Annotated in this window: 62 protein-coding genes and 2 tRNA genes (1 of these 64 running past the window's edge); 25 read left to right on the forward strand and 39 right to left on the reverse strand. The window is 45.3% G+C overall.

The features are described 5' to 3' along the window. The 17 genes from NWE96_09765 to uvrB form a co-directional block, all read right to left on the reverse strand. Nucleotides 1–711, reverse strand: a 711-nt coding sequence (locus NWE96_09765) for a DNA sulfur modification protein DndB (GenBank protein ID MCW3984263.1), incomplete at its 3' end; no start/stop codon positions are given. Nucleotides 712–857: 146 nt separating this feature from the next. Next, nucleotides 858–1,973, reverse strand: a complete 1,116-nt coding sequence (locus NWE96_09770; GenBank protein ID MCW3984264.1) for a hypothetical protein — start codon at nt 1,971–1,973, stop codon at nt 858–860. A gap of 38 nt (nt 1,974–2,011) precedes the next feature. Further along, nucleotides 2,012–3,454 carry a hypothetical protein gene (locus NWE96_09775; protein MCW3984265.1) on the reverse strand — a complete coding sequence of 481 codons (1,443 nt, stop codon included), beginning with the start codon at nt 3,452–3,454 and terminating at the stop codon, nt 2,012–2,014. A gap of 9 nt (nt 3,455–3,463) precedes the next feature. Continuing rightward, nucleotides 3,464–4,576, reverse strand: a complete 1,113-nt coding sequence (locus NWE96_09780; GenBank protein ID MCW3984266.1) for a hypothetical protein — start codon at nt 4,574–4,576, stop codon at nt 3,464–3,466. Nucleotides 4,577–4,769: 193 nt separating this feature from the next. Then, on the reverse strand, nt 4,770–5,348 hold the full coding sequence (locus NWE96_09785; GenBank protein MCW3984267.1) for a hypothetical protein: 579 nt from the start codon (nt 5,346–5,348) through the stop codon (nt 4,770–4,772). Between the two features lie 132 nt (nt 5,349–5,480). Next, a complete protein-coding gene (locus NWE96_09790; protein MCW3984268.1) occupies nt 5,481–5,846 on the reverse strand; it encodes a roadblock/LC7 domain-containing protein in 366 nt (121 codons plus the stop codon). After that, entirely contained in the window at nt 5,836–7,053 is a 1,218-nt protein-coding gene (locus tag NWE96_09795; GenBank protein MCW3984269.1) for an ADP-ribosylation factor-like protein, read from the reverse strand. Before NWE96_09795 ends, NWE96_09790 begins: the two co-directional genes overlap by 11 nt. Then, nucleotides 7,050–7,781, reverse strand: coding sequence for a hypothetical protein (locus tag NWE96_09800; GenBank protein ID MCW3984270.1), 732 nt, complete (start codon nt 7,779–7,781; stop codon nt 7,050–7,052). Before NWE96_09800 ends, NWE96_09795 begins: the two co-directional genes overlap by 4 nt. 32 nt (nt 7,782–7,813) lie before the next feature. Next, the gene (locus NWE96_09805) at nt 7,814–9,007 is read right to left on the reverse strand and encodes a PAS domain S-box protein (protein ID MCW3984271.1); all 1,194 of its coding nucleotides are present in this window, start codon (nt 9,005–9,007) and stop codon (nt 7,814–7,816) included. 267 nt (nt 9,008–9,274) lie between these two features. Next, on the reverse strand, nt 9,275–9,541 hold the full coding sequence (locus tag NWE96_09810; protein MCW3984272.1) for a hypothetical protein: 267 nt from the start codon (nt 9,539–9,541) through the stop codon (nt 9,275–9,277). A gap of 43 nt (nt 9,542–9,584) precedes the next feature. Then, nucleotides 9,585–10,310, reverse strand: coding sequence for a carbonic anhydrase (locus NWE96_09815; GenBank protein MCW3984273.1), 726 nt, complete (start codon nt 10,308–10,310; stop codon nt 9,585–9,587). A 161-nt stretch (nt 10,311–10,471) separates the two neighbouring features. Continuing rightward, nucleotides 10,472–10,768, reverse strand: coding sequence for a 50S ribosomal protein L31e (locus NWE96_09820; GenBank protein MCW3984274.1), 297 nt, complete (start codon nt 10,766–10,768; stop codon nt 10,472–10,474). 203 nt (nt 10,769–10,971) lie between these two features. Further along, nucleotides 10,972–11,130 (reverse strand): 50S ribosomal protein L39e, encoded by a 159-nt coding sequence (gene rpl39e / locus NWE96_09825; protein ID MCW3984275.1) that lies wholly within the window; start codon nt 11,128–11,130, stop codon nt 10,972–10,974. Nucleotides 11,131–11,133: 3 nt separating this feature from the next. Continuing rightward, on the reverse strand, nt 11,134–11,463 hold the full coding sequence (locus tag NWE96_09830; GenBank protein MCW3984276.1) for a DNA-binding protein: 330 nt from the start codon (nt 11,461–11,463) through the stop codon (nt 11,134–11,136). Nucleotides 11,464–11,469: 6 nt separating this feature from the next. Continuing rightward, complete coding sequence (locus tag NWE96_09835) at nt 11,470–11,934, reverse strand: 30S ribosomal protein S19e (protein MCW3984277.1); 465 nt, start codon at nt 11,932–11,934, stop codon at nt 11,470–11,472. 119 nt (nt 11,935–12,053) lie between these two features. Continuing rightward, entirely contained in the window at nt 12,054–14,957 is a 2,904-nt protein-coding gene (gene uvrA, locus NWE96_09840; protein ID MCW3984278.1) for an excinuclease ABC subunit UvrA, read from the reverse strand. 80 nt (nt 14,958–15,037) lie between these two features. Continuing rightward, the gene (uvrB, locus tag NWE96_09845) at nt 15,038–17,011 is read right to left on the reverse strand and encodes an excinuclease ABC subunit UvrB (GenBank protein MCW3984279.1); all 1,974 of its coding nucleotides are present in this window, start codon (nt 17,009–17,011) and stop codon (nt 15,038–15,040) included. An 827-nt stretch (nt 17,012–17,838) separates the two neighbouring features. Here uvrB and NWE96_09850 point away from each other — a divergent pair. After that, nucleotides 17,839–18,147 carry a translation initiation factor gene (locus tag NWE96_09850; protein MCW3984280.1) on the forward strand — a complete coding sequence of 103 codons (309 nt, stop codon included), beginning with the start codon at nt 17,839–17,841 and terminating at the stop codon, nt 18,145–18,147. 40 nt (nt 18,148–18,187) lie between these two features. Beyond that, entirely contained in the window at nt 18,188–18,433 is a 246-nt protein-coding gene (locus tag NWE96_09855; GenBank protein ID MCW3984281.1) for a hypothetical protein, read from the forward strand. Between the two features lie 11 nt (nt 18,434–18,444). Here NWE96_09855 and NWE96_09860 read toward each other — a convergent pair whose 3' ends face one another. Further along, a complete protein-coding gene (locus tag NWE96_09860) occupies nt 18,445–19,389 on the reverse strand; it encodes a transcription initiation factor IIB (protein MCW3984282.1) in 945 nt (314 codons plus the stop codon). Between the two features lie 332 nt (nt 19,390–19,721). Here NWE96_09860 and NWE96_09865 point away from each other — a divergent pair, with 332 nt between their 5' ends. From NWE96_09865 to NWE96_09880, 4 genes are all read left to right on the forward strand, one after another. Next, nucleotides 19,722–20,792 (forward strand): acyltransferase family protein, encoded by a 1,071-nt coding sequence (locus tag NWE96_09865; GenBank protein ID MCW3984283.1) that lies wholly within the window; start codon nt 19,722–19,724, stop codon nt 20,790–20,792. Between the two features lie 92 nt (nt 20,793–20,884). Beyond that, nucleotides 20,885–20,957: transfer RNA gene (locus NWE96_09870), tRNA-Gln, on the forward strand. 277 nt (nt 20,958–21,234) lie between these two features. Then, the gene (locus NWE96_09875) at nt 21,235–21,852 is read left to right on the forward strand and encodes a tyrosine-type recombinase/integrase (GenBank protein MCW3984284.1); all 618 of its coding nucleotides are present in this window, start codon (nt 21,235–21,237) and stop codon (nt 21,850–21,852) included. Nucleotides 21,853–21,918: 66 nt separating this feature from the next. Then, entirely contained in the window at nt 21,919–22,098 is a 180-nt protein-coding gene (locus tag NWE96_09880) for a hypothetical protein (protein MCW3984285.1), read from the forward strand. A gap of 51 nt (nt 22,099–22,149) precedes the next feature. Here the strand turns inward: NWE96_09880 and NWE96_09885 are convergent, their stop codons facing one another. The 4 genes from NWE96_09885 to NWE96_09900 all read right to left on the reverse strand — a co-directional run bounded on the left by NWE96_09885 (nt 22,150) and on the right by NWE96_09900 (nt 24,919). Further along, the gene (locus NWE96_09885) at nt 22,150–22,758 is read right to left on the reverse strand and encodes a hypothetical protein (GenBank protein ID MCW3984286.1); all 609 of its coding nucleotides are present in this window, start codon (nt 22,756–22,758) and stop codon (nt 22,150–22,152) included. Nucleotides 22,759–22,945: 187 nt separating this feature from the next. Beyond that, nucleotides 22,946–23,284: a cation:proton antiporter gene (locus NWE96_09890; GenBank protein ID MCW3984287.1), complete on the reverse strand. Its 339-nt coding sequence runs from the start codon at nt 23,282–23,284 to the stop codon at nt 22,946–22,948. A gap of 383 nt (nt 23,285–23,667) precedes the next feature. Beyond that, nucleotides 23,668–23,973, reverse strand: a complete 306-nt coding sequence (locus NWE96_09895; GenBank protein ID MCW3984288.1) for a hypothetical protein — start codon at nt 23,971–23,973, stop codon at nt 23,668–23,670. A gap of 58 nt (nt 23,974–24,031) precedes the next feature. Further along, entirely contained in the window at nt 24,032–24,919 is an 888-nt protein-coding gene (locus NWE96_09900; GenBank protein MCW3984289.1) for a site-specific DNA-methyltransferase, read from the reverse strand. 93 nt (nt 24,920–25,012) lie between these two features. Here NWE96_09900 and NWE96_09905 point away from each other — a divergent pair. The 5 genes from NWE96_09905 (at nt 25,013) to NWE96_09925 (ending at nt 26,409) form a co-directional block, all read left to right on the forward strand. Further along, nucleotides 25,013–25,142 (forward strand) — tRNA-Leu (locus tag NWE96_09905). Between the two features lie 77 nt (nt 25,143–25,219). Then, entirely contained in the window at nt 25,220–25,450 is a 231-nt protein-coding gene (locus NWE96_09910) for a hypothetical protein (GenBank protein MCW3984290.1), read from the forward strand. Then, complete coding sequence (locus tag NWE96_09915) at nt 25,434–25,691, forward strand: type II toxin-antitoxin system mRNA interferase toxin, RelE/StbE family (protein MCW3984291.1); 258 nt, start codon at nt 25,434–25,436, stop codon at nt 25,689–25,691. The genes NWE96_09910 and NWE96_09915 overlap by 17 nt, the downstream gene beginning before the upstream one ends. A gap of 127 nt (nt 25,692–25,818) precedes the next feature. Then, entirely contained in the window at nt 25,819–26,058 is a 240-nt protein-coding gene (locus NWE96_09920) for a hypothetical protein (GenBank protein MCW3984292.1), read from the forward strand. A gap of 174 nt (nt 26,059–26,232) precedes the next feature. After that, nucleotides 26,233–26,409 carry a hypothetical protein gene (locus NWE96_09925; GenBank protein MCW3984293.1) on the forward strand — a complete coding sequence of 59 codons (177 nt, stop codon included), beginning with the start codon at nt 26,233–26,235 and terminating at the stop codon, nt 26,407–26,409. Nucleotides 26,410–26,501: 92 nt separating this feature from the next. Here the strand turns inward: NWE96_09925 and NWE96_09930 are convergent, their stop codons facing one another. Next, a complete protein-coding gene (locus tag NWE96_09930; protein MCW3984294.1) occupies nt 26,502–27,359 on the reverse strand; it encodes a radical SAM protein in 858 nt (285 codons plus the stop codon). 238 nt (nt 27,360–27,597) lie between these two features. Here NWE96_09930 and NWE96_09935 point away from each other — a divergent pair, with 238 nt between their 5' ends. The 4 genes from NWE96_09935 (at nt 27,598) to NWE96_09950 (ending at nt 30,633) form a co-directional block, all read left to right on the forward strand. Next, nucleotides 27,598–29,376 (forward strand): M3 family oligoendopeptidase, encoded by a 1,779-nt coding sequence (locus NWE96_09935; GenBank protein ID MCW3984295.1) that lies wholly within the window; start codon nt 27,598–27,600, stop codon nt 29,374–29,376. A 210-nt stretch (nt 29,377–29,586) separates the two neighbouring features. After that, nucleotides 29,587–29,829 carry a hypothetical protein gene (locus tag NWE96_09940; protein ID MCW3984296.1) on the forward strand — a complete coding sequence of 81 codons (243 nt, stop codon included), beginning with the start codon at nt 29,587–29,589 and terminating at the stop codon, nt 29,827–29,829. Nucleotides 29,830–30,013: 184 nt separating this feature from the next. After that, on the forward strand, nt 30,014–30,343 hold the full coding sequence (locus NWE96_09945) for a PadR family transcriptional regulator (GenBank protein ID MCW3984297.1): 330 nt from the start codon (nt 30,014–30,016) through the stop codon (nt 30,341–30,343). Between the two features lie 131 nt (nt 30,344–30,474). Then, nucleotides 30,475–30,633: a hypothetical protein gene (locus NWE96_09950; protein MCW3984298.1), complete on the forward strand. Its 159-nt coding sequence runs from the start codon at nt 30,475–30,477 to the stop codon at nt 30,631–30,633. A gap of 25 nt (nt 30,634–30,658) precedes the next feature. On the opposite strand, the gene NWE96_09955 is transcribed toward NWE96_09950, so the two are convergent. From NWE96_09955 to NWE96_09970, 4 genes are all read right to left on the reverse strand, one after another. Further along, entirely contained in the window at nt 30,659–31,159 is a 501-nt protein-coding gene (locus tag NWE96_09955; protein ID MCW3984299.1) for a 4Fe-4S dicluster domain-containing protein, read from the reverse strand. A gap of 3 nt (nt 31,160–31,162) precedes the next feature. Beyond that, complete coding sequence (locus tag NWE96_09960) at nt 31,163–33,055, reverse strand: aldehyde ferredoxin oxidoreductase family protein (GenBank protein MCW3984300.1); 1,893 nt, start codon at nt 33,053–33,055, stop codon at nt 31,163–31,165. 148 nt (nt 33,056–33,203) lie between these two features. Next, nucleotides 33,204–33,701, reverse strand: coding sequence for a 4Fe-4S dicluster domain-containing protein (locus NWE96_09965; protein MCW3984301.1), 498 nt, complete (start codon nt 33,699–33,701; stop codon nt 33,204–33,206). Nucleotides 33,702–33,704: 3 nt separating this feature from the next. After that, nucleotides 33,705–35,555 carry an aldehyde ferredoxin oxidoreductase family protein gene (locus NWE96_09970; protein MCW3984302.1) on the reverse strand — a complete coding sequence of 617 codons (1,851 nt, stop codon included), beginning with the start codon at nt 35,553–35,555 and terminating at the stop codon, nt 33,705–33,707. 300 nt (nt 35,556–35,855) lie between these two features. On the opposite strand from NWE96_09970, the gene NWE96_09975 reads away from it, so the two are divergent. The 4 genes from NWE96_09975 (at nt 35,856) to NWE96_09990 (ending at nt 39,111) form a co-directional block, all read left to right on the forward strand. Next, nucleotides 35,856–36,905 (forward strand): Xaa-Pro peptidase family protein, encoded by a 1,050-nt coding sequence (locus NWE96_09975; protein MCW3984303.1) that lies wholly within the window; start codon nt 35,856–35,858, stop codon nt 36,903–36,905. Nucleotides 36,906–36,953: 48 nt separating this feature from the next. Further along, the gene (locus tag NWE96_09980; GenBank protein MCW3984304.1) at nt 36,954–37,520 is read left to right on the forward strand and encodes a cysteine hydrolase; all 567 of its coding nucleotides are present in this window, start codon (nt 36,954–36,956) and stop codon (nt 37,518–37,520) included. A gap of 336 nt (nt 37,521–37,856) precedes the next feature. Further along, nucleotides 37,857–38,636 carry a hypothetical protein gene (locus NWE96_09985; GenBank protein ID MCW3984305.1) on the forward strand — a complete coding sequence of 260 codons (780 nt, stop codon included), beginning with the start codon at nt 37,857–37,859 and terminating at the stop codon, nt 38,634–38,636. Between the two features lie 19 nt (nt 38,637–38,655). Continuing rightward, the gene (locus tag NWE96_09990; GenBank protein MCW3984306.1) at nt 38,656–39,111 is read left to right on the forward strand and encodes a hypothetical protein; all 456 of its coding nucleotides are present in this window, start codon (nt 38,656–38,658) and stop codon (nt 39,109–39,111) included. Between the two features lie 226 nt (nt 39,112–39,337). On the opposite strand, the gene NWE96_09995 is transcribed toward NWE96_09990, so the two are convergent. Next, a complete protein-coding gene (locus tag NWE96_09995; protein ID MCW3984307.1) occupies nt 39,338–39,817 on the reverse strand; it encodes an AIR carboxylase family protein in 480 nt (159 codons plus the stop codon). A gap of 138 nt (nt 39,818–39,955) precedes the next feature. On the opposite strand from NWE96_09995, the gene NWE96_10000 reads away from it, so the two are divergent. Then, nucleotides 39,956–40,426 carry a hypothetical protein gene (locus tag NWE96_10000; protein ID MCW3984308.1) on the forward strand — a complete coding sequence of 157 codons (471 nt, stop codon included), beginning with the start codon at nt 39,956–39,958 and terminating at the stop codon, nt 40,424–40,426. On the opposite strand, the gene NWE96_10005 is transcribed toward NWE96_10000, so the two are convergent. The 7 genes from NWE96_10005 to NWE96_10035 form a co-directional block, all read right to left on the reverse strand. Then, complete coding sequence (locus NWE96_10005) at nt 40,423–40,908, reverse strand: hydrogenase maturation protease (GenBank protein MCW3984309.1); 486 nt, start codon at nt 40,906–40,908, stop codon at nt 40,423–40,425. The genes NWE96_10000 and NWE96_10005 overlap by 4 nt on opposite strands. A 52-nt stretch (nt 40,909–40,960) precedes the next feature. Next, complete coding sequence (locus tag NWE96_10010; GenBank protein MCW3984310.1) at nt 40,961–41,320, reverse strand: nitrous oxide-stimulated promoter family protein; 360 nt, start codon at nt 41,318–41,320, stop codon at nt 40,961–40,963. 102 nt (nt 41,321–41,422) lie between these two features. Further along, a complete protein-coding gene (locus tag NWE96_10015) occupies nt 41,423–42,880 on the reverse strand; it encodes a Ni/Fe hydrogenase subunit alpha (GenBank protein MCW3984311.1) in 1,458 nt (485 codons plus the stop codon). Then, on the reverse strand, nt 42,877–43,866 hold the full coding sequence (locus NWE96_10020; protein ID MCW3984312.1) for an oxidoreductase: 990 nt from the start codon (nt 43,864–43,866) through the stop codon (nt 42,877–42,879). Before NWE96_10020 ends, NWE96_10015 begins: the two co-directional genes overlap by 4 nt. Next, nucleotides 43,866–44,762, reverse strand: coding sequence for a CoB--CoM heterodisulfide reductase iron-sulfur subunit B family protein (locus NWE96_10025; GenBank protein ID MCW3984313.1), 897 nt, complete (start codon nt 44,760–44,762; stop codon nt 43,866–43,868). Before NWE96_10025 ends, NWE96_10020 begins: the two co-directional genes overlap by 1 nt. Next, nucleotides 44,749–45,321, reverse strand: a complete 573-nt coding sequence (locus NWE96_10030; protein MCW3984314.1) for a 4Fe-4S dicluster domain-containing protein — start codon at nt 45,319–45,321, stop codon at nt 44,749–44,751. Before NWE96_10030 ends, NWE96_10025 begins: the two co-directional genes overlap by 14 nt. 401 nt (nt 45,322–45,722) lie before the next feature. After that, on the reverse strand, nt 45,723–45,941 hold the full coding sequence (locus NWE96_10035; protein ID MCW3984315.1) for a hypothetical protein: 219 nt from the start codon (nt 45,939–45,941) through the stop codon (nt 45,723–45,725). A gap of 291 nt (nt 45,942–46,232) precedes the next feature. On the opposite strand from NWE96_10035, the gene NWE96_10040 reads away from it, so the two are divergent. Further along, nucleotides 46,233–48,812, forward strand: coding sequence for a PQQ-binding-like beta-propeller repeat protein (locus NWE96_10040; protein ID MCW3984316.1), 2,580 nt, complete (start codon nt 46,233–46,235; stop codon nt 48,810–48,812). Nucleotides 48,813–48,841: 29 nt separating this feature from the next. Here the strand turns inward: NWE96_10040 and NWE96_10045 are convergent, their stop codons facing one another. Next, on the reverse strand, nt 48,842–49,789 hold the full coding sequence (locus NWE96_10045) for an Lrp/AsnC family transcriptional regulator (protein ID MCW3984317.1): 948 nt from the start codon (nt 49,787–49,789) through the stop codon (nt 48,842–48,844). 292 nt (nt 49,790–50,081) lie between these two features. On the opposite strand from NWE96_10045, the gene NWE96_10050 reads away from it, so the two are divergent. The 4 genes from NWE96_10050 to NWE96_10065 all read left to right on the forward strand — a co-directional run bounded on the left by NWE96_10050 (nt 50,082) and on the right by NWE96_10065 (nt 55,376). Continuing rightward, nucleotides 50,082–52,625 (forward strand): PQQ-binding-like beta-propeller repeat protein, encoded by a 2,544-nt coding sequence (locus tag NWE96_10050; protein MCW3984318.1) that lies wholly within the window; start codon nt 50,082–50,084, stop codon nt 52,623–52,625. Nucleotides 52,626–52,737: 112 nt separating this feature from the next. After that, the gene (locus tag NWE96_10055; protein ID MCW3984319.1) at nt 52,738–53,145 is read left to right on the forward strand and encodes an SRPBCC domain-containing protein; all 408 of its coding nucleotides are present in this window, start codon (nt 52,738–52,740) and stop codon (nt 53,143–53,145) included. A 127-nt stretch (nt 53,146–53,272) separates the two neighbouring features. Next, on the forward strand, nt 53,273–54,376 hold the full coding sequence (locus NWE96_10060) for a hypothetical protein (protein MCW3984320.1): 1,104 nt from the start codon (nt 53,273–53,275) through the stop codon (nt 54,374–54,376). 577 nt (nt 54,377–54,953) lie between these two features. Next, nucleotides 54,954–55,376, forward strand: a complete 423-nt coding sequence (locus tag NWE96_10065) for a small multi-drug export protein (protein ID MCW3984321.1) — start codon at nt 54,954–54,956, stop codon at nt 55,374–55,376. A gap of 129 nt (nt 55,377–55,505) precedes the next feature. On the opposite strand, the gene NWE96_10070 is transcribed toward NWE96_10065, so the two are convergent. The 3 genes from NWE96_10070 to NWE96_10080 form a co-directional block, all read right to left on the reverse strand. Continuing rightward, nucleotides 55,506–56,141, reverse strand: coding sequence for a hypothetical protein (locus NWE96_10070; protein ID MCW3984322.1), 636 nt, complete (start codon nt 56,139–56,141; stop codon nt 55,506–55,508). 191 nt (nt 56,142–56,332) lie between these two features. Further along, the gene (locus NWE96_10075) at nt 56,333–57,187 is read right to left on the reverse strand and encodes a hypothetical protein (protein MCW3984323.1); all 855 of its coding nucleotides are present in this window, start codon (nt 57,185–57,187) and stop codon (nt 56,333–56,335) included. A gap of 167 nt (nt 57,188–57,354) precedes the next feature. Further along, on the reverse strand, nt 57,355–57,671 hold the final stretch of the coding sequence (locus NWE96_10080; protein MCW3984324.1) for a hypothetical protein. It continues 1,264 nt past the right edge of the window; 317 of the gene's 1,581 nt are visible here — the last part of the coding sequence; the start codon falls outside the window, past its right edge — the gene reads right to left on this strand; its stop codon occupies nt 57,355–57,357.

Below are 57,671 nucleotides of genomic sequence, written 5' to 3' on the forward strand. Positions count from 1 at the left end.
CAGTAAGTATTTTGTTGCTTGGTAGAGACTGCTTAAAGTAAACAGCTTCAGGGATCTGTTAGAAATCGAACTTTTTTCTAACTCGATTCTCCCGTTAAATACAGGTACTTGGTCGCAGATTTTTTTGGTTAATCGTGAAAGGCTTTCTCGGTGATTATATAAAATGGAAAGCGACATAGTCGGTCGTAAAGCATGCTTATTTAGGTCGGAGAACATTTGTTGGCTTCTTTTTAATCCGCCATCCACGAAGAAAACGACAGAGATGTGTTCTGAACCTATCTCTGGCATTTTTTTAAGCGCCTCCTCGATAGCTGCTTTCCTATGTTGGCCGTCGTTTATCAAGAATCTTGCTGACTGAGGAATTATCAGATGACCTACCTTGCTTGCTGCACCTTGTTTGCTAAATGGGATAAATTCTACGCGCCCATCAATTGATGCAGTGATTGATGAAAAAACATAGTTTTTTGGGTCTTCCAATATATAGCGGCAAATTGCTGGGATTCGTGAGCGATTTAGTTGACGTTGTGCTCTTTGTGTCGGCGGTAATTGTTTTTCATCAAACATAAAAAGTCTGGGTAGCGAACTTAGCTGACACATCACAGTATAATATTCTCGTCCAGCTTGGATTCCCCTTAATGCAATGAAAGTATAGTTGTTGCCGTCGCAAGCTTCTATACCGCCTAACAAATCATTAATCTGCTCCTCCGCCATCTTTGCTCACACTTTGCTTAGTTATCGCAAGCAAGTTAAAAGCTTTTTGTAAACTTCCAAATACTTTTTTGAGACTTCCAATATAAGGAAAAAAACAGGCCTAAATTACAAACAGGACACATTTTAGGCTATTTAAAATATGACGCCTAACATATTGGCGAGTCCTTATTTAGTTTTTCTTTAAACCAACCCTCTGCCCCAAATTGTTCTATTAGCCATTTGAATCTAGTACAGCTGTCTTTTTTCGCACAATTTACACAGTGAATTTTGCCACTTCTTTCGATAAGTGCCTTCATGGTCTTTCTCATTTGCTCATCCTCGATTTGTTTGCAGTAATTTCGGCCAGGCGCAAAACATAACCCCCTCAAAGAAGGAAGAGCTTCAAATAAATCAAGTTGCTCTTTGCGGTTCGCCGAGTCTTCAGTAAGTTCCTTGACTACTACCTCCTCAAATTTTTCGCCCATCTCAGGCGAGTAATATCCTATGTCTGACCAAATTCCAAGAATTAGTAAATACAATACTATATCAGCAGTCTGAACAGACAATTGATAAATCTTTTCAAACTCTTCAGCTTCAAAAGTAACATACGGGCTTAAATCGCAGGCGGGTCGGAAAGCTCTATAATTTGTGTGAATGTAACTTGAAAGTTGTTCATAAGTTCCATAAATAAGGTCAGCGCCTCTCATCTCTCCATGCATAAGTCCATCTAGCCATGTTAGGGCAATTGCGTCAGGCAAATTACCAATCCCACGTATTCTTTTGTATTTGTTTATTTTTTTGACGTAGGCAGTGTCCTGAATCCAATTGGTAAGAGGCTTGTCTTTTCTTCTTTTTGATGTAGAATCTGTGTATTCTAGAAAATCAAGAAATTCATAAAAAGTCATTGCTTGACCTCTATCACCCTCTTTTCTCGTAAGAATTGATTTATCGTCAAAAGCTATGAATGCTTTAACCGCTGTTTCAAGCATCCATCTGAGCGTTCTGGCTGCGGAATCGTAAGCTCCACCGAGAGTCATCAAGAGAACAGCGCTGAATTCTCTCGAAAATATCCAAGACAAGTTTCCAAAAAGAGTAGGTGTTGGAAAAGATGTTTGATTTTCTTCAATAAACTCTCCAGTCTTAGCGCGAAAGAGGTTCGGATACTTAGTTTCCAGCCACTCAAATAACAAGTTTATGTTAGCAAGAATTGTAATTTTTTTCTTTTTTCTTCGTCTTGTCTGGTTAAATATATGCAAAAAGTGGTCTGGATATACAGCTGGCATGAATGATATATTAACTTGGAAAATGTTTAAAATATTTCCTAGCTTCTGACCTTCTGCCAGAACAGGTATACTTTATTTTGATTAATGATGCTCACTATTTTAATCAACTTGGCAATTTTTCGTAAATTTGCTGATTTCAAGTTCTTAATGTAATCCGCTGCCTTTCCGAAGGGCTGATGTCTGCTTGAGGCAAATTCTTTTTTGAACCGTGGATGCACACATTTCGCAAACGCTTCTTTCAGCCGCTCAAGCTGCTGTACAGTAAGGTACCGGAGATTGCTTGTGACATAGCGTTCACTACCTAAAAGTTGCAAGTCAAAACCCAACTCTGAGAGCGCTTTAGCAACCACTGAAACACTTTCAACAACTTGCTGCTCAGCTATTTTTTGCATGCCTGCCTTCTCCGCGAAAGGAGAATACTTAGCCATTACTGCAATCATCTCCACGTAAGGCGTCCCCGCCAACGGCAGGGTTTCACGAATCAGCTTAGCGCCCAAACCAATAGTTCGGTATTTTGGATGGATAACTATGCGGTTGATGATGCTGAGCTGCTTGTTCAACTCCTGAATCGACATCCGAGGCAGCACAAGGCGTCTTCCGTAGCAGGTCGGCGGCGGATAACTATACACGATAACCCCGCAAAGCTCATCCCCACGAACAAGACGAAAGATTTTTCTGGGAACCGCCACCTTGTGCCCACGGTAATGGAAACTGCTTAGTTTTTGCCAGTCCTCCTTGCCGCCCTCTTCAACCCTCATCTCACGGGTTAAGCTGCACTCGGCTGCTGCTTCGTTTGGGTAGTAGCTGATTTGGATTTCCTCTCCAAACCGTTTCCGCACAAGCACGCTGGGCTTCAGGTCATCTATCAGGTCGCTGTGGGTTGTTGCGGCTATGACTGCTTTTCCCTGCTGGCGTGCGATTTTCTGCAGGTTAAACGCAATAATCTTCGCCGTATCCCGGTCTAAGCAGGCGGCGAATTCGTCCATGAGCCACCACTGCTTTCCGCTCTCAATGAGTTTGGCGATGCGGTAACGGTACTTCTGCCCATCGCTGAGCTGGCTGTATGTACGCAGGAAAAGAAACGCGTCATTCAGCCCCACACGACTCAGCAGCTCCAAGCCTTCCTCCACCGTGGCGCCAACCGTCTCAATCAACGGTTTCTCCGCGTCCACAGCCACTTCGGATAGGTCGATGGCTTCTTCGCCCAAGTCTGCTCTGATTGCCCGTAGCAGGACGCTTTTTCCGCTGCCGCTGTCGCCCGTGATGTAGACGATGTCTTTGGGGCCAATCTTGAGCTCTGCATCCAGAACCTTGAATTTCTGCGCTTCATCAATGCCTAATCCGAAGGCTTCAGCCACAACAAGGCTCCTCGGCGTCAGCTTCGTGTGCGTCTCGTAGCTGATGTTAAACGTGAATTTCTCTTCTTCGCGGTTGTAGATGCGCCGAATCTGCCTAACCCGAAAATCCCTCTGCCGTCTCATTTTTTCGTGTCACCTTGGAATAACTGTTAAGAAGGGTTCGGGCTCCATCTGCACAGTCGCAAACACAGCCAACGCAATACTCCAGAAGACGTCGTCATGCGTACCGTTGGGATGGCTGAAGCCTATGGCGCCGTCCCTGCGCAACTCATAACGCTCCACGTTCAATTCGGTACAGATGTCACCTCTGTATGGTCGTTCCCAGTTTAGCAGCGGATAGTAGAATTGCTTGTTCATCATGCGCTGCTTTAGAAGTGAAGCCATCTCTGATTTGCGGGGTACGCTAAAGTTGACGCCCTCGGCGTTCTCGATGCCTGCGTTCTCCATGTCCGCGATAATTGATGGTCCTTCGCGTGTGAAGTCCACTCGGATTTTCTGGAACCCGCCCCACCGGTCCTGCAGCGCCTTGAGGTAGCCAAGCACCTGAGCGTAGAGTGTGGGCTGCTGGAAAATCTTCAAATGCCGCAGAAACAGCTTATCGTTTAAGCGTTCAACCACTGAGAGCACACAGTAGTCCCTTGTCTGCGCTAAGTCTAATCCAGCGTAGAATTCGCCTTGGCACTCCTCTTCGGGGTTGAATTCTTGCAGGTCAAAACCGCAGTTCTTCACCGTCCCCACGCAGGACACAATTAGGCTCTGAGGTAGCCACACGTCCTCGTCTTCCGCCCACTCCGCCTCCATTTCACGGCGCCAACGGGCTGGGTCGTCGCCGAATTGGCGCTTAATCTTCTCGATTATGGCGGGTTTTAGTGGTCCGTTTGGTTCCAGCGCCTGCTGCCATGTGATGTGCGTCCTGCCAAAGTCGCTGTAGTCTTTGTGGTTGCACATCTTCCAGAAGAGGCTGTCTGTGTTCCACGGCGTTGATGTGGCGATGAGTCTGCCGTTGGTTGTTCCCAACGTAAACAAGATAGCATCGTACAAGTCTTCATCGTTGGGCGTGAAGTTGCATTCTTCCCACCAGATTATCGAGAACGTTGGACCTCTAATTGTGTCGGGGTAGTTTGGGAAGGCTTCAATTACGCTGTCGTTTGGCAACGATATGCGAGTTTTCTGGACATGCAATCCTCGCTGTGGGAGCTTTCGGCAGAATCCGCCCATGCGTCTAATGTTTAGTTGAGGCGGCAAAAAATTAAACAAAGTAAATATGATGAGCGTTTGGGTGAAGTTTCCTGTGCCAGGGAATCAATTTCTGTTCCGGCGACATGGATAACTTCATATACTTTTGGCGAATTTTTGCGTTTCTAGATTTTTCTAGGTTACCCAACGTACAGTTAAATTCTATTGCTTTGGTGATGATGCATGAGTATATTATCTTTTTTCAACGGTTGGTTTTCCACCATTTTGAAATCAGATTTTTCGTTTTAGACATTGGTTGACTTAGGTACCTGTTTTTTGCTTGTCGCTTCCAAAACCAAAGTAGCAAGATGATAATCGGAATTCTTCCATAGATGCTAAGCGACATAAGCCACGAGTAGACTGGGATGGTTACTGCACCAAGGTTCAGATCGAATATGTGTGTACCGCTGGGTATGAGCCAAAGTTGGTAGTACCGAGTTAGGTCTGTTTGGTACCCCATAAGGCTTCGAACCAACCCGTAGAAAACGTCGTTCATCAGCGAAGCTAAAAGCCCCAACCCAACGGTTAACTGCCAGTTCTTCGGGAAGGTAATCGTTAAAATTATGAACGGAAAAAAGTACATTACTGTAAGCCACATGTGGTAGCCGCTGTAGAAGCCTCCTGGGATAATGTTGTCAATGTAGTTTACGAACACTAAGCCGTATAGGGCGCTTAAAATAATGTAGAAACTAAACTTTTTGTTGAATGCCTTTAAGGCTCTTTGTTTCTCAGCGTTTTTAGTTTCCTCGTCCTCATAGTCCGTGACCCATTTTTTTATCACTACTTGATTGGTTCGGCCTGTCTTACTGAACCGCAATTTTTTTAATCTTTTGAAAAACCGCACGTTTTTTCTACCCAAACCTGACTTCCATGTTTTCCTTGATAGGAACTCAAATGGCGAATAATCAGGGTTCTATGTTACGATGCTGCCTATTTTTCTGGCTGCTTCGCCGAGTTTTATCAAGATTAAGCCTAGAGGAACCTGCTGCTTTGTCAAAGCCACAAGTAGAACTTTGGGTCCAGCTCCGATGGTTATTAGTTTAGAATTTGCAGCTTCAACGATTATGCGGATAGCGGTTCCGCCGTTCACTTCAGTTATCGCTGTTTCAGCGGCTCCAGCCATGCTTGCGCTCATGGCGGCAAATGTTTCAGCATCTACGTCACTGGACGTGTCTGAGGCGACGAGTAAGCCGTCTCTTGTAACGATAGCGGAGGATTCGATTCCCCCAACACCTTTGAGTTCCTTCAAGATGTCGTCTATAAGATTCTTAGTCGTCACGGTACTTAGCTCCGTTTAAAATTTTTTCAATCAGAATATCTAATGCGCCTGTGATGCTTGCTTTATCGCTCCCAACCGTGCCGATTACTTCAACATCAGAGGGAACATTCATTTTTGCTTTGATTTCACCCACTGACAGGGCATTAGGCAAATCTTGTTTGTTCGCTGCCACGACGTATGGCAAGCCATGGACTTTGGCTTTTAACATCATTTCTTTGGCTCTGGAAAATTCTTCGGGCTTGGTGCTGTCAATTACCAGTATAGCACCCAATGCTTCGCCTCCAAGCAGTTCTAGTATGGGGTCAAATCGTGGTTGACCAATCGTTCCGAACAGATCTAAATTGAACCCCTTATAGTCTACATGGCCAAAATCTAACGCTACAGTTGTTCCAAAGCGTTGTACGCTAACAGCGCGATTTGAAAGTGTATGCACGATGGTTGTTTTTCCAGCGTGAAATGGTCCTGTGACTAAGATTTTTGGTATGTAGCCTTTTATTTCTCCAGTCACTGATTTTTTTATGGGAATTATTTTTTCTTTCACAGGAACCCCCTCTTTTTTGCTCACGGTGATAGCTTGGTTGCCGACAATTCTTTGTAACGCCATAAGGTCTATGATAGTGGGGTAGATGCTGCTTACAGTTTGTGATATCGTGTTTTCGTAGTTCCACTCGGTATAAAGAAAGCATAAGATTGCATTGTAGGCGGTTGCGATTTTTTGCCAATTATTAACTTCACTTAAAACTGCATCGCCGAATTCGTCAATTGAGGTGTTTAGGGAGTCGTAAATCAAGAATACTTTACCTTTTTTGCAGCATTCATAGAGTGCTTTGGTGATAACGCTGAATACTGCATTCGGGTCGTAAATGTTGTCGATGGAGTATGCTTCTTCGCTTTTAAGTCCGAACAGCGCAGAGTAGCCGTCGATGAAAAATAGTCGGTTTTGCTGTTTATACTCCGCCAAACTCGTTCCTAAAGCTACTGACTCATCGATAACTGAAGCGGCTGATTTATTGCTGACAAAGTATAAGCCTATGTCGCCTTTTTTTAACTGGTTCAATAGGAGTTGTATAGCGACTGGGAATGGGTCAAACAGCGGATTTGTTCTGATTAAAACTGAGGAGCCACTTGGTATGCCTCCTTCGAGAAGTTGGTCAATAATTCTTATGCCCGTTTGCGTTTTTTCACTTGACAGATATGAGTCTATCAAGAAGATCCCTCCAGACTAATGTTTTGTGTTTGAAGCGGTTGTTTGACGTTTTCTGTTGTCGGCAATGAAAAATTCATTGATATGCTTGGGTGGCCATAGAAGCCTTCGCAGCGAAGAGTGTTTGCTTCCAATACTATTGCGCCGTTCGAGAAACTTTTCAGTTGGTTAAGTGTCAACAAGTCATGTGCACCTTCTTCAACAAGTAGGAAACCTAAGACGTTTTGTCTTCTGAGCTGCCCTAAAAAAATGTGGAGAAAACGCATCACTGTCTGAAGGCTACTGTATAGTAGTAGCGTAGACAGCGAATCAAACAGTACCCTCACAGCTGTATTCTTCAAGTAAAAGCTGGAACACCACTCATTCACTGCCACGGCAAGTTTTGTGTAATCGATTATACTTGGAACACGTTTTATCGACGATGTATCCGAAGACTTTGCTCCTATCATTCTTGAATAACAATCGACGAATTTTACTCTGCCTTCCTGCTCAAGAGCGGAGGTTAATCCACACGTAAGCCATTGTTCCCTTATTTCTTCAGCAGTACTTGTGGCCGAGATGTAAATGGCTGCTTCATTATTATGTAAACCTGCACTAAGCAGGGTCATGCCGAGTTCTTTCTTTGATGACCACGGATCGCCCATAACCAGCAAGTTTGACGGTCTGGCAAAACCGCCGTTTAGGGCAACATCCAACGCGTGTATTCCTGAAGGAAAAGTCTCTGCAGACATTCTACACAACGTCCTTATTTGGATTCGCTCTATTACGCATGGGCTGCCACATCCCTGATTTCGCGAACTATTTCGGTTAGTTTCTTTGCGGTATGTATGGTTCCGATTATTTGCCCATCCCGGTCTCTTAATGGGCTTAGTGTGGCCAAAGTGGTGAAAGCTGTTCCATCCTTTGATATCTGTTTAAGTCGGCCCCTGAAAATTCCATCAGCATCGGTTTTACTGCCTATTTGCCTAAGTTGATCTGGATCATAGAACCGAACTATTGGTTCACCGGTGAAATTCTTGGCGTCATCGTTGAGACCGTGCATTGTTAGCCAGCTCTTGTTTAGAAAAAGAGTGTTTCCTTGATTGTCTGAAACTGCTATGCCATCAACCTCTTGTTCTACAACACTGCTTAAGAGCCGAATCTGTTCTTCAGCTTGTTTGATATCAGTTATATCCACGGCAAGTTCTGCTGCAGCAATTACTTCGCCCTCGGCATTTTTTATGGGTGCAGCCGTTATTTTCAGCCAGAACTTTTTACCCTGTGCGTCGGTTATCTGAATTTCGTGGGAGGCTTCGCTTGCATTCTCTTCAAAAACTTTTTTTATGCTACTGTCGGGGCTCATGCTTCTACTTTGGTAATCGTGCAACGCTTGGTAGCTTAACTGCCCTTCGACTAGTCCAAAAAGGCTTTTTATGAATTCGTTAGCCCAGACAATATGGTAGTCTCTGTCTACCATCACAAACCCGGCGTTGATGCTTCTTGTAACGGCATTGAGCATATCTCTTTCTTGCTGGAGCTTTTGCTGCATCATTTTGCGTTCAGAAATATCGTGAATTATCGCCACTAAATTTACAGGGTTTCCCGACTGGTCCTTGATGACTGAACCGGAAGACTCGATAGCAATTTCTTTTCCATTTTTAATTATTATGTTAAATTCCATACTTTTTACCGGGATTCCGGTTTCCAGTACCTTGGCTAATGTTTCTTGAGCTTTCTGTTGATCTTTTGGAGCAATGAGTTGGAAAAGATTTTTTCCTATAGCATCTTCTTTTGAGTTAAATCCGATCAGGGAAGCTGCTGCTTGGTTGCAGTCTATGATATTTGCTGACAAATCTGTTATTGCTATGCCGTCTGGACTTGAGGCAAATATAGCTTCTAATTGTTTTGATTGCGGGATGATTTGGCTTTCATTTTCCGGTTTTTCACTTTTTTTAATTCCATAATCTATGGCAGACAAATAGGTCACTTTCGGTTAAAAAATTAACACTTATTTTATGATAAATGGAAGATATAAACATAACCGTTTATACAAGTTTGAAATTGACAAGCAACCTAAAGCCCACGGTTTTACATTAGATAAAACAAGATGGTTAATTGCTTTGGTAGACGGTTGCCTTTTCCGTTAGCCTAAAATTAGGTAACTGCTCTCCTAAGAAAAAGCCAAATTTCTTTAACAAAAACAAGTCGAGTTATCAACACCCAGCCCCCAACGGATTTTGTCAAACTATCGCTTTTCTGTAGGTTTCAAGAGCTTAAATTTTCCGTTTTCTAGGTAATGGAAATACGGGTGGTTTTTTCGGATGGAGGACCAATGGCCGCTGAAGGGGTGGTTTGGAGCCATCGCAGTAACATAGCTTTTTATGCTTATCTCTGGCACCGCAGGGTTTGCTTTATGCACTTCCTTGACTATGTCAGAAACAGTGAAAACTTCAGATTCTATTCGGTTAGCTGCCTCAGCAACCCAACGCCAAATAGGTTTTCCATACTTCAAACCCGACACCGATATGTATAAGCCGCATACAGTAAATAAATACTCATAATCTTTTGACTAGAGCATCAAAAGTGTTTTTACCCAAATTCTTGACCAAATCGACCTTTTTTATCTCCGAGACATCAGTGACGCCGTTGACGTTTGTGATGTAGGTGTGTGCTGCTTCTTTGCCGTAGAGGCAGTGGATGTCAAACATCATCCCGACGACGTAGAGTTCCTGTTTTTGTACCTTAGTTTTTAGTGTCGGATCGCATAGGATTCTCTGTATTTGGTAATCAACGTTTGCTTGAGCATACAACGCGAATTTAATATCCTCAGCTACCTGTGACATATCGATTTCTCTATCAGCTATCTTGATGGGGTTAACAAGCCCGATAATTTCCCGCTGAATAGCCTCGTCTTCCCAGTGATAATCGGAAAGCGACGCCTTAATCGCGCCACAACCAGTGTGCCCCAAAACGATCAGCAGAGGCGTCTTTAGGTGAATAATGGGGTATTTGACTGAGCCTTCAGAGTTGCTGAACTGGTTACCGATGTTTTTGACTACGAATATTTCGTTGAGGCCATCCATACCAAACAGTGTCTGGGGAACACGTGAATCGCAGCAGGATAGTAGAGTGACGTGTGGGGTTTGTTTAGTTTTGAGTTTTTCGAATTTGCAACAGCACTTCTCGGCGTACTTTGTGTTGCCTTCGATTAGTTGCTTTAAGGTTTGTTGTGGGTATGAAGTTATGTTTTCGGTTTGTTTGTGGTCGACTTCTTTAGGCATCCTTGATCGCTGCGTAGATATCTAAGAAAGATGATATTAAGGGTAATTGTTTTAGCGTACAACCTTCACGCCGAGCAGCATTCTAAGCAAATAGAAGATACGCTACGAATTAGAAGTAAGATGAACGTTTTATTTTAAAAAGGGTATGTAAAAAGAAAAAATTATTGATTTTCTGCCAAGTAAACAGTCACGTTGCCGTCTCTGTCCTTGGTTACCCGCGTCTTGATTCTGCGTGGAGGCTTCTCGATTCCTCTTTCCCAGATTTTCTCATTCACTTCTTGGGTGACGACAAGTTGAGGCATTTCTTCTGCTTCTTCTTCGTCAGAAACCTTCACGTCCATTTTCATGTGTTTAGCCACAAATATTTTGACTAATTGCATGGCGCGTGGGGCCCGTTTTTTTGGTGGGCGAATCAAGGCTTTCTGGAGAGGAATAGTGTAGAATCTTTCTTCGACGATTTCGCCTTCTTTCTTTTTGCGTTTTGGTTTTGCTTCTTCCTCTGCTGCTTCTGCTTCTTTGGGGGTCTCTTCTTTTGCTTCGACTGCTTGTTCTTCTTGCGGTTGCGCCTCTATCTCTTCTGCGAGTTCCTCAGTTAATTCCTCTTCGGCTTCTTGTGATGCTTGTTCTAGTTTAGTTTCTTCTGTCATCTTGCATTATTCCTCTATGCCTTTATTTTGCGGGTTCGCCAGTTACGTCGCTGTTTAGGGTTAACTCTGACTTTGCCGTCGGTTCGGGCGATTACCCATGTTGGAACTGACTGTGATTCTTTGCCAGCTTTGGCTAATCTGAGTTTCTTCGCGGTTGGTTTTACTCGTGCCATTTTTTATATCCTTCTAATTGTTGTCTCTCGCTTCCTTGACTGAAGCTGAATTAGGATCGACTTGAGTTGCAAGTCTGAGAGGGGAATCGGCAGCTTGCCTGTTTGCGCCATCTCGATGAGTTGCAACTCGATTTGCTCGGCGAACTCTTTCTTTACCATCTTCAAGTTGTTTAGTCTTTGACGAGCTTCAGGTGCCAAGATTTTTGCAAGCAGCGCCTGTTTCTGCTGTTCTATTTGTTGCTCTGCTTGAGCTTGTCTCTGCTCGTCGCTTAAGCGACTTTGCATCGAGAGAAGTTTTCTTTTACGGATCTGCTCAAGCTCATCATCTGACATGGTTTCCTATTCGCCTTGATACTTCTTGAGCTCAGGGACAGATTTGTACAGTTCTTTGGCGAGGTCTCCAGCGACTTCCTGCATCATTTTACGGCCTTTTGGAGTCATGATTCTGCCTCGCGGGCGGGTGATTTGAATGAATCCTGCAGATTCAAGTTGCTGAAGGACTTTACGTATACAGCTGCCGCCTGCTTTGGTAGCATGGTTCTTTTTGACGCCGTTGTTTTTGCGTCCGCCGTAGTCACTGCGGAGGTTTTCTAGACCGATTGGGCCATGAATGTAGACTTTGCGTAGAACGGATGCGCTGCGTACGTACCACCAGTTTGGGTTCTGGGGTTGCTTCTCGACGTGAGTGCCTGTTTTGGCGAAGGTGGCCCATGCTGGAGGCTGGACTTCGTCAACGTTTTCCCTAAGGTATTTTGCTAATCGGTCGATGAATTTTGATGCTGGAACGTCATGAGGAGTCGTCAAAGATGTTCTATCCTGTTAGTTTTTCCTTGCAGTAAAACAATGAAGCCTAATATAAATATGTCTCTAAGCTCAAAAGCAAACTTTTGCTCATAGAGAGCTTAAGGCACTATTTCTTTACTCTAACATTGGGCATCTATAAAGCCCTTTGGGGCGAACGCATGTTGATCATTTAACATCTTGACAAGGAACATACCTGTGTAGCTGCCAGGGACTTTTGCCACTTGTTCTGGTGTACCTTCTGCGAGAAGTTGTCCGCCTGCAGCCCCGCCTTCTGGCCCCAAGTCGATGAGGTAGTCACAGCTTTTAATGACGTCCAAGTTGTGCTCGATGATGTAGACGGTGTTGCCGTTATCAACGAGGCGGTTTAGGACTTTGATGAGGCGTTTAGTATCATCGAAATGCAAACCTGTGGTGGGTTCATCCAGCATGTAGACTACGTGGCCTGATTTGTGTTTGCTGAGTTCACGGGTGATTTTTATGCGTTGACTTTCGCCGCCGCTAAGCTGAGTGCTGCTCTGCCCCAACTTGATGTAGCCCAAACCGACATCGAGCAAAGTCTGCAGTTTGCGATGCACCCGAGGCGTGTTCTCGAAGAATTTTGCGGCTTCTTCCACGGTCATGTCGAGGACTTCGGCGATGTTTTTCCCTTTATAGAGCACGTCGAGAGTTTCTTTGTTGTAGCGTTTGCCTTTGCATTCACTGCATTGTACGTAAACATCTGGAAGAAAGTTCATTTCGATGCGGATGACTCCGTCGCCTTGGCAGTTTTCGCATCTGCCGCCTTTCACGTTGAAGCTGAAGCGACCTTCTTTGTAGCCGCGGGCTTTGGCTTCTTTAGTTGAGGCGAAGATTTTGCGAATTTCGTCGAAGAGTTTGGTGTAGGTGGCAGGGTTGCTGCGAGGGGTGCGTCCGATGGGATCTTGGTCGATTACGATGACGTTACGAACCATGTCTGGAACTTGAAGCGCCTCATGTTTGCCGACCTTATCGACCTGCTCTCCGAACATCTGCTTAAGAGCAGGAATGACTGTAAGGTTCATAAGCGTGCTTTTACCTGAACCTGAAACACCTGTGACGCCACAGAGAACACCCAGCGGCAGCTTTAGACTGAGGTTTTTGAGGTTGTTCTCGCATGCACCTTTAATTGAGATGAAGCTGGTGGGTTCTCGGCGTTTGGTGGGTACTTCGATTTTGAGTTCGCCTGATAGGTACTTGCCTGTTAAACTGCGTGGATTAGCCATCACTTCTGCCGGTGACCCTTCTGCAACTACGTGACCGCCGTGGACTCCTGCACCCGGTCCCATGTCCACGATGTAGTCGGCGTGGCGCATCGTGTCTTCATCGTGTTCTACTACGATTAAGGTGTTGCCGAGGTCGCGGAGTCGCGCGAGGGTGGCGATGAGTTTGGCGTTGTCCCGCTGATGCAATCCGATGCTGGGTTCGTCAAGGATGTAGAGGACGCCCATGAGGTTGCTGCCGATTTGCGTGGCAAGGCGGATACGTTGAGCTTCGCCTCCTGAAAGCGTCTTTGCGGCACGTGAAAGTGAGAGGTAACCTAACCCCACATTTTTGAGAAAACCGAGACGTTCGTTGATTTCTTTCAGTACCTGTTTGGCTATGGAGAGGTCTTTCTGGTTTAGTTTAGTTGGCAGGTCACGGAAGAACTCTACTGCTTCTTCGATGGAGAGATCTGTGACGTCAATGATGCTCTTATCCAGAATTTTAACTGCAAGCACCAGCGGCTGAAGTTTTTTGCCATGACATGCATTGCAGGGTCGTGCAGTCATGAATTTCTCTATGTCTTCTTTGCGCCATTCGCTCTCGGTTTGGCGGTAGAGACGCATAGTTTGAGGAATTACACCTTCCCAACCGTCACGCATCCACATACTCGCGCCGTTTGACCAGTTACCGCTTATCGGTTCGCGGTCGCCGTAAAGCAGAACTTTGAGCTGTTGCTCCGTGAAGTCCTTGATGGGGGTAAAAACGTCGAAACCGTGCTTTTTACCAACCATCGCCAACTGCTGTACACGCCAGCTTAGATCCATTTTGCCATAGACAGCGAGTGCACCATCCATTATTGAGAGGTTGCGGTTGGGGATAACTTTGTCTGCAGTGACTTCGGTGATTTCGCCCAGACCGTGGCAAACTGGGCAAGCCCCCCATGGAGAGTTGAAGCTGAACATACGAGGCTCCAACGCTTCGAACATGATTTCTGGGTGGTTGGGGCATGCGCCGAAGGTGCTGTACATGGTTGCGCCTTCAAAGCTTTCCAGCTCTTTCTTTTTGGCAGCGTCTTGTTGGGCTGCATCGATAACAATCATAGTGCCCTTGCCCGTTTTAAGCGCGCTCTCCACAGCTTCGGCGATGCGGGAACGCTCCTCGTCGTCGATGGTTACTGTATCTATGACGGCTTCTATCCAGTGCTTCTCGTAACGCACCAGTTTGACTTCTTCTTTGACTGTGTCGGTTTCGTAGATTTTTTGATCCACGCGGATTTTGGTGTAGCCCTCTTTTTTGAGGTCATCAAACACCTGCTCGTGTGTGCCTTTCGTGCCGCGGATGATGGGGGCAAGAAAGACTAACGTTTTACCTTTTTCTGCCATGATAAGACTGGTTATGTTTTCTGGACTCTGAGGGTGTATGCTACTGCCGCATTTGGGGCAGTGGTGGGTGCCGATGCGTGCGAAAAGCAAGCGGAGATAGTCGTAGATTTCGGTGACTGTGCCGACTGTGCTGCGGGGGTTTTTGCTGGTGCTCTTCTGCTCGATACTGATGGCGGGTGATAATCCCTCAATCGAGTCGACGTCGGGTTTATCCATCAAACCCAAGAATTGTCGCGCGTAAGCGGAGAGGCTTTCCACGTAGCGGCGTTGACCCTCAGCGTAGATAGTGTCAAACGCAAGGGTAGATTTGCCCGAGCCTGACAACCCAGTTATAACTATTAACTTGTTTCGGGGCAACTCTAAATCGATGTTTTTTAGGTTGTGCTCCCGTGCACCTTTAATGGAAATGTTATCACGCATTACTGAAAGTTCCCTTCTCCGTTTTTGAAGGTTCTAGCTTGTTTTATCATCCGAGATTAGAACGTTATTGCATCAAACCCCTAAATTTCTGGTTTAACCGCCCCGTTTTCAGCCCGCTCAACTTTTGCCGCCAGCGTCCTCTGCAACTCAGCAATCGCATCACGCAACTCAATAGCCTTCTCGAACTCCAACTTCTCGGCGGCTTCACGCATCTTGGCGTCTAACTCGATGATTTGGCGTTGTATGTCTGATTTAGCAAGGTGCTTGGCGCCTTTGATGGTGCCTTCCTTGATTGTGACTGATTTAATGATAGTTGTGGGTGTTATGCCGTATTTTTCGTTGTAGCGTTTCTGGAAGTTACGACGGTAATAAGTGATTTCCATGGCTCGCTTGATGCTTTGGGTTTGCACGTCGGCGTAGAGGAAGACTTTGCCGTTAACGTTACGGGCTGCTCTGCCGATAGTTTGGATTAAGCTGCGTTCGTCACGGAGGAACCCTTCCTTGTCAGCATCAAGGATGAATATAGAAGCAACCTCAGGAATATCAAGACCCTCACGAAGCAAGTTTATACCGACAAGTATATCGAATTCACCCACGCGAAGTTGACGTATCAACTCGATGCGGTCAAGACTCTCGATTTCACTGTGCATATAGCGCACGCGGAAACCCTCTTTGACAAGGTAATCCGCCAAGTCCTCTGCCATACGCTTCGTAAGCGTTGTAACGAGAACCCGGTCACCCCGCGCGATTGTTTTCTTAGCTTCAGCCATCAAATGCTGCATCTGCCCCTCAATCGGATGCATCTCGACCTCGGGATCAAGCAAGCCTGTGGGTCGGGTGATTAACTCGACTGGGGGACCACTCTTTTCCAGTTCATACTCAGCAGGGGTCGCGGAAACAAAAAGAACTCGCCCCATCTTGCTCTCAAACTCTTCGAACTTGAGCGGGCGGTTGTCGAGGGCGCTGGGCAGACGGAAACCGAAGTCTACGAGGTTCTTTTTGCGGCTGTAGTCGCCGTTGTACATACCTCTTGCTTGGGGTATGGTTTGGTGGCTTTCGTCGATGATTAGCAGGAAGTCTTTGGGGAAGTAGTCGATTAGAGTGAATGGGGGCACGCCGGGTTTTCTGCCGTCGAAGTGGCGGCTGTAGTTCTCCATCCCTGAGCAGAAGCCGACTTCACGGATCATTTCGAGGTCGTAGTTGGTGCGTTGTTTAAGGCGTTGGGCTTCCAGAGGCGGCAGCTCCTGCAGGCGCTCTTCAAGTTCCTGCTGAATTGCCTCTAAAGCTTGAGCATGCTTTTCTTCGGGTACAACATATTGCCTTGCTGGGTACAGTGTCATGCGGTCGACGCTGTTTTTGACGTTACCCGTTATGACGTGGACTTCCTTGATTTTACTAATCACGTTACCTGTTAGCTCAACGCGGACGATGTCGTTCTCGTAAGAAGGCACGATGTCGATGGTGTCGCCGCGAACGCGGAATCTGCCTGGTTCAAGCACCATATCATTGCGTTCATACTGCATATCCACCAGTTGACGAATAAGCTCCTGACGGCTCATCTTAGCTCCGACCTCTAACTTCTGAGCCATAGTGCGGAAGTCATCAGGGTTGCCTAAGCTGTAGATGCAACTGATGGAGGCAACTATTATGGTGTCATTTCGACTGACTATACTGGAGACAGCATGCATACGCATTTTTTCGATTTCGTCGTTGACGGTGCTGTCTTTTTCGATGTACATGTCCTGTGCGGGCAGGTAGGATTCGGGCTGGTAGTAATCGTAGAAGCTGATGAAGAATTCCACACGGTTATGCGGAAAAAGCTCCTTTAGCTCCCCGTAAAGCTGCGCCGCCAACGTCTTGTTGTGTGCCAAAATCAGCGTCGGCTTCTGAAGACGGTAGATAACGTTTGCCATGACAAACGTTTTGCCGCTGCCCGTTATGCCCAGCAGGGTTTGTTTGTCTTTATGGGAGAAGTTCTGCACTAACTGCTCAACGGCGGCTTCTTGGCCTGGCGAAATTTTATATGGCGACACAAGTTCGAATTGCACGCGGATGCTTCTCCCTACAAACGACAAAATGACCGAGCCAATTGGATTAATAAGTTTTTGCACCAAACAAAGCAAATCCAAATGCAGCCACAAATTGCAGAATTAGCTTTATTAGAGTAGTAGACGGTTACGGCTGTTTTAGGTTAAACCTTAAATTTTTTGGAAATGAATCTAAATTTTAGTGCAAACAAGAAGAAATAATGAAATAATCGAAGATCTACTTCTATCAGTGAGGACTCACTGTGAGGTGTACACACCCCAAAAACATCAGCCGCCTAAAACCTGAAAGCTGCCGCCCTGGACTTTGCCCCAGAGTAATCTTTTTTCCGTTAAGGGATGGCGGATACTGGCTGAAAAACATGGAAAACTGCTCTAACAAAAGAGAAGAAAGAAAAAGGAAAAAGAAATCATAAAAAAATCAAGTAGCCTTGAATAGTGGATTTTTATGAAAATATCGTCTGTATTGTTGTTACCTAATATTATTATTTCATGCAAGAGTATAACATTTTAAAATCGGGGGAGATGAGTTGTAGTCGTGACGTGTTCCCCTGTAGGTTGCTTCGTGTGTCATTCCCCAATATACGACTACAACTCGGAACCCAATAGTATAGAATATGTCGATAGCATACTTAAGCCCTGTTACCGTAAAATCAGTATTTGATATAATAAGGGCACCTAACTTTGTTTTAGGGTTCTAATTGCACCTTTTTATGTATAAGTTTAATCATAAAAGCAACAAAAAAACACAGAAGGCACAAAAAATGCAGCAAAAGCAGCCTGCTCTTTCTTGAAACTCTTATATACAGCACTTGATAATTTCTTTGTTGAGCGAAATGGCTGAAGTTTGTTCAACATGCGGACTCCCCAAGGACTTATGCGTTTGTGGAGAAATAGAGAAAGAGCAGCAACGTATTCGCATACGCCTTGAAACCAGAAAATTTGGTAAAGCAACCACCATAATCGACGGCATGGACGACAAAAACAACAACCTCCAAGCCGTCGCACAGAAACTCAAAACCTTCTGTGCTTGTGGCGGAACACACAAAAACGGGCAAATCATGCTACAAGGCGACCACCGCGACCGCGTCAAAGAATTCCTCATAAAAGCAGGCTATCCAGAGGAAAACATCGAACTCCAATAACCGCAAACGCCCAAAGAAAGCAAGGAAGCAAACGTTACTCATGAAAAAACTAGACGGTATCCGCGATGTTTTCAAAAACACAAAACACAGAAAACCCACCCAAATTTTTTGTCCCCGCTGTTGTAGCCCAAAAATTCAATTAAACAGCAGTTTAGAAGTCTGGTTAACGCCCAAACAGTACTACTGTCCTGAATGCGGTTACCATGGCATATTAGTTATGGAGTTAGAACCTGAAACAGAAGCCAATTCTGAACAAGAAACAGAATTAAAAGAAGATAAAGAATAGGGGAATTACCCTTAGTCAGGTAACTCTAAGTTGAGTTGCTTCTTGAGCGTCTTGTAGCGGTTTCTCACTGTAACCTCAGTTACGCCTGCAGCTTCAGCGATGTCTTTTTGAGTCTTCTTTTCATTGTTCTGCAAACAAGCAATGTAGAGGGCGGCGGCAGCTAAACCCATCGGGTCTTTACCTGCGGCGGCACGTTTACGTCTGGCTTCTCGCAGTATGTTGATTGCAGCACCCTGAGTTCGACCTGAAATGCCTGTTTTCTCCGCGATCTTTGAAACGTACGTCAGTGGATCTGCGATGGGCATGTGAACTTCTAACTCTCGGAGCAGCAGCCTGTAGCAGCGTGCGACGTCTTTTTTGTCGACTAAGCTGGCTTCAGCGATTTCGCGCAACGTTCTGGGTGTTCCGCTGCCGCGGCATGCAGCATACAATGCAGCTGCAGCTATGGCTGCGATTGAGCGGCCTCGGACTAAGCCTTTATCGAGTGCTTTGCGGTAGACGACGGCTGCTTTTTCTTTGATTGGCGGTGGGATGTAGACTTTGTCGCTTAAGCGGTCGAGTTCTGCCATGGCTTGTGCAAGGTTGCGGTCGATGGATGAGTGGACTCTGCTTCGGATTTGCCATTTGCGCAGACGCCACATCTGGAGTCGGGTGGATAATGGGAGTTTTCTGCCAAACGCGTCGCGGTCCACTTGGCTGATGGCTGTGGATAAGCCTTTGTCGTGGACTGAGTAAGAGGTGGGGACACCAACACGGCTTCTGGATGCTTTTTCTTCTTGGGTGAAGGCGCGCCATTCTGGGCCTTTATCCATCATTTGCTCGTAGCAAACAAGCCCACAGTCGCCGCATACGGTTTCTCCCGTGTCGTAATCGTGAACCAGGTTTTGTCCGCCGCATTCTGGACACTTGTCAACCTGTCGTGTGGTTGTTTTAGGTGCTTCTTTTTTTATGCTCACTTTTTTACCTCACGTTAATATGCGTAGAACCGTCACCATAGGCCAATTTGGCTAGAAAATAGTACATTCGGCCCGCGCAGTCTAAGCAGATGAACACTTTTGCTATTTAAGCGTTGTGGTTTATTAAAGCTATTGCACACAATCCACTCGATTTTCTTCAACATACTGGCTTTTCGTATGGAAAATAACGTAAAAATGTGTAAAAACGCCATCGTGGAACTTTTAGATAAACGTTACTTAAACAAATAAAAGAGACACCCACACCTAAAAAAAGGCCAAACCAAACTCAAAATCCGCAAGATATAACTTGCTAAAACACTAGTATCACGACGGTGCACCCTCTGCAAACACAGAACCAATCAACCTCAGCGATCCCTGTAGACTTGATCCGAACCGTCGCCATACTGGGCGTTCTTCTGCTTCACGCCGCCAACGACCTAACCATCCAAGTCATAAACGACTTAGAAATCTGGCGATGGTGCATCGTAGATGTCTACCAAAGTGTAGGACGCATGGGCGTTCCCCTCTTTGTGATGTTAACTGGTGCCTTGCTTTTGGCGCCCTCGAAGAATGAGGATTTAGGCGTGTTTTTCAAGAAGCGGTTTGCACGCATCGGGTTGCCGTTCATTTTCTGGGCGGTTGCCTATTTCCTCTGGGACATCTACGTTGAAGGCCAACAGGTGACACAGGGCTTCATCGTACAGGGCATCTTGACTGGGCCATACTTCCAGTTCTGGTACCTCTACATGCTTATGGGTCTCTACTTACTCACGCCTTTACTACGTTTGATGGTGCCTCACATGACGGATAAACTCTTCAAGTACTTCATGGTGATATGGTTCGTGGGCGTCTCGCTGGTGCCCTTATTGGAGCTTGCAACTCCGTACGATTTTAACCCCAACCTCTTCGCCATTCCGGGTTATGTGGGTTACTTCCTTTTGGGCGCTTACCTTGTTAATGTGCGGGTGAAGCGGTCGACCTTGGTGGCTTTGCTGTGTGTGGGTATTGCGTTAACTGCGATAGGCACTTTCCAGATGTCTAGAACCGTGGGCGGTGGAACAAGCTTCTACTTCCAAGAATACCTAAGCCCAACCATGATTCTGTCTTCGATTTCATTGTTTCTGCTACTGAACACCTTCCGAACACCCTGCGACCAACCTGTGGAGCAGTCGTGGCGTAAGCGGATTATGCGGGCAATCAGCGAAAACACGTTAGGCATCTACCTCTTTCACATGATGGTGATCTATGCCTTCCAAAACGGGTTCTTCGGTTTCTCTTTAAACGGAAACACAGTTAACTCGATTGTGGGGGTTCCGTTGATGGTTGGGTTGGTTTTGGTGGTTTGTTTGGCGGTGTTGGTTCCACTCAAGAGGGTGCCTGTATTAAAGAGGCTGATCGTCTGATTTTGCTTTAGCGGTGCAAGAACGCTTATTAGGCAAAATGTTGCCCTTTAACCTCTAACAATAAATAACGCTGACACAATCTGAAAAAGTGCAGCCCGTTGGTGTAGTGGTCAAGCATATCGGGCTTTGGACCCGACGACGAGAGTTCGAATCTCTCACGGGCTATTTGGGGCTTCCGTCTGTTTCTGAGGGTATAGTTAAAACTCTTTGGGAACTGAGGAATCTTTGTCCGAGTAGTCAAAAAACCTACGCCTTAAAAATAAAGTACCTTAGTAAAAGAGTTAATCTTGATAATCCAACTGAGACAGAACAGTATATTTTGTTTTCTAAGACTTCAAGTAAGTACAAGTCAACTCTACTGTTAGCTTACTTTCATTATTGTAAAGCAAACTCTATAGTTTGGACTCCGCCTAGACTTAAAAAACAATCAGTACCGATAAATGTGCCTACTGAAGAGAGAATTGATAAAATTATTAGTCGTTGTAGTTTAAAGTATGTCACTATTTTTCAGATAAGTAAGCATGGGTTAAGACCTGATGAGGTATCAAAGATTGTTCTAAGAGATGTTGACCTTCAAAGAGGCTTACTTTATGTTCGGTCTTCAAAACTTGGAGCAGATAGAACAATCAAACTAAAAGAATATGCTCATGACAATCTGAGAACTTACATCAATAAAAAACAGATCACTGCTCTAGACTGTCCATTATTTCCTGATGCGGATATACTTAGAGACCAATGGAATTCTTATAGAAAAAGGGCTTACTTGAACTTCAAAGATGTTGAACTTTTAAAGATACGATTATATGACCTAAGACATTGGTTTGCCACTACAGAGTACATTAAAACTAGAGATATACTTCATGTAAAGTATCTGTTAGGGCATCGACATATTGAGAGTACTATGGTTTATGTTCACTTAGCTCAAGGACTTGTTAACTCAACAGACGATTACATTTGCAAGATAGCAAAGAATCTCAATGAAGCTTGTTTACTTATCGAATCTGGTTTTGAGTACATTGTTGAAATGGATGGCGTTAAACTGTTTAGAAAGAGGAAGTAGCATTATATGTTTGACTTTCTTTCTTGCATCATATCCTTTTTTCTAATATGCTTTCTAGTTCTCATTATGATTATTAGCATCAGGTTCTTCTATAGCATAGTCACGGTTGGAAAATCAAATATTAACTGTAATACTAAAGCCGATAAGCAACTTAGACAAGATTCAATTGAGGACAGTCAGGGAGATGGATTATTTATTGCCGATGATGACAGCGAAGAACTTTTTCCTGAAGAATTCGATGATTAACTACCTTTTCCTACGAGAGAGGGTATACTGTCTATGTCAGGAAAAGGTCAATTAATGATTAATTATTGTTAGTTTTCTTTTACCGATTACAAGCAATAAACTAACAGCAGCTAGAATTGTAACTAATGTTACTATCGTTGTAAACTCTGGTACAATAGGAGAAGTATTAGGCAAGTTATCACTAACAGTAAAGTAAGTAATATTTGAAGTAGCTATGATAGGAAATGAATATTCATGTGTATTTCCAATAACCCATCCAGTAGCATTGGCATATACAATTAAGCTATGTTTACCTGCACTAAGGTCTGATAGATTAACTGAATAAATGTATGGAGATTCTAAATAGCTAAAAGCAGAATAAGGTCCATAATAAGTATCATCCAACTGGTAAGATATTGCTTCAAGCGTTTGTCTTCCATTATATCCACCATGAATAAGCCAATCGGTGGGTTTTGTTATGTTTATAGTTAATTGCAAAGAATTAGAGTTTTCAGAATTATTCATTGGTGAAGTTACTGTAATTACTGGTAAAGCCTTGTAAACATAATCCCAAGGATAGATTGTGTCATCCGCATTAACTGTTCTAACATTGCATAACATAGACAGTGTAAGCACGGAAAGCATGACGGCAAACATCATTATCTTGGTTAAAGTAAGCATGACTTAACTAACCTATCCGTAATCAGACTTTGCTATTCAGATGTTATATAATTTACTTGAAATAGTTTCAACGCGAAAAACTGTTACGGTAACATTGACAAGGCAGGTACCCCAACCCGTGAAAAGGTCTAATTTAGCTCTAATATTGGCATTGTAACTCTTTTGGTATCACATCAGTTATGGAAGTTTAATAGTATAGCGATTTCAAAACCGCAAGTTTTGCCTGCCAACTCCAATCAGTAAACAGAGTAAGGACTCCGATTATGCCTATAAGGGGTGCAAGGAAAGCTACAGTACCCAACCCAAAACTTTGTTTTGCTTGTTTTCGTAGAAGGATGAATTCTACTTCAGCGCCTGCAAGAAAAGTTAAGACTAAACCGCCGAAGGTGCCCAGAAAATCAAGCCATGAAGCAACTGTTATGCCTAAAACGTTGGCTATTAAAATTCCCGCGAGGACTTCAAAGATGGAGGAGGAAACTTTTGTTTTGATGCCGATTATACCTGCTGCTACAACGGCTACTGCCACAACTGCAATTGAATACAGGTCTACTGCTATCGCTTATCCCTTCTTCACTTGCGTTGTAGAAGCTATTGGCTTATCAGGGGATAAGCGGTTAAAGGTGAGCTTCACCACCAATGTCTTTTGCTGCTGGTTTTCTTTTTAAAACTTTCGAAAAATATTGGCTTAGTTTGGTTATGATTCAGGTTTATTGAAATGTCTATTGGTTAAGGGTCAGTCCTTTATGCTGATAGAGGCTAAATTATGTAAGGGGTGAGGTGCCTGTTTTTGGGTGACTATATTCCCTTATTTAGTGGCGCATACGGTTCCGTATCCGTACCTGCGGGAATCACGCGACGTCTCAGCAGCTACCTCCCCTCCCTTATTTAAAGAAAAAACAAAAGAAGAGATCAATACCTAACCACTCGGTAGCGTCCCTTCAGTTGGCGTTTCCTTCTCTGGTCCGCGTCTGTAACAGGGGAGTTGCCCGTTTTAACCTCAAAAACCGTTGGTTCCCCAACTGGGCCGCCGAAGAAATCGCGTTTCTGAACCAAAAAATCGCCTCCTTCAAAGAGTTTTTGGCAGTCATTCCCCAGCTGGGCTTGGTCGTAGGCGAAGCGGTCTTTGGCGATGCGACCTCTATGGCGTTTGGCATGGGGAAAGCGGCGGTTTGTGTTCCCGAACCCGTAAGGTTTGTCTGAAGTTTGTTTAACCAAGTGTTGCAACTCTTAGGGGCACAAGTGGTGTAGGCGTATAAAAATTGTTCTGGCGGGTTTAGCGTTTGGTTATCTGTACGTCGGCGCCTTTTTTTGTTTTGTAGGTGCTTATTTTTTGGTTAATTATGGGCAACATGTTTTCATCCACTTCAACGCCTACACTGTTGCGGTCTGTCTTTATGGCAACTTTAATGGTTGTTCCCGAACCCAAAAAGGGATCCAGCACAGTTTCGCCCTTCACGCTAAACATGCGAATCAGCCTTTCCGCCACTTCATCGGGAAAAGCCGCAGTTCGACGCTCCAAGTCGCTTACTGTTTGGCGAGTACCTTTGAAGTCCCAGATTTGACTAAACCACTCATCACGCTCACTCTTGGTAAATTTGCTTTCGTAACGCTCTGCGTGGTGTGGTGTGAATTTGCGCAGTTTACCTTTCCGAAACAGCAGAATAAACTCGCAATCCAAAGTGACGTAAGCGTTAGGCGGCAGGAAACCTGACCCCAGAAATGCGCCTTTCCCCTTGTACTTTGGTTTAGTTGTAGGTTTTTTCCACAGAATGTAGGGTAAAGTGGTGTAGCCGATTTTTTCGCAGACTTCAATTATGCGGCTGTGGTTGGGGAAAAGTTGGAATTTGCCGTTTATGCTTCGGGTGGCGTCGCCGACGTTTATAGCTGCGATTCCTCCGTCGGAGAGGACGCGGTAGGTTTCCGCCCAAACTTTACCCAGAGCTTCATGCATGGCATCGTAGATTTTCCGCACCGCCTCGTCGTCTCCTTCCTTCTCCAGCTTTGGCCATAGTTGCGCGATTTTTGGCTCCTTGCAGAATAGTTCATCCCACATAGCTATCATGGGGTAAGGTGGAGAAGTAACCATCAACTGGACGCTGCCGCTTTCGATTTCAGGCATTTGTTGGCTGTTGCCGATGATTATTCGGTGCTGGCTGGGCATGCAACTCTATGTATCGGTGTTGGGGGCTTTTACTCTTGCGGTGGATGGGAAATGATTAATAAGCCAGAAACTCAACCTTCTGTACTGCATTGGGCTACGGTAACCAAGCCAGGTCAAAGGTGAAGGACTCAAGATCAACGTTTGGCCGGCAGGTCTGGCCCCAGACGGATGGGTTATCCTTTCCCGCAGGGGTTCGCAGGTTCAAATCCTGCCCGTAGCACCAACGTCTCTTGGGATCGAGAGATAATTTTAATACCTTACAAAGCCCCGTATGTTATGCTACAAGTGGTGGAGAATAAGTTGGTTGAAGCTGTTTTCACAGACGAAGATAAAAAAAACCTCAAAGTCATAGCTGAAGAACTGCCGAAACTTCGTATAATTGTTGAGGAACTTAAGGAAACTTTGGAAGTCTTAAGCGACGAGAAACTGATGAAAAGCATCACTGCAAGCCAAAAAGATGTGCAAGAAAAACGAGTGTTCAGCTACAAGGAACTACTGCATGAGTTGAACATAGATGAAAAAGAGCTTTGAACTCATCTTCACCAAAGAATTTCTAAAAAAGCTCAAACACCTCGACAGGCAAACACAAATCCGATTAATAAAAGAACTAAAGATTCTAGAAGACAAACCATTCGTCGGTAAACAATTGGTTGGACGTTTAAGTGAACTCAAGTCCTTTCGGGCTGGCGATTACAGAGTCATTTATAAAGTCTCTGAGCAGAAAATTATTGTTCTAACCGTTGGTCACCGCAAAAAAGTCTACGACCAATGAACATGCAGCTGCACAGCGGAATATTCGCAGGTTAAAATATTGCCCATACACCACAATTAAACCTGACTTTTAGGGAAATTTTAATACTGCTTAATCCTTGTAGATAAGTAATCTTTCGGTGGCATGGTTGGTTAACACTGTCCTTACAGAGGAAGACAGAATAATTCTCAGAGGTTTAGCTGTGGAAATCGCGGATATCCGCAAACAACTCAACCAACTCGCCGAAACCTTGGCTAAACTGAACGATAAACAGTTCTTGAAGGCGTTTGTCGACAGTAAACCAGACCTAAATGAGGAACAAGTTGACCGCTATCAGTTATCGCTCCAAAAACAGGTAGATGCCACTGAGTACGAGTTCCGCTACTAACCCTTTAAGGTTCTTTCTGTTGCTTGGACAAACACTTAGTTTTAATACACAAGGTTAATACCACAGTTAACTGTTAAAAGTTGACAACAAGTAAGCTGTTTCTATATAGTTGACAGACAACTACAGTCGAACGCTTAATTGCATACAACCCGAAAATCAATAGGAGGATACAATATGAAAACATCAACATCGATACTGTTCCATTGCCCACAGTGCAACGCGAACTTTGAATTCGACGCAATAGGCCAAAACGAGTTTGTTCCCTGCCCAGTCTGCGGAACCGAATTCGTAACAACCAAAAAGGGCAACAAAGTAATGCTTGAAGCCCTCGAACAAGCCCTAATATGCTAAGAAGCAACGACTCGGGTTTTTAACCCGAAGTGTTCGCATCCTTTTTTTGTTTTTAGACATCCCACTGTTTGTGTATGAAATAAAAAAGTGAACTATGCACTGGCAAGTATGTAACTTGCCGTTGGCGGTGAATGCAGTACCACCTGAGGACTGACACACGCATTACATTCTGTTTGTATACATCGTAGTTCTTCAACGGATGGCGCGCCAACATTTCCGTTCGAAGCCGCGGGTATAACGTTCATCTTGTAAGCGCCTAAGCTGCGTACGATTTTTGCAACCTCAACCAGATGCCCAGAGTTAACTTCTGGTACAAAAAGCGCGTTGACTTCCACCATCAAGCCTGCGTCTGAGGCGTTGCGGATGCCCTCAAGCTGGTTTAGGCTCAACACTTCAAACGCCTCTTTCCCCCGCAGAGTCTTGCCGTTTAAACGCACATACGAATACATCTTTGCGCCGACCTCAGCGTCCACAGCGTTTACATTGACTCGAATCGCAGTTACTTCAAGTTCTTCTAGTAGCGAAAGTTTTCTTGGCAAGAGCAAACCGTTGGTGGTTATGCTTCGGGTAAAGTGGGGGAACTCTTGCGCTATTAGTCGCAGTGTTTTGTAGGTGACTTCGCTGTTGAGGGCGTCGCCTGTTCCTGAGATGTCGATTGCATTGAGGTGAGGGTCTTGGTTGGCAGCTATCCTTACTTGCTGGATGGCGTCTTTTGAGGTTAAGACTTTACTTTCAGTCAAAGCGGAGCTGGAATCACAATAGTTAGAGCCGACGTTGCACTCTGACTTTACAGTTAATTCTATCTTGTTGAACCTGAAATGTGCTGGGCTTTCAGGGATTGGGAGGGTTTGGTGCATGTGGGCGCAACTCTTTTTTTGTGCTTGGGCTTTTGCGTAGAGCAGCGGGGAACTGCTGGTTGCGCTTTCCTTTCTTATTGTGATTTGGGTCATAGTTTTTTCTCCTTGGTTGAGGTATTGTTTTTGGCTTTTAAAAGAGTAGTTGAGAAGTTTTCACAACTGTGCATAACATACATGATTATCTTAACAAAAGCAAAGCAGAATCCAGAAATGGATTGCATTAATTCAATTCTGCACCACAAAAATAAACACTACACACCAAAATAATTTGGCAGCGGACAGCAAAATACAAAATAACCTCCACCCAATACCAATCCCAGAGGCACAGGATTTGACGAACAAAACCACATGGGACCTAACCGCACTATTCACAGACCCCTCAGACCCCAAAATCCCGCAAACCATCAACCAGGTCTCCCGCATGGCAGAGGAATTTGAAAAGAAGTACCGAGGCAAAATCTGCAACCTCAACGCTGAGGGGCTACTGGTGTGCCTGCAAGATGTTGAGGCGTTTCAAGCTAAAATCGGCGACATAACCCTCTACTCAAGCCTCGCCTTCTCCGCAGACATGACTCAGCCGCAGACGCAGGCATTGCATGACAAAGTGGAGAAGTTGAATGCAAAAATTAGCCAGCAGTTGGCGTTTTACTCGCTTGAATTGGGCAAACTCCTGAAAGCTAAGCCTGAATTGATTGAGGCGCCTGCTTTAGCTAACTATAGGCATATGCTGCAGCGAGTTTACCGTCGAGTGGAACATCAACTTAGCGAGGTTGAAGAGCAACTTATCATAGAAAAAGACCAGTTCGGCGTCAACGCATGGGAGGAGTTGCAGTGTAAATGGCTCAACACGCGACTCTTTGAAGTCACAGTTTTGGGAGAGAAAAAGACGCTTAGCTACTGTGAAGCCAACGGTCTTCTACCGCACCCTGACCGATCAACAAGGGAATCAGCTTACCGCTCCATCTACGGCGGGTTGGGCAAAGACGGCGAAATCTTTGCCTCAGCTCTACGTAACATCTGCAACGACTGGGTAGCGGTCTCTAAACGCAGAAAATACGCTTCGCCCATGGAGTCCAGTTTAATCAGCAACGATACCGACCAGAACATAATCGACCGCCTATTGAGCACAGTGGAAGAGGGCAAAGCAGCTTATCGGCGGTACTTGAAGTTGAAGGCCAAACTTATGGCGTTGGATGTTTTGGGTAACCACGACATTCTTGCACCCCTCCCTGATGCGCCGGAGCTTAAATTTACACTGTCAGAGGCACAAAAACTTGTAACTGAAGCTTACAGCCGCTTCGACTCCGCCTATGCCTCTGCAGTCAAAGAAATGTTCGAGCAACGCCACATCGATGCAGAACCAAGGTTTGGTAAACGTAACGGAGCGTTCTGTGCAAGCCACTATAACGGTAAATCCGCCTATATTTTGCAAAGCTTCAACGGCACCTTAACTGACGTTTTCACTTTAGCGCATGAGTTGGGACACGCAACACACGACTGGTACATGGCCAGAAACCAGACCCTGCTCAACACGCATGTGCCCTCCATTGTGGCTGAGACTGCTTCGATTTTCGGGGAACTTTTGTTAACTGACTTGATGTTGGAGAACGCGAAATCTGACGCTGAACGCAAAGCGCTTTTGTGTTTGGTTTTGGATGAGGCAGGGATGACGGCTTTTCAGGTTACGGCGAGGGTTTGGTTTGAGCAGGCCCTCTACCGATCCATTGAGAACTGTGAGTTCCTCGATTACAAGACCATCTGTTGCCATTGGACTAAAGCCCGCGACCGCATCTATGGAGATGCCGTCAGATGGTTCCCTGAGATGGAGGCGGAATGGACTATGAAACCCCACTACTACATGGCGAACTATCGTTTCTACAATTACCCCTACGTCTACGCTCAGATGTTTGTTTACTCACTCTACGAGCGCTACTTGGAGGAAAAAGAGGCGTTTGTGCCTAAACTGGTCGCCTTGCTTTCGGCAGGCAGCAGCAAATCGCCTTTGGAGCTTGGCAGGTTGGTCGGTTTAGAGGTGAATGAGGCTGATTTTTGGCGTGGAGGCTTAAAAGTGTTCGAACGCTTCATTTCAGACTTGGAAAAAACCGTTTAAACGTATTCGAGTTCGAAATGTTAGATACTTGCGCTTCATAAGCTTTTATATGGTAAAGTACGTTACAGATAGCTGAACCATAAAGCCGAATTTGGCCCTTGGAGACCTGCGCCTATGGAGAAACAACTCGAAAGGAAACAGAGTTTTAATGAACTGTTGATTGATGTTGTGGACGAAGTTTTGTAGGCCATAGGCAACTCGGTTAAATGCATGCTTTATGTTCAGATAAAAAATAACCTCGCCATAAACAAAGAGCAAATCCCTGACAAAATCGAGGTTTTCATGAAGGTTCTGCAGCGAATTTTTGGTGAAGACGGCGCTAGGCATATTGAGTTGCAGATAATGAAGCAGATTCAGTCAAAAACAGGTGTATCTTGCCCTTTTTCAACTGAGAAGGGTAAATTTGTTGCGTGTATAGATTTTATTAGGCAAGAATACGAGAAAAACCTCTAAGTTCAACCGTTTCCTTTCTGTCTGGAAGTGTTTTCGGGGTTATTCTTGTTCGTAATACGTAGTTTAACGTTTTTTAATAGTGTTTTTTAATAGTGTACATTGGTTCAGAACACTTTTATCACAACTTAGCGCTAACGGTAATAACAAGCAACCAAGCGATAACACGATAAACATGGGGAAACATATGAAGCCTAAACGAGACGACGAACTAACGACACGGGTGATCAAAAACTTTTCAGATGTCTTGATCTTGAAATACCTAAAAGAAAACCCACTTAGCAGCGGCTACGAGATACTTCGGCAGCTGCATGAAAAATACAAGATAACTTTCAGCCCAGGCACGATCTACCATGAAATTTACTTGCTTGAACGCAAAAAATTCATAAGAAGTGAGGGGGATGAAGGCGGCAGGATGTTCAGTTTAACCGTTGAGGGCGAGCAGGCGCTGACTGAAATATTTAAGTCAGCTAAAGATATTCAGCAGTTAGTTGCCAACATTTTCCTCGAAAAATAGCGTCTCTGTAGCCCTAACTCTTTTTGGGCTTTTGTTTTATGGTTGGTTTGTGGCAGTCACATACGTTTAAGTGTCCAAAGTCCAGCTAGTACAAAATGGTTTTTGCTGGACAACCTTTGGGAGGTGATTTTTTGGAGACAAAAAAGAATATACCTGAACCTGAAATGACTTCTGAGGGCAAATTTAGATGCCGCCAAGACAGCCAAGAATACGATAATCGAGAAGACTACGAAACACACTGCATGGAAGAACACATGAGCAGCGAAGAAAGCAGCAGTAGAGAAATGTAAAAAGTTAAGGGCAAAAGCCCAGGGTTTATTGTTTCTCTTCTTTTTCTTGGAAGAGCTTCTTTATCGCGCTGATTCTTGCCTTCTGCGCTAAAGTGTCGCTTGTGACAACTGTGAGCGCTTCTTCAGGACACCATTTAACACATTGTGGGCCGTCAGGTTTGTCTTTGCAGAGGTCGCAGACGTAGACCACTTTTGTTTCGGGGTGAAGCATCATGGCGCCGTAGTCACAGGCTTCAATACACCAACCGCAACCGTTGCATTTTTCTTTGTCTAAAATTATGTTGCCAGTGTCTTCGGATTGGCTCAGAGCGTTGCGTGGGCATGCAGCGACGCAGGCGGGTTCTTCGCAGAGACGGCAAGTGACAGCCATGTTTGCTAACTGATTCACGCGGACTAGGCGGATGCGTGATTTTATTGGGTTGTAGGCTTTTTCTTTGCTGTATGAGCAGGCGTATTCGCAGATTTGACAGCCAACACATTTCTCGGGGTCAGCAGAGATGAATTTTCTTTGGTGAATCTTTACCATTTTTTATGCCTCAACTATTTTTTGGAATTCTTGCAAGCCTAATTCTTGAAGCTTAGCTTTAGATGGAACGCCTTCAACTGTCCAGCCGCGGGCATTGTAGTAGTCGTCTAGCATCAAGTCAAGTTCTTCTTGGGTGACAACCGCTCCTTTGGTCGGTCCGTCGTCAGAAACTGGTTGATTCATCACTTTCCAAGGCAGTGTATCGTCGTTTCGTGTTAAGCCTTCGCGGATGTTGATGAGTTTGGCAAGGGTGTTTATTCGTTCTCCAGCTACGCTTAGGTCTTGGGCTGATACTTCAGCGCCTGTTACTGCACTGTAGAGTTTAGCTAAGTCACCCAGTTCATTGTAGAAAGTGTTTCGGGAGTTTTTGCAGACAATGAATGAGTCGATTAGAGCGAAAATGTCCTCGTTCTCTTTAACGAGTTTGCCGCGGCCTTTTTCTGCTTTAAGACGGTCAACTTTGCCCTTTAAATCCAAAGTGAAAGCACCACTGCGGTTGTGGTCTGCACCACGGAAAGAAACCGCTGCAGCTAAAGCTGCGGTCTTTAGGCAACGTAAATCGTACCCAGTTACTTCTAAGCCTTTAATATGTTGAGCCAACTCGGAGGCGTTCTTACCGATTTTTTCAGCAGCAACTTTAACACCGTCTGCAAGCATCTGGCCGATGCCTTCACGTTTACCGATTTTCTCGACAAGTTGAACGACTGCTTCGCTGTTGCCGAAGTGCGGGTCGATGCCTTCAAGTTGATCGTGTGACAATAAGCCTTTTTCGTGGCAATCCATCAAAAAGCTGATTGTGACGCCTGTGCTGGTGGCGTCTAAACCGTAGTAGTTACAGAGTTCTGCAGCTCTGATTATTGCGTCGAGTTTGTCTACGCCACAGTTGGGTCCCAGCGCCCAGAGGTTGTCATATTCCATGCGTGCCAATGACCCTTTGTAGGGGCCTTCCCTGACGAGCGCTTCATGTTCACAACGCATAGCACATGAGTTGCAAGCGATGATTTTTGCAACGTAGCGTTCGTTTAGGACTTCGGCGTTGATGTTTTCGGTTTTTTCAAAATGCGAAGCGCTGTAGTTGCGTGTGGGCATACACATTAATTCGTTGGTGACTTCGATGTTGTCAACGGTGCCTAAAGTGCGGTATTTCTGCACTGCAGGTCCCTTCATGCGCTCATGGAATTCCCGCACCATATCCGTGAATACATCTGGTTTTGCGACGGTTATGTCGCGGGTGCCTCTGACGGCAATGGCTTTGAGGTTCTTGCTGCCCATAACAGCACCCAAACCAGTCCTACCAGCGGCACGGGTTTTTTCGTTAATGATACAAGCGATTTTTGATTGTTTCTCGCCAGCTAAACCGATTGAGGCAACCCTAACGTAGAAGTCGCCTAGCTCCTCTTTGATGGCGTCTTCTGTTTCAAAGGGTGATTTGCCCCAGATGTTTGAAGCATCAAGAAGCTGAACCGCTTCGTCATCGATCCATAGGTAAACTGGTTTTTCAGCTTTCCCAGTTAAAACGATGGCATCATACCCTGCGCGTTTAAGTTCTGCGCCGAAGGTGCCGTGGCTTACTGCTTCGCCGACGCCGCCTGTTGCAGGCGATTTTGATATGAAAGCGTGGCCGTTGCCGCCTGTTGGAAACATTGTCCCTGAAACTGGCCCCAAAGCTAACACGAGTGGATTTTCGGGGCTAAGCGGGTTGACCCCTGCTTTTGAATTAGATAACCAAAGTTTCAGTCCTAGACCGATGCCGCCGACGTATTTTTTGGCGGTTTCGTCGGTTAATTTTTCAGTGTGAGTTTTGCCTGTAGTTAAATCAACATACAATACTGTTCCTGCGTAACCGAGCAACCTTGTCCCTCCGAGAGGCTCCGAGTAGTCTATTTCAGCGGACACTATATTAAGCTAATGGGTTCATGATGGATAATTTACCGTGTTTAGCTTAATTTAGCACCGTTTTAGCCACCTATTAAATTCAGGCAAGTTTATTTTTAGCTAAAAACAAAAAAGACAGGGCACTTAAAACGCCCACTGCAAACGAAAATTATTCTTCCTCTTTTTCTTGGAAGAGCTTCTTTATCGCGTTAAGCCGCGCCTTCTGAGCCAACACATCACTGGTTACGACGGTGAGGGCTTCTTCAGGGCACCACTTAACACATTGAGGACCATCAGGCTTGTATTGGCAAAGGTCACAGACATAGACGGTTTTTGTTTCTGGATGCATCATCATAGCGCCGTAGTCGCAGGCTTCAATACACCAACCGCAACCGTTGCATTGGTCTTTGTCGATAATTATGTTGCCTGTTTCGCGTGACTGAGAAAGCGCATCTCTGGGGCATGCGGCGACACAAGCGGGTTCTTGGCATTTTCTGCAGGTCACAGCAATGTTCTTAATCTGTTTAGCTCGAACAACGCGGATACGGGATTTAACTGCGTTGAAGACTTTTTCGTGACTAAAAGAGCAAGCGTATTCACAGATCTGGCATCCAACACATTTGTCGGGGTCAGCAGAGATGAATTTTCTGTCATGCAGAGTAACCATGTTCTAGTCCTCCTTAACTATGTGGGCGAAGGCTTCTAAACCTAACTCTTTAAGTTGCGCTTGGGTAGGTAAACCTTGCTTTGTCCAGCCCCGTGCCTCGTAGTAATCGTCCAGAAGCAAGTCAAGTTCCTCTTGGGTGACGACTGCACCTTTTGCGGGGCCATCGTCTGGAACAGGTTTGTTCATCACTTTCCAGGGCAATGTGTCGTCTTTGCGGGTTAAGCCGCCGCGTGTGTTGATGAGTTTAGCGAGGGTTTGTATGCGTTGAGCTGTGACAGCCATCTCTTCAGGGGTAACTTGTATACCTGTGGTTATACTGTAGACTTTTGCTATGTCGGCAAGTTCACCGTAGAAGGTTCCTTTAGCGTTCTTGCAGACCATAAGAGAATCAAGCAAGTTGGTAACGTCTTCGAAGTCTTTGACGATTTTGCCTCTGCCTTTTTCTGCCTTTAGACTGTTAACTTTGCCTTTCAAGTCAACGATTAACACGTTACTTCGGGTGTGGTCAGCGCCTCGGAAGGAAACCGCGGCAGCTAAAGCAGTGGTTTTTAGGCAACGCAGGTCGTAGCCGGTGACTTCTAAGCCCTTAATGTGCTGGGCAAGTTCATAGGCGTTCTTACCGATTTTCTCGGCAGCAACCTTAACGCCCTCAGCCAAGATGTCACCGATGCCTTCACGTTTACCGATTTTCTCGATCAAGTTAATTACTGCATTAGCGTTGCCAAAGTGGGCGTCTATACCGTCAAGCTGTTCATGAGACACCAACCCTTTTTCGTGGCAATCCATCAAGAAACCTACCGCTACACCTGTGCTGGTGGCGTCTAAACCGTAGTAGTAGCATCGTTCTGCAGCTTTTATTATAAAGTTAGGTTGATCTACGCCGCAGTTTGGACCCAAAGCCCAAACGTTGTCATATTCAAGGCGCGTCATGGTTCCCCTGTAGGAGCCGTCGCGGATTATGACTTCATGTTCACAGCGCATTGCACACGAGTTGCAGGCTATGATTTTTGCAAGGAAATGCTCGTTTAGGACTTCCCCGCTAATTTTGTCTATACCTAAAAAGTGAGCTCTCTCGTAGTTGTTTGTGGGTAAACAGGTGAGGTTGTTGTTTATGGCAAGGCTTTCTATTGAACCCAAGGTACGGTACTTCTTTGCGGCGGGACCCTTCATGCGTTCATGGAATTCCTGAACTAAATCGAGGAACTCCGCGGGTTTTGCCACTGCAACGTCACATGTGCCTCTGACGGCGATGGCTTTGAGGTTCTTGCTGCCCATAACAGCCCCCACCCCAGTCCTACCAGCCGCGTGGGTTTTATCGTTAATTATACTGGCGATTTTGGAAAGTTTCTCTCCCGCTAAACCGATAGCGGCAACTCTAATGTAGTAGTCGCCTAACTCGTCTCTTATTACGTCTTCAGTTTCGCTTGGAGACCTTCCCCAAAGGTGGTTAGCGTCACGTAGCTTAACTGAGTCGTCGTCAATCCAGAGGTAAACTGGTTTTTCAGCTTTCCCAGTTATAACCACCGCATCGTAGCCTGCACGTTTTAACTCTGTGCCAAATGTGCCGTGTGCCACTGCCTCGGCTACGCCATTTGTTGAAGGTGACTTTGATATGAAGGCGTGGCCGTTGCCGCCTGTTGGAAACATGGTTCCAGACAGGGGTCCGAGGGCGAGGACAAAGGGGTTTTCTGGACTAAAAGCATCCATTCGTGTTTTGGTGTTTGATAGCCACAAATACATGCCTAAACCGATGCCGCCAATGTATTTCCTAGCGGTTTCTTCGGATAGTTTTTCGGTTCTTGTTTTCCCGGTGGCTAAGTCGACATAGAGTATTTTCCCTGCGTAGCCGAACAAACGGTTAATCTCCAAGAGTGTTAAAAGAAGGTACCTAATGCACACTATATTAAGGTAATGGGTTATCGGGGTGGAAATTCATGTTTTTAACGTTAAAAGGATGGATTTTTATGAAAAAGTTTCAGAAACAAGGGGCATAGTATAGTCTGCTCACTGAACCAATTTTTAGACAAAGAAGACACAAAAAATACACAGCAACAATTAACCTCTCAAAACAGAGACAAAACACCCAACTCCAGATGCAAAGAAGCGAAAACTTAAACCAACAGAAACCTGTCCCTCTCTACAGGAGAACCGCCCGTGCGAATCGACAAACTCAAACAAACCGCAAAAAACCAAAACAAACCTGCTAACTTTGCAATCTTCAACCCGCATAACATCACCTACTTTACAGGCTTCCAAGGGGCAGCCGCACTACTAATCCCTGAACAAGGAGAAAACATACTCTACGTTTCAGGCGTGAACTATGAGCAGGCAAAAGCCGAAGTCAAAGGCTTCACAGTGCAACTGCTTAAACGCGGGGAAAACTTGATGGAAAAAATCGCTCAACAAACAGGCAATACAAAATTGACTGTGGATACTTTGCCGATTGAAAACTGGCGATCACTCTGTAAAGCAGTCGGCGGGGAAGAGAAACTAGAACCCGCAGCTCAGCTTTTCCGCAGCCTCCGCCAAACCAAAGACAAAGAAGAAATCCAACTTATCCGCGAAGCCTGCAAGATAGCAGATGTTGGCATAAAAGCTGCGCAGGAAACCATATGCCCAGGCTTGACTGAGAAAGAGTTGGCAGCTGAGGTCGAGTACGCCATGCGCAAAGCAGGTTCTGATGGGGTAGCGTTTGAAACCATCGTAGCTTGCGGGGCCTGTTGTGCTTATCCGCATGGTACAGTGATGGGACGAACCATTTGCGAGGGCGACTTTGTGGTGGTTGATTTAGGCGCTACATACAGGTTTTACCGCTCAGACATTACCCGCACGTTCGTCGCGGGCAAACCCACCGAGAGGCAGCAGAAAATTTTTGATGCGGTGCGGTTAGCACAGCAGAAGGCAATCGAAGCCATCAAACCCCAAAAGCCAGCCAAAGACGTGGACGCCGTTGCAAGAGAACTGATTGAGGAGGCAGGGTTCGGCGAGTTTTTCGTGCATAATTTGGGGCACGGCGTGGGGTTGGAGGTTCATGAAGGGCCCGTTTTGAGTCCAGATAGCAAAGACATACTCGAGGCAGACAATGTGGTAACTGTTGAACCAGGTGTGTACATTCCACAGTATGGTGGAGTCAGGATCGAAGACACCGTTCTAGTAACTGCAGATGCAGCAGAAAGATTAACACACGCGTCAGTTGAGTTGTAAGCAAAACTAAATAGGCACTTTGAGATTTCCTTTTTGAGGCGAATTGTTTTGATTAAAAACCCAGCAGTCATCCTAATCGACGTTCAAAACGACTTCTTCACAGGACCACTGAAAACCAAACGTGTTCCCGCAATCATCCAACCCCTACAGAGACTGCTTGTAGCAGCTCACAAAAATGGCGTGCCCGTAATCTACTGCATCGACGCCCACTACCCCCAAGACGTCGAGGTAACTCGTAAATGGGGCAACCACGCCATAAAAGGCACCCCCGGCGCAGAAGTCATCCCCGAATTGGCACCCGACATGAAACTTGATTATATTGTTGAGAAGCGTACTTACAGTGGCTTCTTTGAGACGGGGTTGGATTCACTTCTAAGGAGCCTCTACCACGGCGAGGGTGCCAGAACCGTCATCTTCGGCGGGTTACATACTAACATGTGCGTTAGGCATACTTCGGCGGATGCGTTCTTCCGAGGGTACCACATTATCATCGCGGAGGACGGTGTGGAAGCTTTTAGCGAGAAAGACCATCATGAGGGCCTGAAATATTTGGAGCACGTTTACAACGCTAAAGTCATGTCTGTTAATAGTATTATTCAAGAGGTAGTCAAGTAATCACTTGCTTTTTGTGATTGCTGAACTAACCCAACGCGTCTAACACAAACGCGACGGCACTATGGCGAAGGTTTCATGGTGTAGGTGGCTAGCTGGATACATCGAACGGTTAAGGTTTAGCTGCAGCTTTATCAGAAATGCAAACGTGAAAAAAGAAGACGGCGTCTATCACCGTTACCAACCGATTATTCAATAACCCTACAAGAAAAAGGGAGTCATGAAGCGTTTAGAGGATTTGGCGGCCAATCCCTTTGGTGTTCTCAGCGAGAACGGCGGCGTTCTTGGGGGAGTATTATATGCCCCTTCACCGCTAACAGTGGGTGGTGAAAAACCAAGATGCAGATAGAAAAGAAACTAATCCTATGCAGCATACTAGCAATATCTATCGGAATAGCGACAATTGTACCATTAGCTTACGTCATGGGCAATATATCTACTGCTAAGGCACAAACAGACGAAGCAACACCATGGTTCAACTTAAATGTACCCTACGCAATCTATACAGCTAACGTTACAGATAGCTTAGTAGAATACCCTGATGGACGCGGGCCGCGAATTACATACACAACAGCCTACGACATAAAATACAACGCCACCAAAAATCCAGAAGCATCACCCAACTTGGAGGGAGCTAGAGTAGAATTTTTCGAGTTCCAAATCTACTCAGACTTAGGATCAATAGAAAACATAACACTTTATGTCGGCGCAAACGGAAACGGCAACACAACCTTCAATCCATTAGAAAACTTCCAATTCTCCCGCGAAAACTGGTTCAACATCTCTGAAATAACTGCAAACGGCGGAGCTGGCGGCTTATTCATCTTTCAATACAACGGAACATTAGGAAACGTCTTCGGCGACCAAGGCTGGTTGGGAGGTACAGGCGGCAGTTCCTCAAGTAGCTTCTTCCCAGGTGAAGAACAAACGGCATCCCAGAAATTCCAGAACACATACTATGCAGACAAAATATACATTGACGTCAGAAGAGTTGGATTTGTATCATTCATCGGCAACTCAACTATCGTTACACTCGCAGACAACTCAGTTTTCCAGCACTTAGAACTAACAAGACAGGGCGACCAATTCATCTACGGTACATTACCACCACCACAGTAGGCTTAGGGAGAACTGAGAAATGACTAGCGACGAACTGGAAGGCAACACATTAAGCGTCTACGCATTCATCGTCCGCGCAGACAAACCCGTCGGCACAAGAGAAGTCACACGCGGAGCGGAACTCAGCAGCACCAGCGTCGCATACAGGCACCTACAGAAGCTCGAAGGCATGGGATTAATCGAAAAAAATAGTTACGGCGACTATATCCTCAGGGAGAAAGCAAACATCAATGGGCACGTGTGGGTCGGCAAAAACCTCGTACCCAGATTGATGTTTTACTCCTTCTTTTTTATGGGCGCATTCGCCGCAGAAGTAGGAATAATTATGTTAAGTTTGGTAATTAAGGGTTTAGTTGTGCAGAGCAGCTTCTATTTTTTAACGGGGATGACGGCGGTGGCTATGGCGCTGTTTTTGGCGGAAGGGCTGGCGCTGAATCGCAAACTCAAACCCAAACATGAATCCGAGGCAACATAATGGGAAACAGGGTGATTTTGGCGGCGATTAAACAAGCATTAAACACAGCCACAGAGTATAGCCTCCATGTTAACTACGACTCGGAGGATAACCCAGTCTTGAAGGTAGCGCCCGCAACCAAGTTCAAGCAACCAACATTGAAAGCTAACCAAAGGGTTTTGTTCTATATATAAGGGAGGGGAGAGAGCGGTAGAGCAACAGTGTGCGGTTTTTCGATCGAGAGTGTTTATTTGAGTTTTTTTACTGATTCGTTGGCTGCTTCTAGGTCTTTTTTCTTGGTTTCTTGGTAGCTTTTTACTTTTGCAAGAACTTCTGGGTTTTCTAAGGCGAATATTTTTGCGGCTGCGATTGCTGCGGCTTCAGGTTCGATCGTAACCACTGAACCGATGCCGCTGGGAACTCGAAGTGAAGAGTAAATGTCTGCTCCGCCGTATTTTTCGCTGTAGGGTGGACAGGCGATGACTGGTTTGGTGGTGCTTCCGTCTATGAATGCGCTTAGGGCGTTTGAGCGTCCTGCAACGGTTATGTAAATCACTTTTTGGGTTTCGAATTCTTTGAGGATTTCCAGAACCGTGAGTGGGGTTTTGTGTGCGGAGGCCACGCGGAATTCGTATTCTACACCGAGAAGTTTTAGGTATTTTGCGATTTCACGGGAGAAATCTAGGTCCCGCTCGGAACCCATGATGATTAATGCCTTGCCAGTCATGTTCATTCACGTTGGATTTCTAAGAGAAAACTAGCTAATTAACGTTTAACCGCCACTGTTTAGAGTTTAGCGTTGCTGTTGGGTTACAGTCACATGTGCTTATCAACAGATTCTCCAACAAATGGGTGAGGAACAGCTGTGGTTCAGGAAAGCATCAGACAACACAAACGGGAAGAGTTGCTAAAGAAACTATTGGGCAAGTGGGCGGTAGATGTAGCCCTTAGAACAGCAGACGGCAAAGTGGTTTCTGGATACGGAGAGATGGATGCCAAGGAAATCGACTCAACAATAAACGTGGAGATTAACACCGAAATCGAAGGCTACGAAGACTACTACGAAAACCACCTCTGGAGCTACGACTCCACCAACGGTGAAGTTCACCTCTTCAGCGTCACCTCAGAAGGCCAAACACGGGACCATAAGGGCAAGTGGGTTGATGGCTCAGCTGTTGAATTGTGTTGGAGGGGAACCTTTGAGGATCAAGATCAAGAAGAGCAAGTTGTTGTGCAATGGGTCTCGCTGCATCACATTGTAATGAAGCAGACAAATTATGCCCAGGGCAAACCTCTGTTAACAACTGATTATGTCTTCAAAAGAAGAGAAACCTAACCCAGCAACTCAAGAAGGGTTTTTTTCAGTTTTTCGGAGGCTACCTGAACTTCTGGGCTTAATCCCTCTGCAAAATCCATACTCTTGGGCTCAATCAGTAGTAGCTTGATTTTTGCATTTGTTGATTTTTGAATGTATTCGCAGAAAAGCCTCAAGGGTAAAACGTGCGAGGTAACAGCGGAGAACGCTGGCACATCATCCAAATTAACTAGACAAGTGTCTCCAGCTTTGTGCCCCAACACAGCAGCGTCGATTATGAGCACATGCGTGGGGTTACATTCATCGATTTCTAAAAGAAAACTCTCAGGAACAGTTTCACACTCCAAAAGACAAACATCCCCGCGAACCTTTCCCTGCAATTCTCCAACAATTTTTAACCCCACGTAGTCGTCTGAGCGGTTAGGGTTACCGATGCCTGCTACCACGACCTTTTTTGCATCCTTAAACCATGCTTGAAGTTCCAGTTCAGTTTTATCAGCCACGAAAGCACCACGTAAAGAATTGAATTTGTAGCTAGAAAAAGCTTGCCTTAAGCTAGTTTGTTTTCTTTGCAAGCGTCGGGGGTTTTCTGTGGGCATCCCACGCATGATGCAGCGCCAAGCCCGGATGATGCAGAAGCATTCTTGGACCAGAGTAACGCATGACTTTTCGGACTTTTTCTTTCATGTCGGGGCGGTAGCAGTGAACGACGCATTTGCCGCAGGTGCTTTTTTTCTCTTGGAAGGGGCATTTGTCGAGGCGCATAAAGGCGTAGGTTTTGAATTCGGTGCATTCTGGGCATAGTTCGCCGTGTGTGCCGTGGTGACCTTTGCAGTAGATTTCGACCATGTAGCCGATGGTTTTCTTTTCACGTTTCATTCGTTTGTGTTCGGGGTTTGGAGGTTGCACCTGCATGTCAATCAAGCCTGATAGATGATATATGTGTTTTTACTTAAGGGTTGACCCTAACAGGTAAGGGAATTTCAAAAAAGAGGTTAACCCAAAGAAAGGGGTGAATCAGCGGCGGCTAACGGAATCCACTAGCCGCTTTTGTGCGTCAAAGACTTCAACTGTCAGCGGCATCTGCCCCACTGCGGCGTGAGTAGAGCAGCCAAAGCAGGGATCGTAAGCGCGGAAAGCCATCTCAACCATGTTAAGTATACCTTGGTCGGCTTTGCCGTTGTGGATAAAGCCCTTTGCCGCGTCACGGACACTCATACATATGGAAGGGTAATTGTTGGTTGTTGCGACGATTAGGTTTACGTCTTTAACCATTGCGTCCTTGTCTAAAGTGTAGTGGTGGATGAGCGTGCCGCGGGCTGCTTCGACTACGCCGACGCCTTCGCCTGGTTCGCCTGGTTTGTTGCGGATGTGGGTGCTTGTGATTTCGGGGTCTTTGATGAGCTCCACTGCGCGTTCCGTTGCGTAGAGTAACTCGATGAGTCTTGCCCAGTGGAAAGCCAAAGTGCTGTGGACGGGTTTGCCGCCGAAGGTTTTGTACATTTCTTGGTATTCTGCCTGTGCCAGCGGGGTTGCCATGCCGTCTGATGCGTTTAAGCGTGCAAGTGGACCCACACGGTACAAGCCGCTGTCTGTGCCTGCCGTGAGTCCCTTGTAGCCGACTGCTTTAAGGTATGGGAACTTGCTGTAGGTCCATTCTTCGACGTGTTCACCGATGTGTTTGAGGTAGTCTTTTGGTTCGAATTTGGCGAATTGTTTACCGTTGGGGTCGACTACGCGGATTTTGCCGTCGTAAAAGTTGACTTTGTTGTTTTCGTCCACGGTGCCCATGTAGTAAGTTGGCATCGTGTAGGGGGTGCTCTTGATTAAACCCACATACTTTGCGTTTCCTAAGACTATGTCGTGGAATAGTTTAAGGCTGAATTGGGCGAAGTCTCGGCATGAAGAGGCCATCTGCTCGATTTCTTGGCGGTTGGCTTCGCTGAGCGCTTTTGAGATTCCGCCAGGCAAACCGCAGACTGGATGAGTAGCTTTACCGCCGATGATTTCAGTAATTTTCTGGCCGTAAGCGCGGTGTTTTATGACGTCTTTTGCCACATCCATACCTGCCTTTTCGATGACACCTAAGATGTTACGTTTTTCTGGAGGCGCATCGATGCCAACGATGAAGTCGGGGCCGCCTAAGTAGTAGAAGTGCAGTGTGTGATCATAGATGACGTATGCGGCGTACATGAGTTCACGGAGCTTCTTTGCCGCTGAAGGTGGCTCAACGTTGAAGGCTGCATCGAGGGCTTTGGTTGCCGCGAAGTGATGGGCAACGGGGCATACTCCGCAGATGCGCGAGGTTAATTGGGGCATTAATTCGGCGCGTCTGCCGATGCAGAATTTCTCGAAGCCACGGAGTTCGGGGATTTTCAGGTAAGCGTTTTCGACTTCGCCTTTGTCGTTTAGGAATATGGATACGTTACCGTGTCCTTCGAGCCGTGTGATCGGGTCGATTAGAATTTCCTTCATTTCTTAATCACCTTTCTTTTAAGAATCGACGCTGGCAAACTGTACATGTAAAAAGTGCCAGTCGGGTCCTTTATTTGACTGATGAGTTCCTCTATCTCCTTTTGGGTATATGTCTCTTTTCCCGGTTCAGCTTCGTAACCCAAAATCGAAGCAAGAGCAGTAATCATAGCTGCACCCTGTTCAGGCACGTTAGGCGCTTTACCGCCACAGCCAGTACAAGGCATATCAGCAGTTAAACATCTGGCACCACAACCGCTTCGAGTAGCAATACCCATACAGAGAATGCCCTGTTCCAGTAGGCATTTTTCTGGTTCAGGCTCTTTCTCGTAGACACGGTAGAGTTTACCGATTTTTTTGTTGTCACGTTTGCGTGGGCATTCATCGCAGACTGGTTTAGGTGGAGCAAGCACGGAGCCTTTTGGCGGCAGGTTGTTGCTTGCGATTGCATCAACCGCGCCTACAATTAGCTTGGTTGGCGGTGGGCAACCTGGGAGATAGTAATCTACATCTACGGTTTGGGCGAGGGTTTTGACGGTGTCGTAGAATTCGGGGATTTTGAGTGTGCCCTCTTTGACTTGGCTTTCAGGTTTAGGAGTGGTTGCTTGAGGATTAACGTTTGATGCGTCAGTTAGGAAGACTTTTTCGAACACTTCGTCTTTATTGCTCAAGTTCGCCAAGCCCGGAACGCTGCCTTCATGAGCGCATGAGCCGAAAGCTACAAGAGTCTTGCTTTTCTGCCGTAGCAATTTTGCCATGTGCTCCTGTTCACTGTTACGTATGGAGCCGTTGAAGAAGGTGATATCAATGTACTTATCTGGAAGTGCTTCAACGTCTTTGTATTTGATGTCCATAGCGACTGGCCAGAAAACTATGTCGGCTAATTGGACGACGTCGAGGATTTTCTCGTTTATGTCTAAGACGGCGATTTCGCAGCCGCCGCAGCTTGCAGCCCAGTAAAAGGCTATCTTGAGCTTAGGTTTACTCATCATTGTTTTGCTCCCTGAGTGGCGAATTGTTCAACTATCTTTTTGGCGTTAACTCGAAGTTCGCTGAAAGCTAACTCTTCCGGCGACATACCCATAGCTAACCCAAGTAGTTGCGGATAATGAAGAATTGGAATGCCGTAGACTTCGTTAAAAGTTTTCTCTATCCGAAGCTCATTTGTATCGTACATTATGTGGCAAAACGGGCAAATCGTAACCAAAGCCTGCGCTTCAACCATCTTTATGTGATTGAGCTTATCCCGCGCAAGTTGAAGAGCAATTTTGTCGCTCACACCAACGCTTGGCGCACCACAACATTCCGTTTCATCAATGTAGTCAAGACAAGTGGCGCCTGTGGCTTCGATGAGCATCTTAAGCGTCTGCGGGTCTTCAGGGTCATCAAAACCAATGAACTCTTTGGGGCGCAGTATATGGCAGCCATTGTGCTCGGCAACTTTAAGGCCACTAAGTGGGCGTGTGACTGAGGCTTTGATTTTTTTTACACCCACATCCTCTTTGAGCAACTGTAGAAGATGTTTGGTTTCAACCGTGCCCTTGAATTCTAGACCTGCTTCTTTTAGGTGGCTGTTAATTTTTTCTTTAAGCGCTTTGTCGGCTTTCAATATTTTGTTGACTTTCTTGAGTGTACCTGCGCATCCTGGGCAAAGCGTGAGGATGTTTAAGCCGACTTGTTCAGCAATCGCAAGATTCTTAGCCGCTAAAATCAGCATGGTTTCATGGCTGACTGGGTCAAAGGGCAAGCCGCAACAGTTGAATTCAGGCATCTCCACCAACTCCACACCCAGCTTAGAGAGAACTTTGCGTGAAGAAATCTCAAAAGAGGAAACGCGATAGGGGATTGCGCATCCGAGGAAAATCAGGTACTTACTGTTGGTCACTTGCTCTTTCTCCTTGAGGTTTTTGGACGCGGTCGAAGAACGTTACGCCTTTGAGGGTTTTCTTGACTGTGTCGGGGTTGCCTTTGGGCAGAGGCGGAAGCCCTTGACTCTCCCGCTTTTTGATCCGCAAATCTGGGATTTTGTAAGCATAACCAGTTTCGATTAGGCTCTGGGCTTGATCTTTGAAAACCTGTGGAATGCAGCCTTTCTCAGTTGCGAGGTTTCGGAAAACTCGGATGACACTGGCGACTTCAACGTCTTGGGGACAGCGATCTGTGCAGGTAAAACACGCCGCACAAAGCCACAGAGTGTCGCTGTTTAACACGCGGTCTTTTAAGCCCAACTGCGCCATGTGTATGAGTGTGCGTGGGCGGTAGGAGTCGCTGAAGCGGGCAACGGGGCAGTCGGAGGTGCAGGTGCCGCATTGGAAGCATTTGAGGATTTTTTCGCTTCCATGCATTTTTTGGAGTTCATACTTGAATGTTGGGTCTATTTCAGAAGCTTTTATGGGCTGCTCCTTGCCCTGCAGGGGGGAAGTTGACGCTGGCGCCTCAGTCATAACGGTGACACCTTAACTGGTTGGATAGCACCGTATTTGTGCTTATCGTTTGAAATGGCTTTGCGGAGTAATTAAAGTTTGAGCAGGGACAAAGTTGATTCTTACATATCGGATGCGAGGAACACTGTACCTCTTGGCAGGTTCCCTCATTTAAAGCCGCATACCGAACCGTATCCGCAAGCGCGTAAACCACGCGACGTCTCAAAGCGGATCCCCCCTCCCTTATATAAAGGACAAAAGCACATCAAAAAATCAGGTTTGTTTGGGTGCTTGGTTCCCCTGGAAAAAGTGTACAGCCCACATCGAAACAGGCTTAGAAACATAGATTGATTCCCAAAAAAAAGCAGTTCTAAAAACCTACCTGCACTATGTCAAATTCTGTTATCTTCGCTATGTTGATGTTACTGTTTTGGTTGTTGTTTCTTCCAAACTGTGGGGTCGCGCAGGTTTTGCACGGGTGACTCTTCAGTGAAGCCCTGCTCTGTTTGGATGGTTTGTTTGTATTTTTGTTCGGCAAGTTTGGCTTTGCCTTCTTTGCTGCTGAGCTCTACGCTGTTTCCCAGTTTGTAGATTGTTCTGCCGAGCCGACGTTCCCCGACCGTTTTTGTACATCTACCCATGTTCTTTAAAGATTGCATTCTTTAAAATTTATATTTTGAGTTCCTGCGGCGGGGCTTTTCTATGGTTTCTTTAAAATATGCTTTGTTAAAAAAATGAAGGTTTGTTAGTATGGGAATATTTTTGTATTTAATATTTTTTCATTTTATTATTTTTATTGACATAAAATTGTTTCAATATGCTGCATTTGCCACAAATCTTATAAATAAAACGCCTTAATAAGGAGAATTGTTGGGCAAGGGCTAAATAGTGAAAACTTTTGCTCAATAATTCAATAAAGTGGAGAAAAGAGAATGAAAATTGTTAAATTTGATAAGATAGCGATAGCTCTAGCAATCGCTCTAGTGCTGTCAATCATTTCATCAATGCTAGTCATACCTATTCGCGCACAAAGTTACACAGGCTGGAAAGCATCCTACGCATACATCGGAGCCACACCAAACCCATGTTCAGTCGGCGAAGAAGTTCTCCTACACATCGGGATAACTGAAGCACTACAAATAACCGAGGACAAATGGCGCGGCTTAACCGTCACCATCATAAAACCAGATAACACGACCCAAACGCTTGGCCCATTCGACACCGACTCTACAGGCGGCACAGGCACAGTTTATGTACCCACTCAAGAAGGCACCTATAAACTGCAAACCCATTTCCCCGAACAATGGTACAACTACACCACATATGATTTCTTCTTAGGTTTTCAAGACGTCAAATGCCTATACAAAGCTGATGACAGCCCAATACTCGAACTAGTAGTCGGTACTGAAGAAAAGCAGTATTGGCCAGGCGTGCCTATGCCTAGTGAATACTGGACCAGACCAATCGACAGCCAAATAAGAGAATGGAACGTAATTTCAGGCAGTTGGTTGTCTCCTGGTAGCTACGGCGGTCAATTTGTAGACGGACAAGACGACGCACCAGACACGGCACACGTTCTATGGCAAAAACCCTTACAAATCGGCGGTTTAGCAGGTGGTGTAGGCATTTCTGAACAAGCTGCTGTATTTCCAGGCGACGCATATGAAGGTAAATTCACGAATACGCTAGTCATCATGGGTGTATTAATCTACCAACAGTTCGACACAGTGGGCGGCAACGCAGTTGACAACTCCATAATTGCAGTCGATATCCACACTGGAAAAACCTTGTGGCAAAAAGACCTCAAGAACCCAGCAGGCGAACGTGTAGTACCACAATACGGCCAAATAATGTACTGGAAAAGCTTCAACACTCAAGGAGTCTATCCGTACCTTTTCTGCGCCACAAGTAGCGGATTCTTTGGGTTTGGAGCCTCAACCACACTAGAGGCTTTTGACCCCTTCACTGGACGCTGGCTATTCACATACACAAACATGCCCAGCGGGACCAGACTATACGGACCAAACGGCGAAATTTTGATCTACACTCTAAACTACCAAGCTGGCTATATGACTATTTGGAATTCAACTGCCGTCATAGACGCTTACTGGGGTACAACTCAGAACAGTCCAATGTTTGGTTCATGGCAGCCCCAAGGAAAGACCATCAACGCCACCGGACCATGTCCAGTCACATCAGCTACACCATATGGATATAATGGCTACACCAAGAACATTACTATACCTAAAGGCTTGCTCGGAAGCGCCCAATTCATATACCCTGATGATGTAATCGTCGGCTACCAAAGGCTCGAAACCACAGGTATGTTCACTGTAGTTACTCTTAACGATGCGCCATTCGTGTTATGGGCAATCGATGCAAAAACAGGTGCGTTGAAATTCAACAAGACCATTGCGGCACCTCCCGGAAATGTAACTCTTTCAGTTGCGGCAGGAAGTGCAGAAGATCGAGTTATATGTCTATGGAGCAAAGAGTTGGCGCAATTCTGGGCTTACGACATAGATACAGGTAACCTGAAATGGGGACCAACGGCGCCACAGAACTATCTTGACGTCTTCGCCATGTATCCACGCATCTACAACGGCATACTCTACTCTAACGGTATGAGCGGCATAATGTATGCATACGACGCGCAGACAGGCAAATTGCTTTGGAATTACACCTACAAGGATCCATGGTCAGAAACCTTATGGTCTGATTACTGGTCTTCGCTACGTCCACGTATCGTTGCAGATGGAAAAATCTACCTTGGTCAAAGTGAACACTCAGTCAACCAACCACAACCCCGCGGTGCACCTTTTGTCTGCATCAACGCAACGACAGGAGAGGTCATATGGTCGATTGCTGGAATGTTCCGCCAGACTGACTGGGGCGGAAGCGCAGTCATGGGTGACAGCATAATCGCAACTATGGATACGTATAACCAGATGATCTACGCGATAGGCAAAGGTCCCACAGCAACAACCGTTACAGCTCCAGACAGCGGCATAGAATTTGGTAGATCAGTAACCATCAAAGGCACTGTCCTTGACATATCGCCAGGTACCCAAGACGAATCGATAAAACTGCGTTTTCCAAACGGCGTAGCCGCAGTCTCAGATGAATCAATCTCTGATTGGATGCTTTATACCTACAAACAGTTTGCGCGACCTACAAACACAACAGGTGTACCAGTAACTATAAGCGTAGTCGACTCAAACGGCAACTACCGAACAATCGGCACAACCACCACCAGTTCAGACGGATTCTATAGTCTCAACTGGACTCCTGACATTCCCGGTGAATTCCATGTCTACGCAAGCTTTCCAGGTTCAGCAGCTTACTACGGGTCACATGCTGAAACGGCATTCGCAGTTGACGATATACCACAACCAACCGCAACAGTAACTCCGGTCCAAACTAATCCACCCTACGAATTGTACATCGTAGCTATGGGAATAGCTGTTATAATTGCAGTTGCTACACTACTGATCACTCGAAAACGACCATAACAGCACAAAAACTAATCCCCTTCTTTTTTTTAAAATGTAGATATGTATTCTCCTGGAAGAGGCCATCGAGTGGGAATTGGGTAAATTGTACTTTCAATTGTTGATATTCCCTGGATCCCTGCAACTTGGTTTTGCGTGGAAATTAGTTGGTCTATATCTCTGACAAAGAGCTGGAAGAAAAGGTCGTAGTTGCCGCTTGTTTTGATGACAAGAAATGTATCTTTTATATTCATCACAGCGTTGATCACTGAGGACATGTCACTTTGAGATGCAAATGATAAAGCAAAAACCACCATGGCGTGGTAGCCAAGTTTTTTAGGGTCAATCTGAATAACTGACCTTATTATTCGGTTGCTAACCAGGTTGTTGTATTTTCTGGATACCGTATTTATTGATGTGCCGATTTCATTGGCTATTTTGATGAATGGTTGCATACTGTTTTCAGTCATTTTTTGAATTATTTGTAAATCTATTTTGTCCAGTTTTAATTGGTGCTTTTGTTTTTCAGCAGATCTTTTAAAAGTTGTTTCCCCATTCGTTTTGTTCGGTAATAAATGCAGATTTTCAGGCACATTTTTTACTCCAACCCATGTTTCAACTTGTAAATCGCGTACAAACTTATTTTTCCTCAAGGTTTCCTTCAAATGGGTTATCTCATCGATTTCGCCGAAGCCTGCAAAAAAGTTTATCTTATTTTTTGGGTCTCGAAATATAAATGGGATCTCAAAGGGAATTGTTCGTATATAATTCATTACTTCATCGATTTCTTTTTCCACGGTGATTGCTATTGTGTATATTGTATTTCTGCCTAACGCTTTTTGATTTATTTGGAGCGTAGAACCTGTGATTACTCCATTTTTCTCAAGTTCGGAGAAGCGATCACTTATTGATGCGGTGGATAAGTTAGTTTCAGCCGCGATTTTCACGAAACTTTTTCTTGCGTTGCCTAGAAGAGATGTAATTATTTTTGCGTCTATTTCATCTATGTTTATTGCTATACTTCATCTCCCCTTGAGCGAATATACATCTTAAACTGCTTTTGCTTTTAAATTTCTCTGTAGTTAAATTTAGTTTCTTGTAATTAATCAGTTTAACACCTGTTCGTTAATAGAAGTTTGTTGGTAAAGATTAAATTTTCAGCCCGAATTTTCCTAATAAATTTTCATAAAAATCTCATATTGCGAAAATTTTATAAATTAAACACATCGATAACAACCAGCCATTGAGCAAGCCAATCTCAACATGCTCAATAAAGGAGAAAAGAAAAAAATGAGATTAAAACTGAAAATATCCAAAACACTAGCCACAACCGTGACAATTCTGTTTTTAGCAATGAGTACACTTTCGGCCTTACCTGCAATTAATGCGCAAACCGACGGGTCTGTAGCAACTGAAGTTCCCACCTTTTTAATGCTCAACGTTGCTCCAAACCCCATAGGCGTCGGCCAAGAAGCTCTGATCAATGCTTTCATGACCAAACCGCCAATCACCGCTGGATTCAGAGGTACAGGAACCATGTATGAAGGCATTAAAGTCGAGATTACAAAACCCGACGGAACTAAAGCAACCATTGATATGGGCAAATCTGACAGCACGGGCGGAACATGGACAAACTTTACACCTGATCAAACAGGTAATTATACCTTCAAAGCAACCTACCCAGGACAACACGCAGAAGAAACAGTCATCAATTTCTTCGGTCCACCATCATTCTACAACATCACCTACCTAAAAAGCGAAAGTGACATAGTCACCCTAAAAGTTCAAGAAGACCCCATACCAATGTTCAACACAGCGCCACTTCCAACAGAATACTGGTCCAGACCAATCCAGGCACAAAACTATTTCTGGGCTGAATTAGGTTCCAACTGGTACGGATTAGCTGCACCAGCATTTGCAACCACAGGCGGTTACGACGCTACTGGCAACTTCCAACCTTATGGCACCGCACCAAACACTGGGCACATAATGTGGGTTAAACCTACGCATTTTGGCGGACAACCAGGGCTTCCGATACCTAACGACCAAATGAGCAACTACATGACAACAACGATCGCTACTAACTATTTTGAACCAATAATCCTCAACGGCGTACTCTACTACACCGAATACTCCGGTCCTAGCGCCGCAAAGACTGCTTGGGTAGCTGTCGACATAAGGACAGGTGAAACCCTCTGGACAAGGTCTGCTGGTGAATCAGGAAACGAAGTCATTCGTATGGGTCAGGTAATGCGCTTTAAATCTATACAAGAATTTGGCTCTTGGGCGTTCCTTTATAGTTGCCCCTCAGCGTCATTCTTTGGCAACCCTGAATACATGTCTGTCTACGATGCTTACAGCGGCCAATATTTGATGAATATCACCAACGTCCAAAACCCAGCGTTCCTTATCGATGATTCGGAAGATTCTGATCAGAAAGGCAGCCTCCTTGGTTACTACACTAGCGGCGGTAACCTCACGATGTGGAACTCTAGCAGACTCATGTTGGGTGCAGATGGAATAACTATACGGCCCTCAGGCACTAAAAACTGGAGCGAAGGTATCGAATGGACAGTGAAACTTCCTGCGGAAATATCCCAAGGCGGGATAGCAATCCGCGACCATGACGTGATAATACTTAGATACGCACCAACCTACAATCAGTTCTCATCGCTAAGCTATGGTTCTCAAGTTACTGCAGGCTATGATGCAAAAACAGGAAAGTTACTTTGGGGTCCAAAGAATCAAACCATACCCAAACTCCAAGATGTATCAGTTCTAGGTGCAGGCAAAGATGTATATGTACTACATAACAAAGACACAAACGAGGCCTTTGGTTATTCGATGAAAACGGGTAACCTGATGTGGGGTCCAGTAAAACTTCCAGGCAACGCATGGGACCACATATCAATCGCGGCAGAAGTAGCATACGGAAAAATCTTCATCTTCGGCTTCGGCGGATACGTCAACGCAGTCGATTTACAAACAGGAAAAATCGATTGGACCTACGTTCCTGAGAGCTCAGGATACAACACTGGCTATGGCATCTATCCAGTTTGGTACAACGGCATGATCGCAGATGAAAAACTTTTCATCTCCCAAAGCCACATGTATGATCCTCCAGTCTATCCAGGTGCACAACAGCTTGCTATAAACACCACAACAGGCAAACTAGTATGGAGCATACTGAGCTTTACTGGGCGAGTACCTACAGCAGCCGCTGACGGCTACTTGATTCAGTGGAACAGTTATGATAGTCAAATATACTCTATAGGTAAAGGTCCCTCCTCAACCACAGTGGTAGCTTCCCCAAAAATCTCTGAGCAAGGCACCGCCGTACTTGTCGAAGGTACTGTTATAGATATATCTGCAGGCACAAAAGACTCTGATAGATCTGCAAGATTTCCCCATGGCGTCCCCGCGGTCTCTGATGAAAGCATGAGCGACTGGATGGAATACGTTTACATGCAGCAGCCTAAACCAACCAACGCTACAGGCGTTAAGGTAACCATAAGTGTACTTGACCCCAACGGTAACGCCTACAACGTCGGCACCACAACCAGCGACTCAAACGGATTCTACAAATTATCCTTCGTGCCAGAGGTCCCAGGTGAATACAGAGTGTTCGCTACTTTCGAAGGTTCTGAATCATACTGGCCTTCAAGTGCTGAAACCGCAATAGTTGTCTCAGAGCCAGAACCAACTCCGACACCGACACCAGTAGTCGCCGCTCCACCCTACGAAACCTACATTATAGGTATGGGTATCGCTGTTATCGTTGCAGTCGCAGTATCAACAGCTGCACTGATGCTTATCATCAGAAAAAGACCCTAAACAGTTTCCCTTTTCTTTTTTTTGACTACCAAAACGTGAGCTCTTTTTTTCCTATCTCTGTTGAGTCACAGTTAAATGCTTCCTCGCTTCCTAACTATTTAGGCGAATCAACTTGAAACTTGAAGTTACAACCATAAAACAGAATGTTATCATTCCAAACGCTACCCCAAAACAAGTCTACGACGCGTACACAGACCCAAAAAAACACAGCGAATTCACTGACAGCCGAGCAACAGGCAAACCATCCGTTGGTAGCAAATTCTCAACCTGGGATGGATACATCTTCGGCAAGTACCTTGAGCTGGAAGACGGCAAACGTGTTGTTCAAAGCTGGGCTACTACCGACTGGGAAGAGGGGTACCCGGATTCAAGGTTGGAGTTGACTTTTCGAGCTGTACCTGAAGGCACTGAAATCGTGATGGTGCACTCCAACGTTCCTAAAGTGCAAGCGGTTGAGGTGGAGCAGGGCTGGATGGAGTTCTACTGGAACCCCCTCAAAGAATACTTTAGCGCTCAATGAAAACCATGCAGGTTACCCCTGAATGGAAAAAATAGGCTCAACTATAGACGGGGTATGCCAAAAGTTTGTGTCCCTTAGACTTCGCTATCAACTATTTATAATTGCTTCTGTTGCGCTGATTGTATTTTTGCTTTCTAAGGGACCGTCACCTGGGCAAAACCACTTTGTCTATTTAGCTGATTCTTTTCTACACGGCAGCTTAAGCCTATCTGGTGATGGTGTAAACCTCGCCGAAGTTGTCCCCTTTAACGGTAACTATTATGTGGTTTATCCGCCGATGCCTGCAATTCTGCTTTTGCCATTTGTCGCAGTTTTCGGCACAAGCTTTGATCAGGCTTTATTTTCGGTGCTTCTTGCAAGCCTCTGCATTTCGGTAATGTTTCTTATGCTCAAAAAAGCTGGTTCATCCACAAAGAAGACGCTTTGGTTAACGGTGCTGTTTGGGTTTGGTACCTGTTTCTGGTTTATCGCTTCTGTTGGTTCTTCGTGGTACATTGAGCATGTTGTCGCCGTGTTATTCCTCACGTCAGCTATTGTTTTGTCGCTTTTCAAGAAACACAATTTCTTGATTGGGCTACTCTTGGGTTGTGCTACACTTGCGCGATTGCCGGTCGTGTTATCGTTTCCTTTCTTTCTGCTTGCCATCTATCAGCAACATGACTCATGGAAACCGAGGTTTAAGCAAGCAGCTTACTTCTTTGCAGGCTTAGCTATACTCGTCGGACTAAACGCGCTTTACAATTACGCACGCTACGGGGTTTTCAACGACATCGGCTACTACCTGATTCCTGGTATACAGGAAGATCCCTACTTCACAGAAGGCATCTTTAGCGTAAGCTACATTCCTCGCCACATCTACGCCATACTCTTCCAAGGGCCAATCTACGTTGACTACTTCCCCTATTTCAAGCCGTCATGGATGGGTCTTGGTTTATTCTTTACCACGCCCGCGTTCATCTACATCTTTAGAGGCCCTTGGAGTAGCCTCAGCAAAAGAGCTGCCCTGGCCGTTTTGTGCATATTGCCTCCTCTGATTACTCATGGCACGGTTGGGTTTACGCAGTTTGGTTACCGTTTTAGTTTGGATTTTACGCCGTTTCTAATGTTGCTTGTGGCTAAGGGTATGGGGCAAAGTTTAGGGTGGGGTGAGAAGGCTTTGATTGTTTTGAGTGTGTTGGTTAATTTGTGGGGTGTGGTTTCGATTATAAAGTTTGATTTTGTGAGTTTCTAAGGCTTCCTTGCTTAGGTTTTGTTTGACAGTTGTGCAATTAGGGTTTAATTTTGGTAATAATATGTGTAATTGTGGGTTTAAATTTGAAAAATTGTTTAATAAACGTTCAGCAACTATCTTTTTTGATAAGGAGGTGCGAGCAAATCGACAAAAACCTCGAATTAAGCCTCGTTCAGCTGGATGCTCCCACAGCCAGATCGTGGCACTAAAATAACGCCACCGCCAACGAAGCAACAAGCAGTCCTTCAAAAAGAAAGCAGCATAACCGAAACAAGCAAAGCAACAGCAAACTAACAAGTACTGAGACCAAGCAACCCCTTCTCCCCTCTTTATCAAGATGCAAGGGCGCTGACAGGGCTCTGGAGAAAATGTTTCCTATTTCCGAGTTTCATCTTTCTCCTATTTTCTCCTTAAAGTGCTCCAGAACCCCAGCTAAGCCCTTAAAGATATTGGTAATCCTTCTGTTGCTAGTGAGGGATGAATCTGCACTTTCGCTTCCATCACTATTTTTCCTTGAATTCCCATAAAATTAATAACTCTGGCTCTGTAAGCAATCCCTAATCCGTCGGATGCATAAGTGTACGAGCTACTCATCTTCATATTCTTATCCATAGTACTTGAATGCGGCATGGGCATAATGTATGGAATAGGAATAGGGTATGACCCGCTACTGGTATTCCCAGCAGCCATAATCATCAACTTCTTGGGAATTATCATTGCCGTAAAAGTAGTAGAACGGCTGTTTGAGTGGAAAAAAGGTTTTAAAGCTTGGCTTGAAAGACGGCTTGCCAGAGGCCAAAAACTCATCGACAAATACGGCTGCATCGGCATAGTGATGGGCGTTCTGGTTCTTTCCCCCATTCAACTTGCGATTGTTGGCCGCTTGATAGGTATCAAACCTAGAAAACTCTATCCGTCTCTGTTCGCAGCGATTTGTGTGGTTGCCACTGCCTTTTTAGGCATATCTCTAGGTATTTTCAAAATCTTATTAGGTCAATAAAATAGGGTACTCAGCTGAAGTAGCCACTTGTTATTTCTGCATAAACTTCATTTTAGAGCTAAAGGTTTGTGGACTAATTTTAGATGCACTTGTTCAATGTTGGTGGGATGTAAAGATTAAGTGAATGTTTTAGACATTCACCCATGCGCCTTTTGGCATTGATTCAGGTATGGTGAATTCGATGGTGAGTGGTGCTGTTTTCTCTAATCTGATTTCGATTGTAACCTGTGACCGTACCAGTGCTGCGTTATCTGGGCTTAAAGATATTACTAGATAGCCTTTTTCACTTGAGTCTAAGGCTTGGTCGCCGTTGCTGTTTTGTATGTAGAGTTTGCCCTGATCTTCGGTGACATCTGATAGCATAGTGTTGAAAGTTTCGCCGATGGATGAAGCATTTACTCCTGCGTAAACGTTTGACCATGCGTTTGAGCCAATTTTGAGAGTAACAACAGTTGTGTCTTGGTTCATTGAGACATACTTTGCGCCGAATGTTTTCAAAGGAACAAGTATGCCAGTTACGTTTGCTCCGTCAGCGGTAGTCTTAACGAATGTAGTTCCGTCTACTGAAAGCGGTGTGCTTGCTTGCTGTAAGCCTTGCTGAATTACTGTTTTACCTTGTTCGGTAGCAAAAAGCCCTTGGTTGACAACCATGAAGCTGAAAACAGCTGCAATGATAACGAAGGCAATGAGTATGATTGCCGCCTCTAAACCAACTATAGCTCGCTTCTGCTTTGCGAAGTCGTGCAGGTATTTTTTCCAGTTCATCTTATTTCCCTCTTGGTGTTACCCTCATTAAGGATTGTTTTTATATTAATCACTTATGAAGACGTAATATGCATGATAATGCAGAACTGGCAATACTGATTTTTGATTACTCGAAAACTGAATAAAAAAAATGTGAAACGCAAGCGTTAACCGCCTCCCCCCTAAATGGCGAATTAACGCTGGTGCGTTTACTATATCACAGACACGTAGCTGTTTGCAGGCATCGACGCGGGAACAGTGAACACTATCGAGATGGTTGCGCTGTTTTCTATTCTCAACTCTACGCTTATGGTTGCTCTAGCATTTGCCTCGTCACCGGAGCCAAGAGCGACCAAGAGGTAACCCTCCTCACCTGCGTTTAGGGCTTGGTCCCCGTTGCTATTCGAAATAACACAGACTACGCCAGTGGTTAGCCCCTTTGCATAGCCGATGCTGTAGGTTTCGTTCACGAAAATGTTGCTTCCTCCTGCTCGCTGAAAGCCGACGAATTCATCGAATTGCTTGCCTGTTGGATCGTAAACAACATTTGTTGCATTGTAGCCTGTTCCGTCCGTGTTGCCTACGTGAAGTGTTCCAAGGTAGGCGTTTGCCCAAGCTTTGTCTCCGACTTTTAGGATTATGCTTGTCTGGTTTTTGCCCATGTTAACAAAGTTTGATCCGAACGCTTTGATGGGAATCACTGCATAGTTAGCCGTTGAACCATCTGGTGTGGTTCTAACAAAAATTGTTCCATCGACTATTAGGGGCGTGCCTGCCTGTGAAAGGCCCTGTGAAATAACAGTTTTGCCTCGGTCAGTAGCGAACAAACCCTGATTGACGACCATGAAGCTGAAGGCGGCTGCTATGATGACGAAGGCGATGAGTATGATTGCGGTTTCTAACCCTACTATGGCCCGTTTTTGCTGAACGAACTTTACGAGCTGGGCACGTACTGAATTGCGGATTTTTTGATTACATGAAGGGCAACTGACCATGAACAATTTGGATCTAGTGTGCCACTCGTAATCGCACTTTGTGCATTTTATGTTTGGTTTTTCTCGGTTCATCTCTCCACCATCTTCCACTTATGCTTCTTATACTACCACTTCTACTTATTATTAGTATATAGTAAGAGTCAATATTTAATAAATGTTTTGGAAATGAACACCCACACAACACACCAAACTACATGAAAACTAAAACGCCCAAAAAAGCTATTTTCTTAAAAGCTTAGTTATGCTATAGCGGTCGGCATTTCTAGGGCCGGCATCGAGTTTAAGGCGGTTTCAATGAGCATACGTGAGGTGATTCCTACTGCTCCGCTTATGGCTAGTAAGATGCCAAGGTTTAGGAAGAATGTTCCCCAGTATCCGCCTGAAACCGCTTTAACCGTTAAAGCATTAATTACGGCCATTACTAAAATAACGCAGGTATTGCCGATTTGGATTAACGCTATGGGCATGGCGTTGAAGCCAAAGTATGAAACACCCGATAGCCCGCCTAAGTATTGGGACATAAAAACGGCGAGAACTTCCAGAACCGTCAGAAGAA

The organism is Candidatus Bathyarchaeota archaeon, assembly GCA_026014685.1.
In the GTDB taxonomy this organism is placed as follows: Archaea; Thermoproteota; Bathyarchaeia; order Bathyarchaeales; family Bathycorpusculaceae; genus Bathycorpusculum.

What these genes read in the sequence shown, in the direction of transcription:
- NWE96_09900 (MCW3984289.1), bottom strand. Translation starts at nt 24,919, where the DNA reads ATGCCCAGCCAGCACCGAATAATCATCGGCAACAGCCAACAAATGCCT.
- NWE96_10015 (MCW3984311.1), bottom strand. Translation starts at nt 42,880, where the DNA reads ATGAAGGAAATTCTAATCGACCCGATCACACGGCTCGAAGGACACGGT.
- NWE96_09925 (MCW3984293.1), top strand. Translation starts at nt 26,233, where the DNA reads ATGAAAACATCAACATCGATACTGTTCCATTGCCCACAGTGCAACGCG.
- NWE96_10075 (MCW3984323.1), bottom strand. Translation starts at nt 57,187, where the DNA reads ATGAACCGAGAAAAACCAAACATAAAATGCACAAAGTGCGATTACGAG.
- NWE96_09775 (MCW3984265.1), bottom strand. Translation starts at nt 3,454, where the DNA reads ATGAGACGGCAGAGGGATTTTCGGGTTAGGCAGATTCGGCGCATCTAC.
- NWE96_09770 (MCW3984264.1), bottom strand. Translation starts at nt 1,973, where the DNA reads ATGCCAGCTGTATATCCAGACCACTTTTTGCATATATTTAACCAGACA.
- NWE96_09955 (MCW3984299.1), bottom strand. Translation starts at nt 31,159, where the DNA reads ATGGTAAAGATTCACCAAAGAAAATTCATCTCTGCTGACCCCGAGAAA.
- NWE96_10010 (MCW3984310.1), bottom strand. Translation starts at nt 41,320, where the DNA reads ATGCAGGTGCAACCTCCAAACCCCGAACACAAACGAATGAAACGTGAA.
- NWE96_09855 (MCW3984281.1), top strand. Translation starts at nt 18,188, where the DNA reads ATGAAAAAACTAGACGGTATCCGCGATGTTTTCAAAAACACAAAACAC.
- NWE96_09930 (MCW3984294.1), bottom strand. Translation starts at nt 27,359, where the DNA reads ATGACCCAAATCACAATAAGAAAGGAAAGCGCAACCAGCAGTTCCCCG.
- NWE96_09830 (MCW3984276.1), bottom strand. Translation starts at nt 11,463, where the DNA reads ATGTCAGATGATGAGCTTGAGCAGATCCGTAAAAGAAAACTTCTCTCG.
- NWE96_10050 (MCW3984318.1), top strand. Translation starts at nt 50,082, where the DNA reads ATGAGATTAAAACTGAAAATATCCAAAACACTAGCCACAACCGTGACA.
- NWE96_09915 (MCW3984291.1), top strand. Translation starts at nt 25,434, where the DNA reads ATGAAAAAGAGCTTTGAACTCATCTTCACCAAAGAATTTCTAAAAAAG.
- NWE96_09815 (MCW3984273.1), bottom strand. Translation starts at nt 10,310, where the DNA reads ATGCCTAAAGAAGTCGACCACAAACAAACCGAAAACATAACTTCATAC.
- NWE96_10035 (MCW3984315.1), bottom strand. Translation starts at nt 45,941, where the DNA reads ATGGGTAGATGTACAAAAACGGTCGGGGAACGTCGGCTCGGCAGAACA.
- NWE96_10030 (MCW3984314.1), bottom strand. Translation starts at nt 45,321, where the DNA reads ATGACTGAGGCGCCAGCGTCAACTTCCCCCCTGCAGGGCAAGGAGCAG.
- NWE96_10020 (MCW3984312.1), bottom strand. Translation starts at nt 43,866, where the DNA reads ATGAGTAAACCTAAGCTCAAGATAGCCTTTTACTGGGCTGCAAGCTGC.
- NWE96_09800 (MCW3984270.1), bottom strand. Translation starts at nt 7,781, where the DNA reads ATGTCTGCAGAGACTTTTCCTTCAGGAATACACGCGTTGGATGTTGCC.
- NWE96_09885 (MCW3984286.1), bottom strand. Translation starts at nt 22,758, where the DNA reads ATGCTTACTTTAACCAAGATAATGATGTTTGCCGTCATGCTTTCCGTG.
- NWE96_10040 (MCW3984316.1), top strand. Translation starts at nt 46,233, where the DNA reads ATGAAAATTGTTAAATTTGATAAGATAGCGATAGCTCTAGCAATCGCT.
- uvrA (MCW3984278.1), bottom strand. Translation starts at nt 14,957, where the DNA reads ATGCGTGATAACATTTCCATTAAAGGTGCACGGGAGCACAACCTAAAA.
- NWE96_09850 (MCW3984280.1), top strand. Translation starts at nt 17,839, where the DNA reads ATGGCTGAAGTTTGTTCAACATGCGGACTCCCCAAGGACTTATGCGTT.
- rpl39e (MCW3984275.1), bottom strand. Translation starts at nt 11,130, where the DNA reads ATGGCACGAGTAAAACCAACCGCGAAGAAACTCAGATTAGCCAAAGCT.
- NWE96_10070 (MCW3984322.1), bottom strand. Translation starts at nt 56,141, where the DNA reads ATGAACTGGAAAAAATACCTGCACGACTTCGCAAAGCAGAAGCGAGCT.
- NWE96_09985 (MCW3984305.1), top strand. Translation starts at nt 37,857, where the DNA reads ATGCAGATAGAAAAGAAACTAATCCTATGCAGCATACTAGCAATATCT.
- NWE96_09965 (MCW3984301.1), bottom strand. Translation starts at nt 33,701, where the DNA reads ATGGTTACTCTGCATGACAGAAAATTCATCTCTGCTGACCCCGACAAA.
- NWE96_09940 (MCW3984296.1), top strand. Translation starts at nt 29,587, where the DNA reads ATGCTTTATGTTCAGATAAAAAATAACCTCGCCATAAACAAAGAGCAA.
- NWE96_09945 (MCW3984297.1), top strand. Translation starts at nt 30,014, where the DNA reads ATGAAGCCTAAACGAGACGACGAACTAACGACACGGGTGATCAAAAAC.
- NWE96_09995 (MCW3984307.1), bottom strand. Translation starts at nt 39,817, where the DNA reads ATGACTGGCAAGGCATTAATCATCATGGGTTCCGAGCGGGACCTAGAT.
- NWE96_09990 (MCW3984306.1), top strand. Translation starts at nt 38,656, where the DNA reads ATGACTAGCGACGAACTGGAAGGCAACACATTAAGCGTCTACGCATTC.
- NWE96_09880 (MCW3984285.1), top strand. Translation starts at nt 21,919, where the DNA reads ATGATTATTAGCATCAGGTTCTTCTATAGCATAGTCACGGTTGGAAAA.